Genomic DNA, 57,671 nt, shown 5'->3' on the forward strand with positions numbered 1-57,671 from the left:
TCGTCACAACCGGCGGTACGATCAACATGCAGTCGGCCAATTTCGCAGAACCGGGCTTCCAGCACTGGGGCGTCATCCGCGGTGGGTCACTGAGCCTGCATAACTCCACTATCTGGCCCGTAGGGACTTTGCTGAATGCTGGTGCAGAACCTGCATTCTCTGCACAATCTTCCATCATCGACAGTTCCAACATCGACGCTTATAAAGCCGTCCTGTGGAAAAATAACCTGGGTAACATCTGGGCAGTTTCGGTAGCTGGCGCGATGGACAGGCAAGGCTGGACAGCCTCCGCTTCTGTAAACACCAACAACGCCAGGAATGCGCTTGACAGCAACGCCACAACACGTTGGGATACCCAGGGCAGCCAGGTAAGCGGACAAACCTTCACAGTCGACATGAAAACAGTCAATACCATCAACCGGATCGTACTTGATGCTACCGACAGTCCCTTCGACTCTCCCGCCGGTTACAGCGCTTATATCTCTATCGACGGCGTTAACTGGGGTAGCCCAATCGCTTCAGGCGCCGGCCCTGAAGGAATGACACTCATCACCTTCCCCGAAAAAGTGGGCCGTTACATCCGCATTGTACAGACAGGCTCCAAGGGCAACTACTGGTCCATCCACGAGTTCTATGTATTTGGCCGTGTGAATGTGGCCAGCGTAAGCGTAACACCATCATCAGGCACGCTCAACATTGGTAACACCCAGCAACTAACCGCTGCTATCCTGCCTGCAAAAGCGACCAACCAAGCAAAGACCTGGACATCCTCCAACCCTGCCATCGCAACTGTGGATACCAGTGGTAAAGTAACAGCCATAGCAGCCGGCATCGTTACGATCACTGTCACTACGGTAGACGGCAATAAAACCGCCAGCTGCATTGACACCGTTAAAGCACCCAACAACGCCTATAGTGGTACACCAGCAGCCATTCCCGGCAAGATAGAAGCCGAGAACTTCGACAACGGCGGACAAGCCATCGCTTACTCCGACGCAGACCCGGCAAACAACGGCGGCCTATACAGATCAGAAGGCGTTGACGTGGAAGCCTGCGCTGACGGCGGCTATGACGTAGGTTACATTGCTGCAGGCGAATGGCTGAACTACACAGTGAACATCACCACGCCGGGCACCTACACGCTACAGGCCCGCATTGCCTCGCCTTATGGCAGCAGACGATTACATGTAGAACTGGACGGTGTTAATATCTCAGGCACCATCAACATTCCCAACACGGGCGGCTGGCAAACCTACCAGACACTGGCTGTCACCACACCGGCCCTCACCACCGGCATCAAAACACTGCGCATCATGATGGAAACAGACGGCTTCAATATTGACTACCTTACGCTGACCCGTACCAGTACCACCAGCATTATTGCCACCACTGCCACTACGACTACCGGTACCACCGCCACTACGACTATCGGCACTATAACGAAACCAGCGAACAACACTGCCGACATCGTAGTTTATCCGAACCCAGTAACCGGCAACCAGCTGAACCTCCAACTGGCGAACCACACAGCAGGCAAATACCGCGTTGTGCTGTTCAACTCTCTGCACCAGCCTGTAGTCACTACAACAATCGGTGTTGGCAAAGGAAACAGCACCTATCCGCTGCCACTACAGAACAAGTTGCCCGCCGGTTATTACATACTGGAAGTGATCGATCAGAAAGGCAACAGTGAAGCGAGAAAGATCATTGTTCAGTAAGGCACATCTCTATAGAGAGGCGCCGACCGACATCCCATACTGAAACCGGCGCTACTTTGCGTTTACTATTTCTAGCAAACACCGCCATTGCAAGCGGATCTCATACCCGATTTCAGATGGGATGGCGGTCGACATTACTTTGCGTAAATTAAAAAGGGTTGTATTTTGAATACAACCCTTGCAATATTATTAAACCAGGCACACTCACCTCGCCAGATCCCATACCCGCAAGGCCTCCACCATCACCTTCCCGTTCTTCGCAAACAGCGCACAACCCGTAGCCTTTTCCCCCGGGAAGATCAACGTTGTCAACACCCGCTCCCCGCCATTCACGAACACCTCCACAGACGACTTGTCAAACAACACCTGCAAGCGAATCTTCCCTTCAGCCGGCTTCACGGTCAGCTTATCCATTACCAGTCCTTTCTCATTCGCAATATAAAGCTCATTACGGGCGGTATTATATCCTACAACAGTCTCTACCTTCGCAACAGGATCCTGCCCTAATTTGACCCCAAAATCCTCTCCCGTACCGGGTACGAACGTAACATCTATCCAATTGGCATTTGAATTAAATTGCCCGCCCTTGCTGATCGGCGTTTCCTTACTATCTATCTCAAAGCCCTGTTTCACCAGTTTCTTAGACGCCGGCAACTTGTCCAGCGAGGCATTAAGTACCGCTGCCGGCTGCTGGTACAGCTGCACGCCAGCAGGTGTTGATTTCAGCAACAGGTCCCGTGCAATGGACATCTGCCCACGCCATGGATAGGTCGGTGTCTCGAAAGGCATCAGCCAGCCCAGCATAGTCTGTCTGCCATCCGGCAGGTTGTTGTAAGGGATCGCCGCATAGAAGGTCCTGCCATAATCCACGAACTGCTGATGCTCCGCCGGATTGTCATTTTTGAAAGTCTTCCCGTCAAAATCACCCGTAAAATACTGCATGCCTGTAGCCGCATCGGGATTGCCGGAAGAGATCATGATCAGCCATTTCTTCTTTGCAGGATCCCCATCTACATACAAGGGCGTGAGAGAAGGGCATTCCCAGATCTTACGCGTATCTCCCTGATCACCGAATTCACTCAGCAAGTCCCATTTTTTGAGATCTTTGGAGCCGTAGAACTGTAACCGATGCTCCTGCGGAACCGCTACGGTCATCACCCATTGCTGCTGCTCCTCCATCCAGATCACACTGGGATCACGGAAATCCTTTTTATGAATATCCACTACCGGATTGCCTGCGTAGTTAGTAAAGGTCAGACCACCGTCATTGCTGTACGCCACAAACTGCGATTCTTTCTGTTGTTTTGGCTGATCGGCGGTATAGATAGCTACCAGCGGCGCCTTGTCCTTGCTGCCAAAACCACTCGTATTGTTTTTATCCAGCACGGCGCAACCGGAAAAGATCCAGGTGGTCGTGTCTTTTGTTTCTATCTCCGGGATAGCCACAGGCAAATGTTTCCAGTTCAGCAGATCTTTGCTGGTAGCATGCCCCCAGCTCATATGCCCCCACTTGTTCTCATAAGGATTGTGCTGATAGTAGAGATGGTATACGCCATTGAGATAGATCAGGCCGTTAGGATCGTTCGTCCAGTTCTTCGGCGGCGTGAAATGATATACAGGACGCCACTGCGGGGTAGGAACGTCCTGTTGCTGGGCCAGCAGCGTAAACGGCATCAGGCATATCAGCCATAAAGTAAACAGTTGCTTATTCATAAAATGGACAATGTTTTAATGGGCCAGTACAGATCACCAACCGGTATTTTGTTTATATAATCCTTTGCTATAATTCATCTGGTTTAGAGGCACCGGCAGATATTCATCCCTTCCTTTTTTAAACGCTGCATCTGCCAGATGAGCGCTCCTCGTTTTCTCCACCGCAAAATACGCATTCAGATATTCGGCAGCAATGCCCCAGCGTACCAGGTCAAAAAAACGATACCCTTCCATTGCAAACTCTAAACGGCGCTCCCAGCGTACAGCCTGCCGCGCAAAGTCCTGGCTCCAGGTACAGTTAACACCAGGCTTGTAAACATCTATCTTGTAATTGGATGTAAAAGAGCCGTCCGACTGCTTCAGCAAGCCGGTGCTGTTGCCGGCTCTCGTCCTGATACTGTTGACCAATGCCAGCGCCTCATCCTGCCGTCCCAGTTCTACCAGTGCTTCTGCTTTAAACAACAGTACATCGGCATAACGGATAATATCCCAGTTCTTGGAGCTCGACATAAAAGGAGGTATTTTCTGGAACGCCGCATCATTCGGTAATACCGCCTCCTTCAGGCTCAGGTAGCTGCCATATACATCCGGGGCGCGGGCCCAGGCGCGCTGGTAGATAAACTTGGGATCATACTTGTAAGGATGCCCGGGTATGGCTGCAGTATGGTCCAGCCGCGGATCAAATGTATTGGTCTGAAAATCACTGCCGCCGCTAATGTTCTTATCATTGAAGGTATTGAACATCGGCAATCCCGAAGCATCTGTTTTAAACGCATTGATCAGGTTATAGCTGGGCGAATGAAAACCACAGCAACCATAATCTGTGTTCATCGGATAATCCAGCGCATGTCCATAATCCAACCTGCCTTTAGGTGTGCCATCCTCTCTTGAATACTGGATGGCGAAAACTGATTCCGCGCTATTCTCAGTGGCAGCTCTGAAGTTGTTCGCAAAATCACCGTTCAGCTGATAGCGTCCTGCACCGATCACCTCATCACACAGGGCATTCACCTGCTGTAAAGTAGCGGCATCAACAGCGGTTACCGCATTGCTTTCATCCTGCTTATAGGCCTGGTACAGCAAGGTCTTTGCCAGGTATGCCTTCGCGGCGAATTTATTCACCCTGCCGATCTGCGGCTGTGTGGCCGGCAGATTGTCGGCAGCAAAACGAAAATCGTCTGCTATCTTCGTCCACAACTCATCATTGCCAAGCGCTTTATTTGAAATAGCCGGATAATTTTCCTTCGCTACCGTTTCATCAATATAAGGCATGTATTTGAACAGTATCTTCAGCAGGAAATAATAATGCGCACGGAGAAAACGTACTTCCGCCTGCCTTACTACTTTTTCAGGGAACGCATCTTCGCTGATGGCATTCAGACGCGCCAATGCATCATTTGTACGACCAATGCATACGTACAGGCGGAACCACAGCAGGTCCGTAAGACCATTGTCCACCCTGTTCAGTGCAAAGGTTTCATAAAAATGATATTCACTGATATCGCCCGCACCATCGCCACCCTTGTAGGCATCCCCGCTACGCAGGTTACCATAGGGCCACATACTGGAATAAGGCGCAGTATAATGGTCATTGCCTAATGCAGCATAAGCGGCAGTTACCATCTTATCTACGTTCTCAGGCGTATTCAGATCATCGCCGGATACAACCGCCTGCGGTGTCTGATCCAGGAAATTGCTGCAGCTGGCCAATAAGAGGCTGCAACAGGTGAAGAGATATATAAAACGTTTCATTGTGATCATGTTTAACAGGTACTAGAATGACAGGTTCAGTCCCAGGGTCCCGATAACAGGAATAGGATATGCATTGTTAGGATTCTCCGGATCTGTAGCAGTAAAACTTTTGCTTTTTACGGTGAACAGGTTGCTGCCCTGCACATACACCCTTGCTGTCTGGAACTGGCCATGGAAGAGATGTCTGAAGCTATACCCCAGCTGAATGTTACGCAACTTCAGGTAAGAGCCTGACTCCAGGAAATAGGTAGACGTACGGTTCTCATTGTTACGGTCTACCAGCGTCAGTGCCGGAATAGCTGTATTGGCATGCTGCGGCGTCCATGCATCTAATGTACGCTGCCCCCAGTTTGTCCCTGTCCAGATAGACGCAAAGTCGGTATACGTCTTATAGGTATTGTACACCTGTATGCCCTGTACACCCTGCAGAAAGAAAGACAGGTCGAAGTGTTTATACTCCAGCGCAACATTCAGTCCATATGTAAAATCGGGATCTCCTTTGCCGATATAATCCCTGTCCTTATCATTGATCTCTTTGTCGCCGTTCAGGTCCTTGTAACGGATACGCCCCACGCCCTTTCCGATCTGGCTGGCATGCTCGTCTACTTCCTGCTGCGACCGGAATATGCCATCTGCTACATAGCCAAACGTGGAATTGATCGAACGCCCCAGGATGGTTTTATCCTGACCATTGCCCGGATAAGAGGTCAACACTTCATCGGGCAGGTAAGTGATCCTGTTGCGATAGGTAGCAACGTTGCCCGTCATGGTTAAGGTCAACCCAGGGGCTATGTCGCCGGAATAAGACACAATAGCCTCCAGTCCCTTATTTTCCATAGATGCGCCATTCGCATACCTGGAACCACCTTCACCGATCACTGCCAGGTAAGCAGGATTGATCAGGATATCAGATGTCTTCTTGATAAAGTAATCAACCGACCCGGAAATATGATTGTCCAGCAAACCGAAATCGATCCCCAGGTTGGTTTCTTTGGTGCTCTCCCATTTCAGCGCTGTATTACCCTGCCTGATCAGCGTATAACCTGAAGGTAACTGCCCCGTACCACTGCCATTCAGATCGTAAGCACTGCCACTGTCAAAGTCCCAGGTAGGATCAATGCCATAGATAGCTGAATACAGTGTATAGGTGGCATTGTTCACGATCTCCTGGTTACCGCTTCTTCCCCAGCCTGCGCGCAGTTTCAGATCGGAGATGAACGGCAGGGCCGATTTCACAGCGCCTTCTTCACTGATACGCCATCCCAGCGAGAAGGCAGGGAAAGTACCAAAGCGGTTATCCTTCCCGAAGCGGGAAGATCCATCCCGGCGCAGGGTTACAGATGCCAGGTACTTGTTATCGTACGCATAGTTCACCTTACCGAAATAAGACAACAAAGTATATCCGCTGCCACTACCGCCATTATCCTTTTGCGTAGTGCCTGCATCGAGGTACGCGTAATCTATATTCTCCAATGCATATCCCTGCCTGCTGGCAAAGAAATTCTGCGCCATGTATTTGATCTGTTCTTCGCCCAGCAGAAAATCTACACGGTGTTTCTTCAATGCAACATTGTAAGAAAGTGTATTCTGCCATACCCAGTTGCCATTGTAGTCCTGCGAGGTATTTACCTGGTTCGTCTTATCAGAAAGGAAACCGGAAGTATAGGACTTACGCAGCACCCGCTGGAATGTGCCATTGTAATCAATACCAAAGCTGGACCTGAAATGCAGGCGTGGTATAATTTCCAGGTCAGCATACGCATTACCGAACAGTCTTACGAACTGGCTCTTATTCTGTTTATTATCTTCAATAAGACGCACAGGGTTTTGCCTGTCCGTCATACCCGGAGCAGGGCCACCCCAGCCGCCATTTACAGTATGTACCGGCACCACCGGCTGTTGTACCAGGGCGGCGAAAAGTATATCTGTTGCCGGCACTAATGCATCTTTGATATAAGTGGCAGACAGGTTCTCTCCCATTTTCAATCTGCCTTTAAAGAAGGAATAATCGGTATTAAAACGGGCAGTAAGTTTTTGCTGACGGGTGTCTTTAACGATGCCCTTGTTGTTGTACATGCCAACGGAAAAGAATGAATTACCTTTCTCTCCCCCGTTGGTCAGTGATATATTATAGTTCTGTAAGAGGGATGCCTGTGCTATCTCATCATACCAGTAAGTATCTGCAGGCTTCATCGTCTTTGCTGCATCAATGTATTCGGGCAGTATGATCCTGTTCAGTACCGGATTGTTGTAATCGCCGTTCCAGTCATACTGATAGATCTGGTTATTGTCCGGATCTGAATGATCATTCACAGCCGCCTGCCAGTAAGCCCGGCCACGGCCTTCGGTGTTCAGCGTCTTCAGCTTTGTACTGTAGTATTGCAGAGAGGAGGATGCATCTACATTGATCCGGCTAAAGCCCTTCTTCGCTTTCTTCGTCGTCACAATGATAACACCATTCGCTGCCCTTGAACCATAGATCGTGGCAGAAGAGGCATCTTTCAATACCTGTATCGACTCGATATCGTTCTGGTTCAGTTCCTGTAATCCGCGCTTGGTGGGAATACCATCTATCACATACAACGGATCATTGTTGCCCAGGGTGCCAATTCCCCTGATCCTCACTGTGGCAGCGCTATTGGGTGCACCATCCGTAGTGATCATAACACCCGGTACTCTGCCTTGCAGGGCTTTCAGCGGATTGCCCATTGGAATATCTTTGATCTCGGCAACATTCACAACGGCTACAGCGCCGGTCAGGTCAGCCTTCTTCTGCGTCTGATAACCGGTTACAACTACCTGGTTCAGGTCTGTGGCATTCTCTTCCAGTTCGATTGACAGTACAGCTGTATTCGCAGGCACTTCCTGCGTCATTGGTTTCATGCCCAGGTAGGTGAAGGTGAGCTTCTCGCCGGGAGCCGCATTGATAGAGAAATGGCCGGCATTGTCTGTAATGGCATTTGCCTTGCCTGCCTGTACAGTCACACCGGGAAGAGGCGTCTTGCCCTGGCGACTGGTAACAGTGCCCTGATAGAGCTTTTGCTGCGCTACTGTCAGCATGCTGAACAGCAGCATAGGTAAGAGGTAGAATAACCTTTTCATAAATGGAATTTTAGTTTGGTTGTGGAAATAAAATAGACGATATGTATTATTGTCCCGTGCTGACGTATGCTTTCTTTTTGACGATCATGTCTGTTATTTCCTGCGGATCGTAATCCGGGCAACCGCCCGGTTTCGATGCTACCAATGCCCCGAGTGCATTGGCATAAGCAAGACTGTATGCGGGTGTATACCCGCTGATCTGTGAGGTGAGGAAACCCGCCAGGAAAGCGTCTCCACTGCCGATGGTATCTGCCACTTTCACCGGCTGCCCTTCCTGGTAATAAAACTGCCCCTGTATATAGCCCATACACCCTTTACCGCCCAGGGTAACGATGATGGTTTGAATGTTGAATCTTTCAGACAATAGCTTTATCCGCTCCTCCGATGTTTTAAAATTGCCGTACCAGTCAGCGATCAATTCGAGTTCCCCGATATTCAGCTTCAACAGGTCACAGCTGAACAGCAACCATTCCAGTGTTTCTTTTGTGTAGTAAGGCGCCCGCAGGTTGATGTCCAGTACCTTCCTGGCGGGCGACTGCAAAGCTTTCTCCAGCGTATTGCGGGATACTTCATTTCTCGCCAGCAGGCTGCCATATACGAGGTATTGCAGTTCATCGTTCCGGAACATTGCATCCAACGCTGTATCCCAGCTGATATGGTCCCAGGCCACAGGATATACTATATCATACTGCATATCCAGTTGCTCATCCATACGCGCGTATACCTTACCGGTATCATACCTGTTATCGCGCTGAATAAGATCAGTAGCCAATCCCCGTTGCTGCATGATGTCCAGCAAACGCTGCCCATGCTGATCATTCCCTATTCTCGACACCAGTACCACCTTTTGCGATTGCTTATGCAGATGATAGGCAACATTCAGCGGCGCGCCTCCCGGCAGTTCCTGCTCGGGTAATATATCCCACAGGATCTCTCCCAGGCTTACGATATTGTAGTTTGTCATAGTTGTAATCAAAAGGGTTCAAAAATCATTTAGTGTACCACCATCGTCATTTCAATCTCTTCCAGTGTCCTGCCTTTCGTTTCCGGCATCCAGCGCAATACGAACACCAGCTGCAGTATCATCATCACACAGAAGAAGAGGAAGATATGTCCGCCCCCGATACGACTGGCCAGGTAGGGGAATGTGAATGCAATGACCGCCGCCATGATCCAGTGGGTAAAACTGCCCAGCGTCTGTCCCTTGGCACGTACCTGGTTGGGAAAGATCTCCGAAATGAATACCCAGATCACGGCTCCCTGTGAGAAAGCGAAAAAAGCGATGTATATCAGGAGGTAAGACACCACAGCTATACCGCCGGTATGCATATAAAAAGATACCGCCACCAGTCCCAATGTGGCAATCAGGCCGACCGTACCTATCAGCATCAGCTGGCGCCGGCCTATCCTGTCTATAAAGCGGATAGCGGTGAGGGTGAATATGAAGTTGACAATGCCGATGCCGACGGTGGAAAGCAGTGAAGATCCTGCCCCCAGGCCAGACATTTCGAAAATGCGGGGCGCATAGTAAATGATCGCATTGATGCCGGATACCTGGTTGAACATGGCAAACAATACCGCCAACATCACGGGTGTATTATATTTTGCGGTGAACAGCTTTTCACTTTGTACCTGGCTGGCCTGGACCTGCTGCGATTGCCGGATGGTGTCGATGTCAGCCAGAAATCCGCCGGGATTGATCACCTTCAGGGTGGCGATAGCCGCCTGCTCCCTGAGGCCGTTGATCAGCAGCCAGCGGGGACTTTCAGGCACCCATTTCAGTAGGACCAGGAACAAGGCTGCAGGTACTGCCTGTACTCCCAGCATCAGGCGCCAGGAACTATCACCTCCCATACCGATCAGGTAATTGGACAGGTAGGATATCAGGATTCCCAGTACCACGTTAAACTGGAACAAGGCCACCATTCTTCCCCGGTACTTTGCCGGCGATACCTCGGATATATAAACAGGGGCAGTAACAGAAGATGCCCCTACACCCAGCCCTCCGATAAAACGGCATAACAGGAAAAGATACCAGTTGCCGGCCAGGGCCGTCCCGACGGCGGAGAACAGGTAAATGGCCGCTACCAGCAGTAAGGTGGACCTCCTTCCTAACCTGTCGGAAGGGATGCTGCCCCCCAATGCACCGAATACGGTACCTATTAAAGCAATAGACACGGTCAAACCATGTTGCACTTCCGATAAACCCCAGTATTGCTGAATAGACTGCTCAGCACCGGAAATTACCGCCGTATCGAAACCGAAGAGGAAACCACCCAGGGCTACTACAAAAGCCCAGAAAAACACCGTTTTATTAGTCATAACGCAGAATCGTTTATGACTCAAACCTACTCAATCACCCCTGCCGCTCCTTATGGCTCCGTCTCCATTACTATCAAATTTGTAACTTTTCTAAAAAAACATAACCAACTAATTATCATTCATTTAAATAAATCAACAATAAAGATCAATACCCAATCATTTCATTTTTGTATCATTGTTTTTAGAAATCAGCACATTCCACCGTTTAAAAAACAACCACGTTGTCAGCCAACTTTCCAAAACAGATCTATATTTTTCTGCTCTCCGTCATTTTATGCGGCCTGGGTTGCCGCCGCGAAGCGGAACCGAAATACCGTATCGGGTTCTCCCAGTGTACAGGTAATGACGACTGGCGGAGGAACATGCTCACGGAAATGAAAAGGGAACTGTTCTACCATCCTGAAATGAAATTGCTGTATAAGGACGCCGAAAGCAGCAGTCCCCGGCAGGTGGCACAGATCAGGGAACTGCTGAAAGAAAAGATCGACATCCTGCTGGTATCGCCTAACGAAGCAATGCCCCTGGCGCCTATCATCGCGGAGGTATATGGGAAGGGTATACCGGTGATCATACTTGACCGTAAAGCCGCTACCGACTCTTTTACTGCTTATATCGGAGGAGACAACCGCAATATCGGCAAGCAGGCGGCGGAGTATATTGCCGCCCAACTGAAGGGGAAAGGACGCATCATCGAAGTAACGGGACTACGGGGCTCCTCGCCCACCGTGGAAAGACATGAAGGATTCCGTGCCGCCCTGGCGAAGTATCCCGGCTTAGAACTGACTGCCACCCTGGAAGGCAGCTGGGTAGCCGATAAAACAAAGGAAGCCGCCCAAAGGAACGACGCGGCCATCCGCCAGGCCAATATCATCTTTGCACAGAACGATGTCATGGCCTACGCCATGTATCAATATTGCCGGGATAAAGGCATTTCCAATGTCAGGTTTATCGGGGTTGACGCCTCTCCCTACCCGGATGCAGGTATCGACCTTGTATCGCGCGGCGTGCTGAGCGCCTCTCTCCTGTACCCCAGCGGCGGTAAGGAGGCGATTGCCATGGCGGCCAACATCCTGGCTGGCAGAAAGCCGCCGAGGAATACGCTGCTGCAGACAGTATTGATCGACAGCACCAATGTAAAACTGATGCGCCTGCAGATCGACAAGATACAGGTACAACACCAGGAAATAGAACAGCAACAGGCCCTCCTGCAGGAGCAACGCCGCCTGTACCAGGACCAGCAGCACCTCCTGCGCATTGTAGCCACCTCCCTCTGTATTGCCTTTCTCCTGGGGATCGTCCTGTTCTTCATCCTGCGCACTAACCGGCGGATCAATCATCAGCTGAAACAACAACGGGACGAGATACTCCTGCAACGCGACCAGCTGGTGGAAATGACCAGCAAGGCGGAAAAGGCCACCGAAGCAAAGTTTGCCTTCTTCACCAATCTCTCCCACGAATTCCGTACACCGCTCACCCTCATACAGGCGCCCCTGGAAAACCTGCTGGCAGGCAGACAGCTATCCTCCGTCCAGAAGCAACAGCTGGAGCTCATGCGCAGGAACGTGGTGCGCCTGATGCGGCTGGTGAATCAACTCCTGGAATTCCGCAGAATAGAAAGCGGCAAACTGCAACTGAAAGTTTCGGAGAATGAGCTTCCCGCTTTCGTCACCGAGATCATGGAAGCATTCAAAGGCATTGCCGTCAAGAAACACATAGATTTCCGCCTTGTCAGTCGTCAGCCCGGCATCAAAGCCTGGCTGGACCAGCGCCTCTTCGATCGCGTGCTGTATAACCTGCTGTCTAACGCTTTCAAGTTCACGTCCGACTATGGTAAGGTGCATATATACCTCGAACTGTCGGGCAACAATGAAGAGGCGATACTGCGTATTGAAGACGATGGCGCAGGCATGGACGAGAATACCCTCCTGCACGCTTTTGAGCTATTCTATCAGAGCAGGGAAAGCGAGCATAAAGGCACGGGCATCGGTCTTGCGCTCAGCCGCGAGATCATCCAGCTGCATCATGGCAATATCGTCGTGAAAAGTAAAAAAGGCGCCGGTACGACCTTCACGATCACATTGCCGGCTACCAGCGCACCATTCGCCCCGGAAGAGATCCAGCAGGAAGAAGAACATATCAACGTCATCAATGAATCGCTGCACAACTATGTAGAGGAACTGGAAAATATGGGGCCGGTGACTACTGTACCCGCTACCCGCCGGGACCAGTCCTATTCCCTGCTCATCATAGAAGATCACCCGGACCTGAACAGCTTCCTGGCAGGCTATCTCAGCGAATCTTACGAAGTATTTCACGCCGGCAACGGTGAAGAAGGATTACAGCTGGCCTTCCGTCACGTCCCCGATATTATCATCTGTGATATTATGCTGCCGGGTATAGACGGCATCCAGGTACTGGAAACCATCAAGAAAGATATCAGGACCTCCCATATTCCAGTTATCCTTTTAAGCGCCAATAGCAGCGAAGAACAGCGGATCAGGGGCATGCAGCATAAAGCGGATGCGTATATCAGCAAACCATTCAACATGCAGTATTTAAAAGAAAGTATTGCCAGTACGCTGAGTAACCGCGCATTATTGAAAGATCACTATATCACGGAACCGGAAACGAGGGTGCATGCCGTCCAATCCAATAAACCGGACAGAAAGTTTGTAAATGATTTCACTGCAATAGTAGAAGAAAACCTGGGGAACGATCAGTTCAATGTGGAAGATATCTGTACGCAGCTGTCTATTTCAAAAATGCAGTTATACCGGAAGGTAAAACAGCTGCTGGATTGTAATGTCAATGATTTTATACTGGATGCAAGAGTAAAAAAGGCGAAGTACCTGCTGGTGAATTCTCAGTCTTCCATTGCCGAAATAGCATATACCTGTGGTTTCTCCTCCCCTGCTTATTTCTCTACAGTGTTTAAAGCCAGATGTCAGCAGACGCCAAAAACATTCAGGGAACTGGCGTTTAAGAAACCAGGGGTGTAATGCAGGTAACGCATATTGTTGCTCATTGATAACGGCAACATAACTATTGATTTCTTACATATTCCTCTGCAGTGCTTACATCACGTTCGCAGCAGATGCTGAATACATTGGAAGGAACATACTTTTAAAAAGCGCGGGTTATTCAAACAATCATCGGAAAGATGCCCGTTAACAATTGGAAGTAATAACCGTCCCGGATGATTATCCCCCGGACGGTTATCACAATATCTTACAGCTCCGCAAATACTTTCTCCCTGCTATTTGCCAGCAATGCCAGTACATCTTGTTTCGTACCTGTGAACGGACCGGAAGATTCGATCTTCAGCGTAGCCATTGCTGCGGCAAACTCTCCTGCTTCCTGCAGTGAAGCACCTTTGATACGTTTGTATAAATAACCGGCCATATAGGTATCGCCGCATCCTGTCGCATCTATCACAGCAGTGGGCACATAGGCCGGGATATGATAAAACACGCCGTTCGCATAGATAACAGATCCCATACTTCCCAGCGTGATCACAACTTCTTTAACACCCCAGTCGGCCAGTACCTTTGCGCCTTTACGCACGTCTTTCAGGCCCGTCAGCACTTCCATTTCATGCTCATTTGCCTTCAGCGTATGGATATATTTCAATGCCTCCTGTTTTGCAGGCCAGTCTATTGCATGTACATCGTGGTTCTCCACCTTGCGCAGATACCCCTGTACATCCAGCGCAACCTTTCCACGCTCAGATAATGACTTGATCAATTCAACCGGGATATCGTCGGCCAGCAAGGGGCCTAAGTGGAAGAAACGGGCGTCCGTATGCGATAATGCCTCAATAGAAAAAGGGTCTGCCTTCTGCAATACGCGTTGCGTACGGTGATCCTGGTTTTCAGAATAAATATTCTCGAAATAGACAGTATGCCTGCTCGGTACCACATCCACCTCAATGCCTTTCGCGCGCAATTCTGTAACACTATTCATTTCACTTTCTGCAAGCCCTGTTACCAGTCTATACTTAACATCCATATGACGGATAGCATTGGAAAAGTAGAAAGAAGTGCCTCCCGCCATGTGCACCACAGACTTTGTGGTCACTACTTTATCCAACGTGATATGCCCTACGCAACAAATATCGTACATGTACTTTCTTATGTAATTATTATACCAACTAATATGCTAAATAAGCGTCAAATATAGCTAATAGATACCGATCTGCGGCATTATCGTCGCCGCTGGATTCATTTTAATTGATTTTCATTGATTTACAAGTCAACTCCGGCTACCATTTCCCATAAATTTCACTTCAAAAGGATGTAACCGGGGCCCTCTTAATACTCAATTTATACTCATACACATTGCGGTATAGTAACACGCTGCTGACAGCATATAACAGTAACAGAAAAATAGTGCAGCAACAATAGAATAAAAAACTATATGTCAGTTAATCATACATTATCTGCAATTCAAATATTGCATAAGTATTATTTCAAAAGAGAATGAAAGAGCCTGATGAATTTTCTAAATATTTTTTTTACATTCACTTAACCCTTTTTGTATTCAACCAAACGCACAAAAATCTGTCCGTTTCCAATCTTTTTTTCATCTTTAAAACCGTTCTGTAAGCAGCTTTTAAAAGCCATTCTGTTAAATGTTTTAAAACCGTTCTGTAGACTAAAAACAATCTGTTAATCACTTTAAAAAACATTCTGTTAAGTATTTAAAACCGTTCTGTAAACCAGGAAACACGCTGTTAATTACTTAAAACCACGCTAGCAGGCATTTTAAAACCAGTTCTGTCAACAAAGCATCTATGCTCATTGCTGGAAAAGCCATGCAGTTAAGCATTTTAAACTATTCTATAAACAAAAAAGCACACTGTTACTCACCTAAAAAGCTGGTCCGCCAGGCATTTAGAACTATTCCATCAAACAAAAAAACAAGCCGTTAATTACTCAAAAAAGTTACTCCTTTAAACACTTAGAACTATTCCAAAAACAAAAAACCGCGGTTAATCACTTAAAAAAACTACTCTGTTAATCACTTAAAAAGCGCTCTATGAAAAGAACTCAACTCCTTGCCCTGGCACTTCCCCTTATGATGCTGATGACCATTGCCTCTTGTACTAAAGACGACAAGATCCTCCGTGTCCGCGACAACGTCCTCGACAATAAACATCAGGACAGGGGTTTTATCATCATCGCCAAAGAAGGCGCTAAGCTGGAAGCTATCTCTGAAAGCCTGAGCAAATTACATGTAAGAAACTTCAAACTGAAAACAAGCAACCAGGAATTAGGACTGATCCGTGTACAGACCCCAGATCCCAGCTTCCCTGAAAAAGCACGGCAGGTGGCTGATGTAGAGTCGGTAGTAGTAGATGTTGTAATGAACTGGCGCCTCCCGGGTAAAGTATTCCGTGCCAACAAGATCGGGGCAGCACCTGCTGCCGGCGCTAAAACAGAAGCTGTAGCCAGCAATCCATACAGCTTCCTCCAGTGGGGCCTTAAATCAGTAAAAGCGCCACAGGCCTGGGCCAAAGGCTACAAAGGCAAAGGCGCAAAAGTAGCGGTGCTCGACGGCGGCTTCCTGCTGAACAATCCTGAGATAGCTCCTAACATCATCCTGACCCACAACTTCATTGAAGGGGAAGAGGTACAGTATCATGGCATAGAAGGTTTCAGCCATGGATCGCATGTTGCCGGCACCATCGCAGCTGTGGATGATGCCAATGGCGTGGTAGGCGTTGCACCACAGGTAAAACTGATCCTGGTGAAAGTATTGTCCGACGCCGGTTCCGGTCCTTTCAGCGCTATCATCGATGGTATCTTTTATGCCAGCAATCATGGTGCGGATGTCATTAACATGAGCCTTGGCGGCGAACTGCCACGCAAAACGTATACCGATGATAACGGTACTCCCGATGACCCGTCCGACGACTATGTAGTGGAATATAACAGGGACATAAAAGACCTCATCAAAGCTATTAACAGGGCCACGCTGTATGCTACTTTAAGAGGTACAACCCTCGTTGCTGCAGCCGGTAATGATGCGTATAACTACGACGTGGAAAAGCGATTCATTACCTATCCTGCTGCTGCACTCGGCGTATTGTCCATCGCTTCTAATGGTCCGCTGGGCTGGGGTATTAACCAGGATACCACTTTGTACAGACCATCTATCTTTACGAACTACGGCAAACAGTTCATTTCATATGCTGCACCGGGCGGTAACTGGGATATACCATTGAACACAACGATCGTAAATGTTGGCGGCGTTGTATTCTATGAATATGTATTTGATTTCGTCTTTAATATTGGTTTCTGGGATGAAGCAACGGGTGAATATTCCTATGGCTGGTCTGCCGGTACCAGTATGGCAGCGCCTCATGCCAGCGCAGTCATTGCATTGCTCTATGGCAAATACCCGAACATGAATCCCATACTTGCCGATATTATATTGCGCAGCTCATCGAACGATTATGGCCTGCCGGGTAAAGATGCTTACTTTGGTAACGGGCAGGTAAACGCAGGCAGAGCGGTTAGTTTCTAGTTGCGAAAATAACTACCTGAAGTATCGCTGTCTGAATAATAAACATAAGGTGTATCAAAAGTCTGATACACCTTATGTTTGTACGGATATCTCATAACGACTTATTACTGCTTAAGCCACCATGGACGGACTTATTCATTTTTGATACGTGCTCATTTATCGCATGCCAGATGGAGATTGTCAGATGTGTAATCGGTACTCCTCAATCAGTCAACTTTCAAAGTGTTCCATCGTTTATACTTCAGGCTGTTATACCTGATTGTAACAACCTTGCGGTTTATCTGTGTAATAGTGATGGACACGGAAAACGTATTTTATCTCTTCTTCCCATAATCAAATACCAGCTGGCAGAATATTTTCACACCTGCATCCAGGCGGGAGTCATCAATATAGAAATCTGGCGTGTGATGTGGCGCGGCTTTGGCAGGATCTTTTCCTGCAGGTAATCCGCCGAGGAAAAAGAAGAAAGCAGGCGCCTTATCACCGTAAAAAGAAAAGTCTTCCGCACCAGTTGTCCATTCTGCTTCCTTAACATTATCCCCTCCTATTGCCGCTTCAATTGATGGCAGCATCTGTTTCACGAGGGCAGGATCGTTATAGGTTACTTTTGTTTTGGTATCAATACTTATTTCTGCAGCAGCACCCGAAGCCTCAGCGATCTTCGTAGCCGTCAGCTTCATCTTCTCATGTACCTGTTCCTGCATTTTGCTGTCCAGTGTGCGGATCGTTCCTTCCATTACCAGTTCTTCCGGAATAATATTACTGCGTACACCGCTGTGTATTTTACCGACCGTGATCACCACAGGCGCTTTGGTCAGCTCTGCCTGCCGGCTTACAATGGTTTGAAAGCCCTGTATGATCTGTGCCGCAACAACAACCGGATCAATGCCATTCCAGGGCTGGGAACCATGCGACTGTTTCCCCTTTACCTTTACAACAAACCAGTCGCTGGACGCCATTTCCGCACCTGACTTATACTTCACTGTACCAATAGGCGTCTGTGAATTGATATGCAGTCCGAAGATGGCATCCACCTTCGGATTATCCATCACGCCTTCTTTGATCATCAACGGAGCGCCGCCTTCCTCATCGCCCGGGGCGCCTTCTTCCGCCGGCTGGAAGATGAACTTTACCGTTCCGGGTATATCTTTCTTCATGGATGCAAGCACAGATGCCGTACCCAGTAATATAGCTACATGGGAATCATGACCGCAGGCATGCATAACAGGCACCTGCTGTCCCAGGTATTCTGCACTATCCACTGATTTGAAAGGGAGCTCCACTCTTTCATATACAGGCAATGCGTCCATGTCGGCACGTAATGCGACTACTGGTCCCGGCCTGCCTCCTTTCAGTAAGGCCACAACACCGGTCTTGCCTACGCCGGTATGTACTTCCAGGCCCAAAGCTTTTAAGCGGGCGGCTATATAAGCACCGGTCTTATACTCGCGGTTAGACAGCTCGGGATGCTGATGAAGATACCTTCTCCAGGATATAACAGAATCTTTGATACTGGCTACGTTCTTATCCAGTTCTTTTAGCTGAGCCATCGCCAGCATGGGTACAAATGTCAGGAGTGCAATAAATCCGGATTTCATAGCAATGTCAGATTTTGGTTGTTTGATAGGACAAAATATAAAAAAATTTCCCTATCTCCCACCGTAATCTGCCAATGATCCACCCTGCCCCATATCAGACCAACAGAAAGCGTCAATCAGTTTCCCGGCTGATGGCCGTCATGCCGGGCGCCGGTCCGGCCTGCTAACTTGCACTATCAAATCTGGAATTCACACTATGAAAACACTCATTAAGACTATGACGCTGTTGTTTGTTGCAAATCAATTAACGACAACCACAATCGCACAGGTACAGTATCAGCAGAAGAACGATTTTACGCTTACCATCAACGGTACGTCCACCATGCACGACTGGGAGATGAAGACCTCCAAGATCGCCTGCAACGCTACTTTTACATTCTATGAAGATGGCGAACTGGGAGGACTGACCTTACTCAATTTCACGATGCCGGCAGAAAGCCTGAAGAGTGAACGAACGGGCCTGGACGCAGTTGCCTACAGGGCGCTGAAAACGAAACAGTACCCTACCATTACCTTCAATCTCACATCTGCTGCCGTATCCAAACAAGGTACTGTCATCTCCTGTAAAGGCAACCTGACAGTAGCGGGTGTTACGCAAAGCATTGATATTGTGGGCGCCGCCCAGATCAATGCAGACAGAAGCATCACTATTAAAGGCACAAAGCAGATCGACATGCGGGACTTTGACATTGATCCGCCCACTTTCCTCTTCGGCCAGTTTACAACCGGAGAAAATGTTACCATTACCTTCAACCTCACCTTCAGGCACTAAATGACCACCCTCCCTGTATCCGCCTTAAAAAGACAAAAGGTTATCAGCATCTGGTAAAATACGCACATCCTGGACAAAGCAATTCCGGGATCTTACAGTGCATCACAATTTTATTTAAACAGGTCTATACATGAGGAAATTATTGGTCATTTTCCCGCTGTTATTAGCAGGCATCCTGCCGGGAAAATACGCATCTGCACAGGAAAACGAAGGAGTACATGAAATGTCGAAAGACTACCAGGCTCCAAAAGATCCTTTAGTGATCAGGAAACTCTCCAAATGGCAGGACCAGCGTTTCGGGCTGTTCATGCACTGGGGCACCTATACCCTCTGGGGAGAGGTGGAAAGCTGGAGTATCTGTCCGGTTGACTGGGTAGTAAGGAAAGGCCCCTACAGTGAGGATTACAATACCTACCGAAGTGCTTATGAACATCTGCAGTACGATTTTAACCCTGTAGATTTCAATCCTGAGAAATGGGAGAAAGCAGCCAAGGCGGCAGGTATGCGTTATGTAGTGTTCACCACCAAACACCACGACGGATTTTGCATGTTCGATACAAAGGAAACCGATTATAAGATCACCAGTCCTAACACGCCCTTCTCTAAGAATCCGCGCAGCAATGTGACCAAAGAGATCTTTGACGCCTTCAGGAAGGACAGTTTTATGATCGGCGCCTATTTCTCCAAACCGGACTGGCATAGCCAGTATTTCTGGTGGAAATATTATCCGCCGAAAGACGAACATGTTAACTACGATATCAAGAAGTTCCCCGAGCGCTGGCAGAAATTCAACGACTTCACCTACAACCAGATCCAGGAACTAATGACGGGCTATGGTCCTATCGATATCCTCTGGCTGGATGGCGGTTGGGTAAGACCTGACGGTAAACAGAGCATTGACATGCCGCGCATTGCCAATATGGCCCGCAGCCATCAGCCGGGACTGATCATTGTTGACAGAACCGTTCCAGGTGAATTTGAGAACTACACCACTCCCGAACAGTCCATTCCTGATAAACCATTGCCTTATCCATGGGAGACCTGTATGACAATGGGATATTCCTGGAGCTATAGTCCCCGGGATGAATATAAACCCTCCCGTCAGCTGGTATCATTGCTGGTGAAGATCGTGTCGAGAGGTGGTAACTTCCTGTTAAATATCGGGCCCAGCGATAAAGGCGATTGGGCGCCTGAAGCATACAAACGCCTGGAAGACATGGGCAAATGGATGGACATCAACGGCGAAGGTATCCATGGTTCAAGACCGGTAGCGCCCTATTCCGATAAGAACGTTTACTTCACGCAGTCGAAAGACCAGCATTCCATCTATGCCTATTATCTTTCCGACAGCGATGAGGTGAAACTGCCGGCTGAAGTAAGCTTTGCGGTGCAGGATATCAAAAAGATCAACCGTATTGCTTTGTTAGGTACCAAAGCGAAACTGCAATGGACCTTGAAGGACGGTCAGCTGACCATTAAGGTTCCGAAGAACATACAGGAGAAAAGTGGTTTGAAATATAGTGCAGCGTTTAAGATCAGTGTGTAAATAATAACCATCCTATAATAGAAGGCGTCTCAAACATTTGAGGCGCTTTCTTTTTATCCAGGTACCTGGTGAGGACTGCCAGGCATATTGTCCACACCAACGCCCGTTGAAACTAAACAACCACCGGGCATTGTTAGTCTCCCCTATTGCAATGACGCCAGAGATCAACAAAAAAAATTATTCGTCTTTTTATGTAATATATACTATATTTACTTCTATAACATCTCAATAAGAAGATATCCTTAACCCTTCCTGAATAAAACATCACCCAAATAACAGGTAACATTTCCTCTCTATCTATACTATCCTTTAGTATACCGGATCAGCTGTGGTTGTTACTTCAACTCAAAATCGATTTCCCGTAATCAACACACGTTAAAAAACCGCACAACATGAAAAAGAACCTAATTATTGGTATTTCCCTCATGGCAGCTGTCACCCTCATCTGGCTCGGCGCCTGCAACACAAGTAACAACAACAACAACAAAACCACAGAAAGCGCAGTCGGCGCCGGTCCCTACTCCCGCATCAAACTACCCCAGGATGCTATGGCCAGCTGCACTGTATCGAAGGACTCATTTAATACCTGGTTTCAAAGTGGTAACGCTACTGAAAATGGTGCAGTCACTCCAGCCAACAGCGTCACCTTTCCACACCAGGACAACTGTGATTTCTATCAATGGTCGGAACGTATGTTCCTGTGGATCACGTCTTCTTCCGAGCAGTATGGCGGTTCTGTAATGGCTTCTCCGGTGTTTTTCAACGTAGTAGCCGATTCGGCTGGTGGATTACAAATGGAGAGACACATAGCGGGCATCATTCCTACAGCCAGCAGCAGCCTTGATAAGAACGGGCCTAACAGGTTGCCTGTTTTCAGGGACAAACAAGGCCGTCTGTTTGAAGTGATGTTCCACAAAGCAGGAGAAAAAGTAGTGTTCAAAAACAACGCCGGTAAACTGATAGAACTGGGCAAGGTGGAAAAGGTAGCCAACGCACCAGCACTACTTAAAGACAAAGCCGGCAATAAGATCGAACAGGCGCAGATCGTTACGAAACTGCTCAATCCCGAAAGAGTGCTCCATGCATTTCCTACGTCCACAGGCACCGTTTTCGTCGATATAAACGGTAACGAAGTTGATGCAGAAGTAACACAGGCTACACGCAATGCACTGATCGCTCAAAATAATTCCCTGGTATATTATATCACCATGGTAAATGATATGTATGCCTATTACCTCACTGCCGTTAATGATCCGAAGTTTAAGAACGACAGCATCTCAGGCCTGCAATTCCCGACTACGGCAGCGGAAAGGACCTGTATCGTGAACTACGCAAAGACACATGGCTATCCGGTCCCTACCGATTCAAATGCGCTGACCATGGAACTGAAAACCTCATGGGTAATAGCCGACAGCCTGGCTAATCCGCAGGACTATTTCCTGATGGAGGCTATGATTCCCACATATACCGCTTCCTCTGATACACTCTGGAAACTCTCCGGACAAAAGAAGGCAAAACTGGCCTTAGTAGGTATACATATTGTCGGCAGCGCAGCAGGCCACCCGGAGATGATATGGGCAACATTTGAACATCAGAGCAATACACCAAATGCAGCCTATCAGTATCTTAACACTAAAGGGCAGGTGCAGACCGTTGCGGCAGACAAAGGCCCCTGGCTCTTTAACAGCAATGCAGCCGACACTCCTTATAACGTTAACTACATTAACTTCGACGCAACTACGCAAAACCTGACAGCGGCTGTTCCAAAAATTGGCATAGCGCCCAGCAATACGCAGCGCATGTTCCCATTCGGCGCGGCTATGGACTCCATTCCCAATCAGCAGGATACCAGCGCGTCAGCTTCCAATACCGAAATTATCGCTATCAACAATGCGATCATGGGCCTGATACCAGGTGCTGACATCAGGAAGAATTACGTATTCATCGGCGCTGTATGGACATCCGGTGGTTCAATACCTAACGGAAATGTCTATAATCCTAGAGATTCCATTTCCGGGTTGGCTATTGGCACGAGCCTCTTGGCCAACAGCACCATGGAAACCTATTTCCAGTCCACCAGCCATACCTGCTTTACCTGTCACCATGGCGCCTCATTGGCCCCCGGCGATCTGAGTCATGTCTTCAGCCAGATAAAACCGCTGAATGCCATGCTGAACAAGATTGATAAGGACCAGAAAAAATAAGGCTTTATTCCGCTTTTAGCGCGCTTATTTCCGCGTCTGGGAATGACCCCGGGAAGATGTCATTATATTTGAAAAAAGGGCTGTATCCGGCGGAATACAGCCCTTTTTTATCCGGCACACCTCCACCTGGTATCAGGCATATATACACGAGGTGTTATTTACTCCGGAGCCTGCTTAACGTTCCTTTATCTTTCCCTTAACTTTTTATTACAATATCATTATACAATTTACAGCATCAATAAATTAACTGTTATGCTAAAGAATTGTACTATTGCTTTACTTTTATTAGCCTTCGTTTCCTTCTCCGCTACACGTACTTATGCCCAGGGCAAGATCGCTTACATTAATATGCAGCAGCTGGTGACCAGTATGCCGGAAGCAAAGCGTGCATACGACACGTTGCAGGTATACCAGGATGAACTGTCTAAAGACGGTCAGGCCCTTGTCAATGAGTTCCAGCAAATGGCGACAAAATATCAGGCGGACGAACCGACCCTCAAAGCAGATATAAAGGAGATCAGGCTGAAACAACTCGAAGCAGCTAAAAACAATATCGACGAATACCGGGCACGCATAGAGCAGAAACTGGCTGCGCGCGAACAGGAACTGACGGCCCCTATCCTGGCAAAAGCTAAAAAGGCCGTATCTGACCTGGCGGCGGAAAAAGGTATCGTATGCGTATTGGATAGTTCCAAAGAGATTGTGGTAACTGCCACCTGCGAGGACCTGCTGTCAGCAGCCAAACAGAAGCTGGGTATCAAATAATTTTTGTCTGTGTTAGTTATAAAGAAAGGGCCGCTTCATTTTTGAAGCAGCCCTTCATACTTTAAGGTGTATCAATTTAGAATCCATACCTGATACCGATCTGTATCTGCCATGGATTGCCTGAAGGCACAATTACTCCCGTGTTCACATTGACGTTGTACTTATAGGTGGAAGCAGCCCTGTCAAAGCCACCCAGCGAATAGATATTCTGTTTGCCCAGCGTCTTAACAGCGCCCCATTCCTTATTCAGCATGTTGGCCACGTTAAAGAAATCGCCCGACAGTTCAATAAACTGCGTTTTATAGGTTTTGATCTTCGTACCTATTCTCAGGTCCCAGATGCCATAAAAGCCGTTTACCCCGCCATTCCTTTCTGCAATCTTACCACTGCTCTTCCTGATGTAGTCTTTTACACTCTCCGACGCCGAAGGATTGTCGAGGATAGCCTGGATACCCTTACGGATCTTTTCCGGCACGCTTTGGTCTTTCACATCAAAAACGTAAGCCAGATCGTTGGAGGCTACGAAATCGCCATTCACGTTGCCTCCTACTGCGAGGGAGTAACGCGTGCCACCGATACCGGAATACCGGATCCCTACATTAATACCCCAGAAGCTGGGCAATGTACCGTAGAACACTACTTTATGACGAAACTGGTTGTCGGAATAAGACATGGTACGCAGGTCGCGGGGATCATCTTTCACCATCAGTGACAGGGTGGCCGTGTTGGCTACGTCACCGTTATAAGAGGTATTGTCCTTAGAATCATTCCAGGTATAACTGAAAGATATCTCTCCATCTTTCCAGTAGCGGTAAGTACCGTCTACCACAAAAGCGAACTGGTTCACCTTACCTTCACTGTTCAGTTCCAGTACACGGCCTACACGATTGCTCTTGCGTCCTTTCATCCAGTCTGTTGCACCATTACTCGCTGTGATAGTGCTATCAGGCACATACACACCACGATTCCCTTCATTGGCCAGACGGAAAAAAGGCTGGTCTGCCATATTACGATCAACGTACATATAGTTATGACGGGCCAGGGTAACAAAACCGGTAATGCCCATTTTGAAACGATCTGAGAAGAAATGATTGTAAGAGATGTTTGCCTTATACACTACAGGGATCCGCGCATCTTTTCCATTCATGTTGATGGTACCCTGACGCGGCAGTCCTAATTGATCAAACAGCTCTTTGCCAGGCGCTGAAGCAGGGTTCTTACGGTACTCAACAAAATTTGGCACAGGGACACTGGCCCCCTGCACATCCACGGTGAGCACCTTGGTACCGTCGAACAACATATTGTTGATCATTGCATAGTTATTGATATCGGAACCGAAAATAGCCGCTCCAAAACGCAGGTAATCCTTATGCTGCTCATTGATATCCCAGTTGAACTGCAGGCGTGGCTGCACCTGGAATGTCTTCAGCGAATTGTCAGTACGCAGTCCCAGGTCCTGGTACACCACTTCATTGAAGTTAGGTTTGTTCAGGTAAGTAGTATAATCAGCCCGGATGCCGGCAATCATCTCAAACCCCGGGAACAGTTTCGTTTGCATCTGTGCATACAATGCAGTGCTGATAATATTTTGCTTAACGCTGGGATCTTCTGCCAATGCCACCTCACGTGCATAACGGTAAGGTTTCAGGTTGTTGAAATTGTCCATCCCGGTGAAATAGAACCTTCCGTTCATTTCACTTCCATACAGTGAGTTCATATGACTGTACATGATATCAGCACCAAAAGTATAGTTCGCCTTGTTCGTACTGAAATATACGTTGTCAACCAGCTGCACAACATGGTTATAGAAATGCTCGGGAGAATAACGCTGTCCTCCCAGCTGGATAGCCGTATATACCGTATCTGTACCCACTACAGATTGTACCCGCTCCACGATACCGCGGGGTATATTCTTTTCCGGTAGCTGACTACCCGGCGTACTTTCTTCGAACGTATACAAGTGTTGTACTTTCAGCTCGTTGGTCAGACGCGGGTTCAGCACCGTACGCAGGGTAGCCAGGAGACTGTTGTTAACGGCTTTGGCGTCTGCATATACTTCATACAGGTTGATAGCGGTATTATCGTCCCGTCCAAGCGGAGCGCGGTCATTGATGTAGTTATCGCGCAATGTCAGCAGGCTCTTATCGCTCAGCTGCAGGTCAACACGTGCAAAGACGGCATCAGTACCTCTTTTTTTGTCGAACGATCCGAACTGTGGTGCATTGGCTACGCCATATTTGCCGCGTGCAATTGCCAGGAAATTATCCAGCGTTGTTTTGGTCACGTTGAGGCGCTTCTCATCGGCGGGCGATTGAATATCTGCCAGCTGCAAAGGACGGGCGTCTGCCTGATGATCCCAGGCCACAAAGAAATGCGCCTTATCTTTGATAATAGGCCCTCCCAGGGAGAAGCCATATTGCTTTGTAGAGAAGTCATTCACTCTCTTCGCTCCACGGATATCATAATTGCTTGATAATACATCTCCCCTGTAATACAGGAAGGCACTGCCGGAAAACGTATTGGTACCTGCTTTGGTCACAGTGCTGATAGTACCGCCACCGCTACGCCCAAACGTTACATCGTACTGGTTCGTCACCACTTTAAACTCCCTGATCGCTTCCATAGACAGTGCATAGGGGCCGCCTATACGGGTATTCGTGCCGCTGCTGGAAGTAGGGTTCTTGGCAGAGGTACCATCAATGGTAATATTGGTGGAAGAGCCCAGCTGACCTGCCAGGTTGCTGCCATTGCTCAACGGGGAGAGATCAATCAGTGAAGAGAAATTACGGCCATTCACAGGCAACCGCGCAATATCGCGGGCTGTGACGGTCGTAGCCGCTCCGAAATTCTCTGTTTTGTTCTTGAGCCCACTACCGCTTACAATGATCTCATTCATGCTGACGGTAGATGATCTCATCCGGACACTCACCTTTATGAGGTCGCCCTGATTCAAAGAATAACCTGTAAGTTTCTGTTCGCTATAACCAACAAAGGATACGGTGATGGTGTAAGGACCGCCGAGCGGTAATTCTTTCAGTGAGAATTCACCTTTCGCATTCGTGACCGTTCTGCTGCTAAAGCCGGTGGATTCATTCCTGACAAGGACAGAAGCGCCTGGAATCAGCTGTTTGGTTTCATCAGTGACAACGCCGGCAATGGAAGCCTGGGTTGTCTGAGCGGATAGTTGTGAATGGGCAAAACAACACAACAATAGCAATAGAATGCCAGTACATATAGGTTTCATAAGCGCGAAAATAAAATTGGGCACAAATCAATACAATATGGTTACAGTATGTTAACGTAGAATTCATATTACGCCATCGTCACCGGCGTGTCCATTCCTCATGGATAGGATCTCCTTTTGAGCTTTTACCGCTGTGATCCCATTTGTCACCGCTTACACTGCCTTTAAAACTAAGTGAGGCCCCTACTCTGCTGTTATCCCTGGAAAAGAATTCGATATTCTCTGTATATACACCATTGGTGAAGGTATACGAGCCGCCACCTGTACCAAAGAATTCACCGGTCTTTGTATTCATGGCGATCCACTGGAATTTGGTACCGGTGAGTATCTTGATGGTTTTCCTGTCGCCGGGTTTCATTGCACTCATTGTACCATTCGTTTCCCTGCCGGTTATCTGCCATACACCGCTCATTTCGCTGTTGCCGTTATCAACTCTTGTCCAGGTGGTCTTGTTACCGTTTAAAGCAGTGACAAGCTGATCCCCCTCAAAATCAACAGTCGCCTCCAGTTGCTTCCCCACCTGTGAGGGGTCTGCAGAGTTGAACTCAATAGTAGTTATACCGGTATTGTCGGACGACCCTGACCAGGTGCCCCCTAACGTAGATTTAAAACCAGCGGTATCATACACGGTGATACTAAAATATGCCGGGGTAACCAGCATCAGTGAAGTGGTAGCACCGTTGGTAGATTTCCATGCACCGAGCACTTCTGATTGAGCAGCTACCCGGGAAATGGTTACAATTGTGAATAATAATGTGAAGAAGAGTTTGGTAAGCGTTTTCATAATTGGTGTATTTATAAGTATAAATATACGGCATAAGAAAAGGGGATGTACGCCAGCTTCTTATCAAGCTGTTTTTTCCTCGCGGAGCTGATGCAGGACATGCCGTGTTACTGTCCTGTTCCCGGCCCTTTTCTCTGGTGGTTTCAACAGCTTTTCTGAGCATTGATAGTCCGGTACCTGTTTCTATCATTCGGCTTGTCTGTACAACATTTCACTGGTTTATTCCTGTTACATAACATTTACGGCAATGGGTGATAGCCCCGCAGGCAAGAGGGGCTTTAGGGCAAAGCACCTACTTCCTATTATTTTAATATAAAATCATCTCTTTTTTAGTACTTTAGTCTTTATATTGATCATTTTTATCCCTTACTATGAAGCTTCAGGTGCTAATCCGTTTCCATGCCAGGCGGCTCCTTCGTCTGAGTATGTGGTTATTCTTATATTGCCCTCTATCTGTACACGCCCAGAAAAACGACGATAACATAGAGCTGGCCAACGTAGACGAAACGTATGAATTTCAATACGATACCCGTCAAAAGCAGGTGATCGTCAAACAAACCCTTTACAAGGACTTTATATGCAATGGATTCCGCTCTTCCATTCCCTTCTCTGAAAGTTATAACGGCCAGGAAGAAATTAAGAATGTGACGATCACAGTAGACGGCAAAAAAGCCAGGAATATAGAGCCCTCCTACGATTATCTGAACATAGATGAATACTTCTATTCAGATCTGAAACTATGTCACTTTACCCTACCCTTTATTCGCCAGGGCTCTCATAGTGAAGTGACCATAGAAAAAGAGATCAGGGATCCCCGTTACCTGACCACTGTGTACCTGACCGAAGACTATCCCGAACAGCAGAAGAAGATCACGGTGATTGTTCCCCGCTGGATGGAAATTGAAATTCATACCTTCAATTTCCAGGGGCAACACGTCAGAACCCAAAAAACTTACGATGAGGATAAAGATGCCGATGTGTATACTTATACTGCCGCAAAGCTCCCTGCCATGAAATCGGCGACTATGAGCCCCGGCCCTACCTGGATATATCCGCATATCCTCGTGCGGGCCAAAGCGGCTAATTATAAGGGAGAAAAAACCGTCTATTTCAACACGACGAACGATCTTTACCAATGGTGCCATCAGCTGGCGTCCCAGCTACACCCCGATACCACTGCCCTGGGCGCCAAAGCCCGCGAGATCACTGCCGGCATGACAGATCCTTTTGCCAGGATGAAAGCGATCTTCTACTGGGTAGAAGAGAACATCCGCTACATTGCCTTTGAAGATGGTGTAGCCGGCTTTAAACCCGATGAAGCCCATGAGGTGTTGCGGAAAAAATACGGCGATTGTAAAGGCATGGCCAACCTCACCAAGGAGCTATTGCTACGCTGTGGACTGGATGCACGCCTGTGCTGGATAGGCACCAATCATATCATGTACGATCACAGCATTCCCTCGCTCAATACTGACAACCACATGATCTGTGCGGTGAAGTATAACGACAAATGGTGGTTCCTCGACGCTACAGAGAAGTATATGCAGCCAGGCATCTATGCAGAACGTATAGCTGGTCGCCAGGTAATGATAGAGAACGGAGATAACTTTTTACTGGAAAATGTCCCTGCGGTCACTCCGGATCAGAACACCCGCCTCTTCAAAGAATCCCTGACCATAGACGGCAACAATATGAACGGTAAGATAAAGTATCAGTATAACGGAGAAAGTAAATCAGACCTCCTCTATAACGTTAATCTTACCAAAACGGACCGGGTGCAGACAGCCTTGGAAAACTACATCACCAACAGTAACCGGCACTACAAAATTTCCAACGTCACCACCTCTCCCCTGGACCAGCGGGATGGTAACCTGGAAGTGAATTTCGATCTGCTGTATCAGGATGCCGTGTCCTCGTTCGGCAAAGAAATGTACATTGATATTGATTACAATAAGGAATTCGACAATGCTGTGATCGATACAGTGAAGCGTACTACAGACCTCCGCTTTGGCACGAAATCCAACTATATTACTGAAACAGAGCTGATCATTCCCACGGGTTATAAAATAACTACGCTGCCGGAGGATCTGCATATCACGTCTCCCAATTTCAGTTTCGATATCACTTATAAAGCTACCGGCAACAAGATCAGTTATCGCAAACAACTGAAAATAACTAACACTTACATCGCGAAAGCTAACTTCCGTGAATGGAACAACGCAGTCACTGCACTATCAAAGAAATACCTGGAGCAGATCACCGTTTCTCAACAATAAATACCTATTACCTATGCATAAATATAGATTTGTATTCCTTTCCATCCTCCTGCTGAGTACAGGTTACCAGGCCGGAGCCCAGTCAAAACAGGAAAGAGAATACCAGGAAGAAGCCACCCAGGTGAAACAGGAAATATGGGACGCTAAAAACCCCGCTTTTGCCAGAACGGATATCCCTGAAAAATACGCCAATGAATCGGCTGTTATCATCGCCCTGAACTTCACGTTAGGAGCCGACCATAGCCGCCGTAAGGATCATATCGCCATGACGCTGCATCAGCGCGTCAAGATCCAGGACAAGGCCGCCCTGGAAAACTACTCTGAGTTCAATCTGCAGAAACTGAGAAGCGGCGGATGGCGCAGCGGCTATAAGCTTACCTCCTACATGGGCATCCGCGTCATCAAACCCAACGGCCAGCAACGGGATATTGACATGAACGACGCGGTAAGCGTGAAAGATGAACAGGACGACAAAAAGCAGAAGATCGCTATCTCCGATCTGCAGGTGGGCGACATCATCGACTTCTATGTAAGGATGAATAAGGATGCGAGCAGCTTTTACAGCTCTCCTGATCCGCTGGATTACTCAATAGGCGAGAAATATCCCATGCTGGACTTCTCCCTCAACGTAAATGTTGACAGGAAAATGGGCGTTTCCTGGCGCTACCTGAATGATGATCAGTCAGCGCTGAAACGCAGCCAGGAAGGAGACGACTATGTTTTCTCCATTCACAAAACTGATGTCGCCAAAGTAACAGACGAACGTTGGTTCTACGAGCAAAGGGCTTTACCGACCCTGCGCCTGGCCTACAATGGGTTAAAAAGTAAAGAAGTCACGAACGGTATGGATGAAGAACGCATCCGTCTTTTCCTGACATATGAGATCATCAGCGTAAATGCCTCGTATGCCACTCTCCCGCTTATTCTGAAAGGCTTTCCTGATTTGCTGGATGATTATGCCACAAGGATCGGTGTAAGGAAAAAAGAGATGAGCAAAAGGGCCATCGCCGAGCTGGCTTATTATTATATTCGCTATGCCTCCCTCTACAAAGAAACCGGCATAGGCAGTTCTATAGAAGTAGGACAGCAGAGAAAGAGTTACTTCCCACGCGAACATTACACAGCCAACGTCTTCAGGGCACTGCTGAACCGCTATGACATTCCCACCGAACTGGCGGCAGCCGTACCCCGCCATGTTGGAACCCTGCAGGACGTAGTATCCCTGGATGATCTGGATTATTTCATCATCGCCTATCCTGATGATAAACCGATGTACTGCTTCATGGGTGGTATGCAGAGCTTCCCCGATGAACTGCCTCCCCGCCTGGAAGGTCAACAGGCCTACACTGTAAGTGTAACCGGCAGCTCAAAAGAAAAAAATGCATCGTTCAAAAAGATTACCCTGCCAATAAGCAGCGCAGATCAGAATGCGGAGGAGGAAAAGATCAACGTGAACTTTGCAGCAGACAACCTGCAGCAACTAAAGATAGACCGTATTATCCGCGTCAAAGGACAATACCGCTTCAACTATCTGGATATGCTGCTATATGAGGATATGCTGAATGATGAACGCAACAACCTGCGCGTAACTTCATCGAGAGACGAAGACTTGCTGGCATACGGCCCATACAGGAAAAGATCCGGTGAATTTGATGCCGCCTTCGCGAAAGCGCGGAAAGATATGGACGAAACAGTGAATTCCAATATCACCGGTGAGTATGGAACAAAGCCCACCGCCGTTACCTATTTTAAAGTGGCAGAGCACGGACTGCAGAAACAGAACAAACCGCTGACGATGCACCAATCATTCACTATGGATGGGTTTGTGAAAAAAGCAGGCAATAACTTTATGCTGGATATCGGTAAACTGATCACTGAGCAGATAGCACTCTCGCCTGAAGAGCGCAAACGCACTTATGATATTAACATGGCTTTCCCCCGTACAGTATCATACGACATCATCGTTAATATTCCCCAGGGTTATCAGCTGGAAGGTGCAGAGAACCTGAACAAGTCTGTCAGCAATGATACAGGCTCATTTGAAAGCAGCACAAAAATGGAAGAAGGAAAGCTTATACTGACAATCAGGAAGGTGTACAAGCACCAGCACGAACAAGCCGGCAACTGGGCACAAATGATAGCGTTTATGGATGCCGCATCTGATTTTAATAAACAAAAAGTGCTGTTGAAGAAAATCTAATTTAACCGGGCTGCTGAATAAAAGCAGCCCCTCACCTATATGCTGAACATGAACTATAACACCACCATAAGATATCTTCTTCTGTCCTGCGTTCTTTTTGCTGTATCCTGTTCTGAGCCGGAAAAGCCAGTCACAAAAGAGGAAGCGGCCAAAGTCGCCACTGCGTTGACGCGTGCCATTGCACGACAGGATGCCGACCGCTTCAATAACCTGCTGGATATGGACGCCATTGAAAAAAGGATTCAGGACCAGGCTGGCAGTAAGGTCAGCCGGCAATTGGTGGCACGTGCGATGAAAACCCTGCGGTCTGGCGACTACGGTAAGGAAATTGTAAGGACCGTTGGAACCAAGGGTACCTACGAGCTCGTAAAGCAATACGAGAAAGACAATCGTCAGCACCTGATTTTCCGGCTATATAATGATCAGCTTAACTACCACGACTTCGAGCTTATCAAAAAGAGAGATCAGGTTAAAATAGCAGACATGTTTGTTTACACCACCGGAGAGAATATAAGCACCACATTAGCGGAAACGCTGCGGTTTGCAGATGAACACGAAGAAGTAGCGGACCTGCCTGACAATACGCTCACCAATGTGCAGTTAATGAAAAAACATGTCCATGAGGGTAATTACGAACTTGCCGACAGTATTTTTAAGACGCTGCCTGCAGTGATCAGGGAACAGAAAGTATATAAGATCATATATATCAATATTGCCAGTGAGCTGGGAAATGACAAGTATCTCGCAGCATTGACCAAACTTCAACAGGAGTATCCGAATGCCCCGAATATGTACCTGCTGATGATCGATGCCTATATCCTGAAGAAAGATTATGCCGCCGCGCAAAGATCTGTTAACGGGCTGGACTCTCTTATCAATAAAGATCCTTTCCTTGACTATTACCGTGCATTGATCTGCAAGCAAGGCATGGATAATGTCAATAAGCTGGCTTACCTGGAAAAATTGCACCAAAACCTACCCGGTTTTGATGCAGGTACATTGGAACTTCTCTTTGCATATGTAGAAGATGAGAAATGGGATAAGGCGGTGCCGCTCACGCTACAATACAGGAAAAGCAAAAAAGCCAATACGGAGTTTCTTGAGACATTGTACCTGCTGTATCCCACCTTTAAAAAGAAAGTTGATGCAGCCACGGAGGACCTGCACCAGAAATCTCATTGAAAATCTCAACGGTGAGATAGTTTCAAAGCTCTTGAGAAAAAGAAATTAAGTACTAAAAAGACATCCCATGGTCAGATGCATTGACCATGGGATGTTTTACTTACATAACTTATTTTAAGCCGGATTCCGAAGCGTTAAACAGCCTTTTTATAATGCATACATACCACTCCGTTAGTGAAGGTCTTTGAGCTTAGTAGCGTGAGCGGCGTCGTCTGGGACACATTTTCAAAAAGAGGTATACCCTGGCCCAGCAGCACAGGGTTTACAAAGAGCCAGAATTCATCTACTACATCGTATTGCAGCAATGCGTGTGTGGCCGAAGGGCTGCCAAATATGAGGATCTCCGTACCTTCCTGTTGCTTTATTGCTTTCACGCGGTCTTCTATATCATCACTGATGAAAACAGTATTGGGGTATTGCTCTCCTTCCATGCTCTTCGACAGCACAATTTTTTGTGCCTTATTATACCAGGCGGCATGTTCAATGTCATGCTTACTTGCATTGGGTTGATCGGCAGCTGTAGGCCAGTACCCTTCCATCATTTGCCAGGTAACGCGACCGTATAATGCGGTATCACTGTCCTTGACGCGGTCACCGACATGGTCAAATATCTCCTCATCTACTTTTATCCAATCCATTTCGCCATTAAGACCCGCCACATATCCATCCAAAGAAACATGAAAAAACGAAACAAGTTTACGCATAACGCTCCTGGTTATAAGGTTAATTATAATTATTGACAAGCAAACTTACGTTCCTCATCTGACTTAAACAATGGCCAATCAGGACAATCAGGAGGGCCGTTCCCGTCATACTAAAAATAATCGATCCACTTTTCTCCCTGCAAATGCTAACAAAGGCATCGTTATGCAATAGTACACACCGCATACACTGGGATGGCCTTTCGCCGTGAGGCGCAAGGCCTCACCATAGGCAAATGTACACTACCACGTCAATTTCCATCAGGATCACACGAGCCTACTTCTGCCGTATTTAAATAGACTTCCTACAAAATGAATTTCAACCCATTTTTTTGTAGATTGCCATGGCTTCAGAATTACAGCCAATTTTAGACAATAACACTTTCATCTATGGGACTATTTGACCTTTTCAAAAAACAAGCTGCTCCAAAACAGCGTACAGCCTTAACACATACCCCTTATGGAGACAACGCCACAAACTTAATTTACAACCTGCTTTTTTGTGACGATCTGGAACTGTACAAAACTAATACGGAAGCACCTTATTCTTATCCATTCAACATTTTGTTTTCGGAAGCGAGCACAGTAGAAGATCTACAGAAGATCATAGACGATACAGGCACTGATACAAGGATAAAGATCCTTGCGTATAACAGCCAATATGCCAAAGGTCACCATCCAGGCAACAAGGAACTTCTTGCCGTAATAATTGAAGTAGGATTAGAAGGAGGACTCGATGTGCTAGCCTCTTTTAAGAATGGGACGGCCCGTTATATTAACCAGACAGGAAAAATATTGATCTGGGAAAGTACCACCGACGCAAAAGCTAATGAACTGACAGAAGATCTATTTGCAAAGAGCCTTCAAATCGTGCATCAAATCGGGCCCTGGGATCAACCCAGAAGACCAAATCCAACAAGTGGTAATACAAGAATCACATTTCTTGTCTCGGATGGGCTTTATTTTGGAGAAGGGCCTACGAACGTTTTGTTTAACGACCAATTAGCCAGCCCGGCTTTGACGAGCGCAACACGACTAATGCAATACCTGACGGAGAGATCTTTACAGGCAAATGAGTAAGACATCGTCCCTGGCCTGTTTTAAACATACTAATAAATACATTTGAATTAAAAGCCCGCTACCAGGGCGGGCTTTACTAAATCACAGGCCGTTCAGCATGATAACGGTAAATGATGCCGGCGATAACACGATCCTGAAACTAGCCGGGTCTACGTTCTTCTTAATCTCCGTTTTTATAACCGTATTCTCGTTCGTTGCCGAGTTAACGCCGTACAAACTTTTCCCTGTGTAAGAAATTTGCTTTAAGGTTACCCGCTGCTGGTTTCGTTGTTGATCTTTAACATGCACAATGGCTTCAGCAGCGTGATCAAGATCCCTGTTCACTATTGTAAGTATAATTTGATTGCTGTCAGCAGACCTGCTTGACGCAGCATCGATTGCTCTAATTCCGGGACTTGATTCATGTGTGGTGGTTTGCGTTGGCAGGTTGTATTGTCCTGCATAGTCTCTAAACGCTTTAAGCGGCGCAAATATGGTCTGACGGTAGGAACCAGCGGAATCAGACATGATCGGGGCAAGTACGTTGACAGTCTGGGCCCAGGTGGCCATGCCTATAGAGCGGCTATGACGTTGAAAGAGATTTAAAAATGTGGCCACACCTAAGGCGTGCGACCAATTGTATTGATATTCCAGGTTATAGGCGCCTTTGCCTTTGCCGGAATTAATGTCCCAGATGCCCCACTCATCTACCGCAATTTTTATTGGTCCTGATCTCGCCGGGAATCTGTACCAGCGGCTGAAGTTTTCGACCTTGACCGGTGTTGCCGCCAATAGCGAATCTACCTGGGTAAGTGGTCGTTCAATATGGTCGATCGATTGAATGAGTGAGCTAAAACTCGTATCGGCCGGGATGGAATAAAGATGAATGGATAAATAATCGCATACCGGTCCTAACCTCTCAAGTACTGTACGGCTCCAGTGAAGGTCCTCCGAATTTCCAACCAGGACGAGCTTCAAACTGCTGTCCTGCAGTTTCATCATTTTGACAAATTGCCAGGTGTCTTTAATATACACATCAAGGTCCTGATGCCGTCCCATATCAGGTTCTGCACCTTCCTCATTGCCGATGCCCCAGTATTTTACGTTGAAAGGTTCTTCAAATCCATCTTTCCTTCGCAAATTGGCGTAATAGGTGTCAGTTGTGCCATTGCAATATTCCACCCAGTTAGCGGCTTCCTCGGGTGTACCGGTCGCCATATTGACAACCAAAAAAGGTTCGGCCCCGATTTTACGGCAGTAGGCTATGAATTCCGCTGTACCAAAGTGATTATCCTCCACACCTCCCCAAATAAGATTCTTCCGCTTTTTACGGGATGCTTTCGGGCCAATCCCATCCTGCCAGTGATATATTTTTGTAAAAGTTCCACCGGGATACCGCAATAAAGGCGTGCGCAATTCCTTCACCTTTTCCAGCACATCCATTCTAAAACCATTTGAATCCGATAACTTAGAATGTTCATCATAAATCCCCCCGTTGATAGCCCTTCCTAAATGCTCAATGAATTGACCATATTGAAGCGGACTTATCTCCTGCCCTTTTTGTGTTGCGTCAATGGTTATTTCCGATTTGAAAGGCGTTTGCGAAAATGCGGTAATTGAAAGAAGGAACGCTAAACAAAATAGAACACACTTCATAAAATGAACATTTAAATCAACTAATAGCCAATTGAACAGGACCGCCAATTTACCATTTTCCCGGATCAATTCGAAAACCTTGGAGGAGGCTATGGCCCCCGGTCCAGTGAGGGAACAATACATGGCATGTTCGCCGGGAAATTGAGTGCGCAATAAGGTCAGCTGATCGGCCATCGCCTGCAAAGTGTATTTTTTTTAAACTTTCCTGTAACATTTTGTCCGGCTATGTATCAAAAGGCAAAATCAAACAAATTAACAGTTAAATCTACTGAAAATGAAAAAGTATAAATGGCTCATTATTATCCTATTATTTACCGCATTATGCGCGAATGTATTCGGTCAAACAACAGCTACCATGCCTTTTGAAGTGAAGAAAAGCGGACAGGGCAAACAGGCTATCATCCTTATACCTGGCTTAGGTTGTTCCGGCGAAGTATGGGATCAGACTGTAGCAGCATTTGAAAAAAACTATACCTGCTACACTTTAACCATGGCTGGCTTTGCAGGCGTACAACCTTTGCCCGAGGCAAGTTTCGCCAATTGGGAAACCCAGATCGCCAGGTATATAAGGAACAACAACATTCAAAAACCTATTATAATAGGACACAGTTTGGGAGGCGGTTTAGCTTTGGCAATTGCTGCCGACTACCCTCAGCTTATCGAAAAAATAATTGTAGTGGATGCTCTTCCTTGCCTATCCGCCCTGCAGAATCCTGCATTCAAACCACAAGAAAACAATGATTGCACGCCCATGATCAATCAATTTACCACCATAAACAATGAACAGTTTGAACAAATGCAAAAATCGAATATTGCCGGGCTGGTAGCTGATACATCAGGCCAAAAGAAAGTAGTTAGCTGGACAATGCAATCGGACAGAAAAACATTTGCCGGCCTGTTTTGCGATTTTCTGAACACCGACCTGAGAGAAAAACTCAAATCCATCCAATGTCCCGCACTGATCTTGCTTGAAAGCCCGTTTACCCGTATAAAACCTGCTATTGAAGAACAATATAAGAATTTAAAAGGCGCCCAACTACAATACTCACCCAAAGCTCTTCACTTTATCATGTTCGATGACAAAGAATGGTATCAAGATCAATTAACCGGTTTTATAAAATAAAAAAATGATAAGTAATTCCTTTCCTGCTCCATTGTTCTTATTATTGCGGACAGGCATTACAACAAATAACAGTACCCTCTCATTTCCTTATTTATGGCCCTTACTATAGTCTTTAAAAAACAAGCGCATAAAAAATGACATTTGAAGAAATCTACAAAACATATTGGCAAAAGATCTTTCGATTATGTCTGGGATATGTGAACGATTTCGATTGGGCCAAAGACATTGCGCAGGAAACCTTTATCATTGTCTGGCAACAGCTTCCCAAATTCAGGAACGAATCAGCTATTGGCACATGGATATTCCGGATTGCGACAAACAATTGTTTAAGGCAAATTGAGAAAGACAAACGCACTCCTAAAACGGCATTACCCGATGACCTGAAAGAGGAACAACAAGTCTCTATTGAACCACAGATCCGGTTCCTGTATCAATGTATTGCCGAACTACCCGAAACAGACCGCATCATTATATCATTAGAACTGGAAGATGTTAAACAAGCCGAAATAGCAAGCATTACAGGGCTTTCAGAGGCCAACATCAGGGTAAAGATCCACAGGATCAAAGAAAAATTATCTCAAAAATTTAAAACCCATGTCCATGAGCAATAATATAGATTTCAAGGCTTTGTGGCAACAGCAACCGGTAATCGAACCCGACATGAAGGATTTAATGAACCGCTTGCACCAGTTTAAGCAATCGAATATCAGAAGACTTATAAAGACCAATATTTTATTGATTGCAACAAGTTTGTTTATTGGCTTTATATGGTATTATTATCAGCCGCAGTTCATCACCACCAAAATGGGTATAGTAATAACTGTTTTAGCCATGGTTATTTTCCTGCTCGTTTATAATAGAATGCTTGCATTGTTCAATAAAATCGACAATACAAGCGATAACACTCACTACCTGCAAAACCTGATCCTCATAAAAGGCAAACAACGGTTTTTACAACATACCATGATGAATGTATATTTCATCATGCTTATGGCCGGCATTTCTTTGTATATGTATGAATACACCTCGCGCATGACAATGACGGCCGGAATAATTACCTATGCAGTTACATTGGCCTGGATCCTTTTCAACTGGTTTTACTTAAGACCTAAGGTGGTCAAAAAACAGCAGGCAAAGCTGGACGATCTGATTTCAAAATTTGAAGGTATCAATAAACAAATACTTGATAGCTGAAAATGAAAATCAGATGCCCTGCCAATACGATAATGATTTTATTATTGAGAAAACTTATCATTGGAATTACAAAGCCCTTCAAATCAAACGATCTGAAGGGCTTCTTTTTTTAGTTGAGGCCACCGGGAATTCTAACGAAGTCTGTGAAGCCTTGTTACCTGCCGGTTATTTTTCAATGTTCTTAAACATGATAAATTAGTCCGCTACCCTTATCCAGCGATTTGATACTTACCATATCATCGAAAGACAACTCAAAGTCAAATACATTGAAATTTTCATTTATCCTTTTCAGATTGGCTGATTTGGGAATAACTACGACTTCCCTCTGAATTAACCATCGTAGCACCACCTGGGCAATACTCTTATTATATTTGTCTGAAAGTGCCTTTAGAAGTTCACTATTAAAGAGATTATTTCTACCCTGCGCAAAGGGAGCCCATGACTCCAACTGGACTCCTTGAGATCTCATAGTTTTTTGCATCTCCGTTTTTTGGGAAAACGGATGCGTTTCCACCTGATTAATTGCCGGTATCACGCTATGCTGCTCAAGTAAATGCCCGATCTGATCCGTAGTGAAATTACTTACACCTATAGCCCTTACTTTACCTTCTTTATATAATTCTTCCATTGCCGTCCAGGAAGAATTTATGTCTCCCTGCGGGAGATGGATCAAATACAGATCAATATAGTCAAGACCCAATTTTCCTAGTGATGTCTCAAAGGCCCGCTTTGCATTTTCATACCCGGAATTCGCTGGCAAGAACTTTGTGGTCACAAAGATTTCCTCCCGTTTGACATTACTTTTTTTAATCGCCCTACCCACTGATTCCTCATTATGGTATGCAGCAGCTGTGTCGATCAATCTGTAGCCAACATTCAAAGCGTTTAGCACAGCCTGCTCACACGCTGAACCGTCTCGAAGCAAGTAAGTACCAAAACCAAGCAGTGGCATTTCTATGCCGTTATTTAATGTTATGTCCATCACTTTGTACCTGTCTGTATGCTGTTCCCGCATACTTTTTTAATCACTTGAATTAGGAGGAAGAATTTCATTCCGGTTGCGGCGGTGATAGAAATTAGTCGCCATAGAAGGACGTATCACGGCTATGCCTCACCTACCTGCCTTGCAGGTCTGCCAGGCTTGCGGGATAACGTTCTCCCTGAAGGCGGATGTTCTCCAAAGCCTTATTGATATTGACCAGGTCAGCATTACTTAAAGTGACGTTTGCACTGCCTGTATTTTCTTCCAGGCGAGTCATTTTTGTAGTTCCCGGAATCGGTACAATCCATGGCTTTTTCGCCAGCAGCCATGCCAGTGCAATCTGCGCCGGCGTTGCGTTGTGTTCTGCCGCAATCTTTGTTACCAGGTCAACAATGGCCTCATTGGCTTCGCGGTTTTCTTTGCTGAAACGAGGCAGGACATTTCTCCAATCGGTCTTGTCAAATTCAGTATCCGCATTCATCTTACCCGTTAAAAAACCTTTTCCCAGCGGGCTAAACGGAACGAAGCCAATGCCCAATTCTTCAAGCAATGGAATGATCTCTTTCTCGGGTTCGCGCCAGAACATGGAATACTCACTTTGCAGGGCTGCCAAAGGTTGTACGGCATGCGCCCTGCGTATACTTTGCACGCCCGCTTCACTCATACCGAAGTATTTTACTTTGCCCTCGGCAATCAGATCTTTTACGGTTCCGGCAACGTCTTCAACAGGTACATCCGGGTCTACGCGATGTTGATAAAACAAGTCGATATAATCGGTTTGCAGGTACCGGAGCGAGTTTTCCGCCACCTGCCTGATGCGTTCCGGGCGACTATTCAATCCATCTGTATTCCTGCCGTTCTTAAAGCCAAATTTAGTGGCGATGACTACTTTATCACGTACATTGTGCAATGCTTTTCCTACCAACTGTTCATTGGCACCTTGTCCATATACTTCTGCGGTATCGAAGAAAGTAATGCCCCATTCATACGCCTGCTGAATGATTGCAATAGCATCTTTCTCGTTTGTTGCCGGACCATAACCGTGGCTTAGTCCCATGCAGCCGAAACCAAGTTCGGATACTTCTAATCCTGAGGTTCCTAATTGTCGTGTTTTCATTTTGTATATTTTCTACTACAAAATTGAGGAGGAAGGGTGAGCCGTTTTGTATACAGATTACAGAGTTTCCTACCAATATTACTGATTCGGAGAGCCGGTGTCAAAAAGGATTGCCGGAAACTGTAATTTTGTAGCGATAGACGAATAAGGTATGGAAGAGATCGTAAAAATTGACAGTATCGCGCAATACAATACCATACGGGGCGTGACCACCAAACATCCGCTGGTTACGGTGATTGACCTCTCAAAAGCGCAACCGATGCCTGCCGGGGCATTCAACCTGGGTTTGTATGCGATTGGGTTGAAAGAGCTGAACCATGGCCAATTGCGATATGGAAGAAGGCATTATGACTACCAGGAAGGGAGCCTGATATTCGTAGCGCCCGGGCAGGTGGTAGGTGTGCAAGCCGGCTTTGAACCATTTACCCCGAAGGGCTGGATATTGCTCTTTCATCCCGACCTGATAAACGGCACTCCATTGGGCAAACACATGCAGGAATATTCTTTCTTTTCGTATGATGTGAATGAAGCACTTCACCTCTCGGACAAGGAGAAAAGTATTGTGATTGATTGCTTTTCAAAAATAGAGTATGAACTCGATCAAAATATAGACAAGCACAGTAAAAGACTGATCGCATCCAACATCGAGTTGCTGCTCAATTACTGTATCCGTTTTTACGACCGCCAGTTCATCACGCGCGACAATGCAAACAAAGGAATCCTGGAACGGCTTGAACACTTATTGAAGGACTATTTTTCATCCGACAAACCGCAGCTCGAAGGCTTGCCTTCCGTAGCTTATTGCGCCGAAGCCCTGCATTTATCACCTAATTATTTTGGCGACCTGGTGAAGAAAGAAACCGGCAGATCTGCTCAGGAATACATTCAATCAAAAGTGATAGATGTGGCGAAAGAGAGAGTGTTTGACATGAATAAATCTGTGAGTGAAATTGCTTACGAATTGGGCTTTAAATATCCACAGCATTTCACCCGTTTATTCAAACAAAAAGTAGGCGTCACCCCGAATGATTACCGGATGATGAATTAAATGAACTCGTTTAAAATTACCCTTTTAGTCATTGAATGACTCCCGAAAGGCGAGCGGTGACATACCGGTTTTCGCTTTAAAGATCCTGCTGAAAGATTGCGGGTGTTCAAAGCCTAATTCGTAGGCAATCTCATTTAAGGATAAGTTTGTTGAAGAAATACGTTCTTTCGCAACTGCAATTAATTTCTCCTGGATATGCTGTTGTGTATTACGCCCTGTTGTTGTAGTGAGCAGTGAGCTAAGGTAATTTCGGGAAATATGAAGCCGGTCGGCGACCTGCTGTACGGTAGGGACGCCAGCATACATGAGGCTATCGCCGGAAAATGCTTCTGTAAGAACATCTTCTAATCTTTCAAGAATTTCGTGATTAGCGATCTTACGCGTCAGGAATTGCCGGTGATAGAAGCGGTCGGCATAATTAAGCAAAGCTTCCAACTGGCTAACAATAATATGCTGGCTAAACCTATCCATATTGCCCTGATACTCCTGTTGAATATTCTGTAGGATACCCACAATGATGCCCTCTTCTTTGTCAGACAAAAACAAGGCTTCATTGACGGAATAGTCAAAGAACTCGTATTTTTTAATGCCCTTTGCCAAAGGTGTGTTCCAAAGAAAGTCGGGGTGGATCAGGAGCATCCACCCTCTGACTTCATTGCCGGCATCAGTTTCATCCTGCTTCATGCCAAACACCTGGCCAGGTGACATAAAATATAGAATGCCCTCGTCAAAATCATACCGCCGTTGCCCATATCTCAGATTAAGATTGAAATTTCGTTTGAGGGAAATGCAATAAAAATCAAATATCATTGAACCGGCCACTTCCAAAAACTCCTCATTGACAGCACTCAACTGCAGAACGCTGATCGATGGATGCATTGGCGGCGGAAATTTCCTGAGTCGATGCAGCTCACTGATAGAATGAATATGAAAAGGCGATGTATTTTTCATAAGGTAAAACTACGAAATTTAGTGTCCCTGCAGGTTACCCAGCACCTTAGCCATGTTGCTTTGCACCCAATGCTCCACATATCTCCCGTTCTGAAGCCGGATGATCTCTATTGCTTCAATACTCATTTGATTACCGGTGGCAGGGAGGCCAAACAAATTGCCACTATGAATGCCAGAGATGACTTTATGCGTTACAACTAAGTCATTCTCTGCAATCTGCCTTAAAACAGTCACTTTAATATCGGACAATCCGGTATGGAGCGCATTCAAAAAATGATGAAAGCTATCTTTCCCATTTGGCAGCCCCTGCGGGGTGGCATGATTAATCACCTCGTCAGATACCAGATCGTCCAATGCGATTGTGTCATTTTGTTCTATACAGGCTTTGTCGAAATGAAGGATAATGGCCTTGTTCTTTTCCAGATCTGAAGTATACATGATAGTAAATTTTGACTGCAAATTTCCCGTACAACGTGAAAATGGAATTAACCAGATGTAAGGAATCTATAGCTATATGTATGATAATCTCCAGAGGTTGCGCGCAACGGGAAGATTGGTTATGGACGCGATTATTGGCAGATCTATTCATCGCAATTTCAAAAGAGGCCTGTCCCTCCAATCACATGCCTCGCTGTGCAGGCTATCATATACTTGTCAATTCCTTGATTTTTTGCCATCAGAGTAAGTTTGCAGCCCAGGGAAACTTTCCAGGCATCGCAATGTGGTGATAAGGTGCCTTTACATGAACTGTTCGCAAAACCAATACAACAAAATTTCAAAGCGCAAAATGATAATCAATTGAAATTCTTTTAATAATATTCTATCTTTCTCTCTATAGAAGATTTCAAGCTGCCATCCACATTGTAAGTTGTTCTCTTTATCCAGTTATTATTTTTATCATAAACATATTCATGCCGGTAAGAGTCTTTTTTATTTAATTCACCGGAAATTTTGCATATACATTCGGTTCCATTGCCATTGGCGTCATAGGCATTAGTACATTCATAGATCCTATAATTACTGGTGGAACGATATTGAATGATTTGCTGGTTTTTGTTGTATATATGTAGCGTCTTGTCTTCAAATGATCCATGATGGTAACTTGTTGCTTCTACCGTATCGCCACTGTATTTCCATTCGGTTTTCCGGGTACATATTTTTTCGTTGTCGTAATAAGTCTCCATCGAAGTGGGCCGGCCTTTCGAATCGTATGTATACTTATAAGCGTCTGAGCCCGAGCCCAAACCGCGCGAAGTATAACTACCGCTTGCGTCATATGTTCTTTCATCTTTATATTTTACTCCTCCGAAACGGTCATAATTAATAAATTCAATCATCCTGCCCTCTTCATCAAATGCATAGGTGCATTTATAAGCCAGGCTGTTATCTTCATCATAAGCGGTAAGATGGGTATAGTTGCCTGCCTTATCGTACTCGTATACAATCCTTCTTTGAAATTCTTCATTTAGCAGAAAAGTAGTTTGCTCTTCCAAATTTCCATCTTTTCTAAACTTAAAATATTCCTTTGTAACAAAGTTGCTCAATGCACTATCGGGAATATACTGTTTGTAATTGAACTCAATAATGGATTTTACCCTGCCTTTTACATTATAGGTCTTCCAGTTCATTTGATATTCTTTATTTGGCTTAACAGGGCCCGAATTGCACCGGGCTAACGAAGTACATAAAAAAAGAATAGCAATTAAAATGTTGCGCATAGGTATGATTTAAGGGCTTTGAAAGCGCTAAAATATAAGATTTATGTCTAAAGTGAAAAAGTTTGCCCATACCCGTTTGTCCCTCTATGGACAGTTCACCATTGATCAGTAACATTTATCTGCACTATGTGCTGGATGAATGGTCCTTCAGACAAATACAGCCACTACTGAAGGCGATAGCTTTCTTATCCGTTTTGCTGATGATTTTCTGTAAGTGTTTACTAACAAGGAAGAGGCATTGGGGGTTATGCAAGCGTTGCCTTTACCAGACACTAATAATACATCATACTTAAATCCTGGTAAAAAGAAAACATCATGAGTCAGCACCTTGATCTGTTTCAACAATGGTCAAAAAGACCAGTTGTACAATATAAGAAAACGGCTGCCGGTAAGTTTTGCGTTGTGTAAACCCGCGTATCTTCCAAAGAATAATATGCAACCAACTTGAGCCTGGATACATAGAAACGAGCCATTGAGGAGTTTGCAGCCCGTAACGAATTGCTATTATGGGTTACTTGGCGGAACTATGAAAGCGCCAGCACCGATGGTCGAAAGGAGTTTCAGCGAATGCCAGAGGTCATTAAAAAGAACAAGGAGAAAGTAACCCATATTCTGGTGTATTTGCTCGGTAGGTTTAGTCCGACCAGCGATAGTACTATGCGGCTGTCTAAAGAACTCCGGGAGAAATATGGCGTTACCATCATTGCGGTTACGCAGCCCATTGATACTAGCAATCCGGCGGGTGTTCAATATGAACTATGCCTTTGACCGGCATCATGAAGCTGATCCCCAATCCCACGCCTGAAGCGTATTTCAGAAAGTCATAAAAATAAACAAGGCAGCATTTCTGCTGCCTTGTCCAGTTTCGTCGGGACGACTAGATTCGAACTAGCGACCCCTTGCACCCCATGCAAGTGCGCTACCGGGCTGCGCTACGTCCCGAACCGGTACCACCGCTTTTTCAACGGCGGGATGCAAATGTAACAATAAATTTCATTTTTTAAAATTTTAAAGCACTTATTTTCCGGATCCCTCCGATCAGATTAGCTGAGGCTTATATAATTGACTGTCAGACTGCTACAAGGCGCATTAAATTACAAAGTACATCCGAAGAACAGCAACCACCCTTTTATCGACAAAAGTGCTTCATTAGTTTCACCTGGTCGGATGTCACCCGTGTCTGATCATAGGCCAGATACAGGGTATTCTCAGTTTTCTCCATACCAGCCCAGATTATTTTCAGATCATCGTCCACCATATAGTCTGTCGCTATTGTCAAAGCAGTACAATGCTTAAGCGATTTTAAGATAATATTCATGTCGGGAATTACGCAGTATGGTGTAATGACCGGGCGCTTGTAGAAGTTCTTTTGCCAGAACCTGCGTACGATAGCGAGGTCTGTCGTGTATGCTATCCATGGTTGAGATAACAGCCATGTCTCAGCATTTTCCCATTCCTGTTTGCTGACATAAATATCAAATGCTGTCGTGTCAATGGTCTTATTGCCTGCTATGACAAAAGTCTCCTGTCGCACAGGTTCGAAAGCAAGGCCCTTGAAATCGCTCATTTTAGTTGCCACTACAAAGTCCAGGCTGCCCCTCTGTAACTTGCTGAGTAACTCTTTAGTGCGTCCAAAAGACAAAATAAGGTGAGCATCAATAGTGGTGATCTTTTCAGCTAATACGGACTGGAAATACTCCTGTACACATCCCAGCCGGATGACAGGCAATTGCTTTTTCAGGCAGGCAGCATTGAAACTCGCTTCCACTTTCTCCAGTTTCTCCAGCGGCCCCACTACCTGTGTATAAAACAATTTACCGTAATCGGTAGGCACCAGTTTCGGCTTCCGTTCAAACAATGGCTTTCCAACATTCGCTTCCAGGGAAGACAGGTGCTGGCTCACATTGGGCTGTGATATAAACAAAGCCTTTGCAGCCGCTGTCAGCGATCCTGTTTCATAAACGGCCTTAAATGTTCTATACCATTCTAAGTTCACCATGGCATAAAGCTATAAATATTTTTATAACCACCAATAAATCACATTATTTTATTTATAAATGCACAGTACAGAAATTTGCATTAAAACGATAATAAAATGGAGATTTTACCACAGGTACAGGAGGCTTTGGCCTATATAAAGTCAGTCAGCGTTACTGAGATACAGGACAAGTTACAGGCTGCAAGAATATCCTATGAAAAGTTGGCCCCTCTTGCCGGAGAACCGGAAGCAGTATTTGCAGTGGAGGACAAAACCATCGAATTCCCCGACCGGAACATTAATATCAGGATTTACAGACCGAACGGTGAAAAAGGTTTACCGGCAGTGGTCTTCTTTCATGGCGGCGGCTTCTTCAAAGGAAGCCTTGAGTCGCACGACAGGCCTCTACGGCAGCTTGCCAATTTATCGGGTGTAGTCATTATTTCAGTCGACTACCGGCTTGCTCCGGAATATCAATTCCCTCACGGCGTGAATGACTGTATCGATGCTACTGAATGGATCATCAGTCACGCGGAAGAACTGGGTATAGATGGTCTGTCTGTTGCAGTAGCCGGAGACAGCGCCGGTGGTACCTTAGCCACTGCTGTGGCGGGAAAAGTGAAAAACATCTTATGCCAGGTGCTTATATACCCTGCCACTGATTCCTCCCTTGCTACCAGCTCATGGTCAACATTTGCAGAGGGCCCTATACTGACCTTAAAGAGTGCTGTTGAGTTCTGGAATTATTATACAGAAGATAAAATACAGGCGGCACCGATATTCAACGATGACCTTTCCGGGATGCCCGATACACTCATCATAATAGGAGAATATGACCCTTTGCTCGATGAAGTCACGCAATATGCACAAAAGCTTCGCCAGGCATATGTGGAGGTAACTGAAAGGCTTTATCCCAAAATGCTGCATGGCTTCTTCCAGATGGGTGGTGTTATAGATGAGGGAAGAGAGGCTATTGAAACGGTGGCGAGATATATCAGGTATAAATTGGCACCTTAACTATTCAGTACGGTTGGTAAAATTTGTTTAGACCTTACCGCATTCCCGTAAGGCCTAAACAAACAAAAAGGAGATCAATTTCCTGATCTCCTTTTCTCATACTATCAAAAAATATCTCCTAATTTAATATCCCGTTCATCTCCGTCAAAATAATCGGCTTTCCATCAGTCACTACAATAGTGTGCTCATGCTGCGCCATATATCCGCCTTTATTACCTACCATTGTCCATCCGTCATTTGTCTCTGTTGCATAGGTTGAAGTGGTGGAAATAAATGTCTCAATAGCCACAACAGAATTCTTTCTGAATCGCCTTGTGTCGAATCGATTTTTGTAATTCAGCAATTCGCCTGGCTCCTCGTGTAAACCTCTTCCGATACCATGTCCGCCCAGGTTCTTAATTACTTTAAAGCCTCTCTTCTTAGCTTCTGTTTCCATCAGGTATCCGATATCAGCTATCTTCACTCCTCCCCTGATATTGTTGAGGGCCTTTTGCAATATTTCTTTGGATGCGTCCACCAGTTTTTGATGCTGATGAATATCATTTCCCAGCACAAATGATCCGCCGTTATCAGCCCAAAAGCCGTCTAATTCAGCCGAAACGTCAATATTGATCAGATCACCTTCCTTTAAAATTCTCCTTTCAGAAGGAATACCATGACAAAATTCGTTGTCAACGCTGATACAGGTATATCCGGGAAATCCGTATGTTAAAAAAGGTGCTGACTTTGCTCCCATATCGGACAATATCTTAGCGCCGTATTCATCCAGTTCTTTTGTACTCATACCGGGTTGAGCATAGGTCCGCATGGCTTTCAAGGTAGCTGCAACGGCTTCACTCGCTTTTTGCATCCCCAGCAGTTCAGATTCTTTTGTTATCGACATATATTGTTTTCTATTTTATTGCTACTAATATTTAAAGTCTATTATCGGCGTGCATTTATGCCTGTTGTACTTTCGCGCCATCCTCCAATCTGCATAAACGAAGGTCGAATTGATATGGGCCGGCACTTCTAGCTCTAATGATAAGTTGAATTTCCCTTTCCTTTCTCATTCATACAATATTGTGCATACCGGACAATTGTAATGCTATCAACAAATTTAAATCTTTCGCACAAATATTGTTCTGAAAATAAATAAACGGCAGTTTATTGAGTAATTCGAAGAAGAACACCGGCTGTTCGCACACGATAAAATATTGGAAGTATGAAATAAGTTTACTTACTTTGTATTACAAAGCACTTCTTATGGTGACAAATACAGTAAAATTCAGAAGGGAAATAAAGGCCTGGCTCATCTTTTTTATCGTTGCCCTGCTGCTGAGTGGCATCACCGCCTTCCCTGTAGAAACCGAGCTGCAATGGGTCTGTTCCTGGTGGCCGGAACAATATTCTGCCTTCTATAAATGGCTGTTTACCTGTTACCAGGCAATAAAGAACACTAACGAACAATATCCTTTCCTTGCCTATGGATACGATTGGCTGGCATTTGCTCACATTGTAATTGCTATCGCATTCATCGGCCCTCTCAGGGATCCGGTAAAAAATATCTGGATCATCGAATTCGGATGCATAGCCTGTGTTGCAATTATACCGTTGGCCTTTATAGCAGGGCAGATCAGGCAGATCCCCATTCACTGGCGACTGATCGATTGTTCATTCGGAATTATAGGAATAGTTCCGCTCTTAATATGCCATAGAAAGATAAAACAATTGGAAAAGGCAATCGCTTATAAAGTATTGTGATGAAGACATTTGTGGAAGACACATCAATTGTGAGGAAAATATGGGGTACGACAGATATTACACTTTTCATATTTGCCGGCGCCAGCGCAGAATTTGCATTGAACAAAGAGGTGGATTGGCTGTACTTCACAGGCAAATTGCCCGGCGATCCTATCGGACGTTTGTTTTCTACAGTCAAATACGCCCAGTACATTCTTTTTAAAGCCGAAAAAGAGGCCATTGCTTCGATTGAAAAGATAAACGTCATACACCAGCATATTGAAACAGCACGTGGCAGTAAAATAAGTAACGAAGGTTACCAGGACGTATTATACATGCTGATCTATTATTCTATCACCGCTTTTGAACTGTTGCAAAGAACATTAACCAATGAGGAGAAAGATGACATTGTGAACGCCTTCTCCAGGATCGGTCATTATATGCATATCCATGATATTCCTGCTGATTACAGGGAATGGAAAAAAACATACGAACACCAGCTGACCTGCAGCCTCCGGAACAGCGATTTTACCAAAGATCTCTTTCAGCAATATAAAAAACACTTAGGCACCTTCCGCTATTTCCTGCTGCTCGATATTCAAAGAATGTTGGTATCCAGACAAGTAAACGATCTGCTCAGGCTGGGACGACCACGAATTGTCCAGTTGATGATCCCGTTTTATCGGATGATCCGGAAATGTCAATGGCATAAACAGCTTATACTCATGATGGTGCCGTCTCAATTCAAAGCGCAGGTGAAGGCAATGGACCAGAATAATACGCCCGGACTACCAGGTATTACAACAGTTTAGCTTATAGTTTAATTTGCTAATACACAATCATGTGAACACATTTTTCTCTTTTTGCGTAGTCATACAGGTATATACCAATTGCGCCTGATTTCCCCTTACATGATGGCAGGAACTTCGATTGAGATTCGATTGAAACGGCTTTGAGAAGGCTTTATCTTACGTTCATCTTCCGTTCAAGACGTAAGATGAACGTAAGATAAAGCCTTCTCAAAGCCTATTGTCAGGTCCTGAAATAGGTTTACACCTTAAAAAGTGTAAAACATGCAAAATTCAAACAATCAGAACAAAGGTGGACGCAAGGGACGCCTGGGACCACAGTTCCAATATGAGCAGTCGTTCATGAACAAAGTCGTAGCCGATTACATGGCCGGAGACCAAAGCATGAGCCAGGTCGCAGCTCGTTATAAGATCACTAAACCACAAATAGCTTATTGGTACTCTCTTTTTTCTTCCGAACTTAGGCAAACGACTTTGGAAAAACCCATAATATCTACGGCCATGACAGAACAGGAAAAAAAGGAGTTTGATGCTTTAAGAAAGCAAAATGAAGAACTCCGTAAAAAGCTGGAACATGCCAATTTAAAGGCATTTGCTTTTCAGACAATGATCGAAGTTGCTGAAGAACAATTTAATATTGAGATCCAAAAAAAGCCTGGTACCAAGCCGTCTGCAGAGTAAAAGAACATTATCCGGACAAGGATTTGGGTAATGTTTGCGGACTGTTTGGTAAAAGCAGACAAGCTTTTTATAAGCGGAAAAACAGCGATCATCAATTTGGCCTGGAAATGGCCATCGTTCTTGACAAAGCGGAGCAAATCAGAGCTTCACAAAAGCGACTGGGCGCCAGAAAACTTCATAGAATGCTTTCACAAACTCTTCAACATCATAAAATTAAATTAGGCAGGGATCGATTTTTCAATCTGTTGGCTGAAAATGGAATGCTTGTCCGTAAAAGAAAACGTAAGAAAATACGGACTACCGATTCTAATCATCCCTTCAAAAAATATCCTAATCTGATTAAAGAGCTGAAGCTTAGTCAGGCTAACCAGGTGTGGGTTAGTGATATTACTTACCTTCCTTTGGTAGGCTCCCGGTTCTGTTATTTGAGCCTGATAACTGATGCTTATTCAAGAAAAATCGTCGGTTATTGCTTACATCCATCACTGGAGGCCGAAGGGCCTATTGAGGCCTTAAAAATGGCTTTATCGGATATAAAGAATCCCATCAAATATAGCCTGATTCACCACTCTGACAGAGGGTCACAATATTGTAGTAAAAACTACATAGAATTACTTAATGATAGTCACGTCGGCATTAGTATGGCCGAGAAGGGCAACCCGTATGAAAATGCCATTGCTGAGCGAGTAAATGGAATATTAAAGTTAGAATTTGGCCTGGACCGGTTATTTAAAAACTATGAAGCCGCGGCTGCTATAGTAGCAGAGACTATCCGCATCTACAATGAACAAAGGCCTCATACAAGCTGCGACTATCTGACTCCGAATCAGGCACATACAAAACAAGGGGAATTAGTAAGGAGATGGCGAACCAAGAAAAAAGATGGTCCAAAATCAGGATTAACAGCAGATACTGTCAACCTGATCCAGGACTAAAATCTAAAGAAAACAACCTTTTTAGGATTATCTTTTAATATTGTAAAATTCAAACGGATTATCTCACCAAAAGTGTAAACCTATACCAGGATAAGACATATTGTAACGAATCTCAATCGAATAAGACGTAAAGCATCTTAGCTTCCCGGCCAACATCCCATGCCCAACCCGGAGCTACTTAGCGTTTATAACAAGCCAATGCTCATCGCGCCAAAACGGTGGCAAAACTTCCTGTACGCACAGAAAAACGACGAATCAGGCTTTGGATTCGGTAGAGGTATAGTCGAGGTAGCCTCATCTTCCCTTAATCTTCCGTTGCGGAACGGAAGATTAAGGGAAGATGAGGCTACCTCGACTATACCTCCACTATACCTCAAAGGAAATATTCGTCAACGAACACACTAAAATGCGTATTTCCCGTATATGTTTTTCTTCCTTTTCGTCTTAACTTTGTTATGTGATCAGAAAAATATGGCCGGTAAACACTTACATGCTTATTGCTGTCTGATCGCCGTATTTTAAGAAAAATCCGCGTTATCAACGCGTCAAAATAAATGTGTATTTCGTTACTGAGACAGGCGCGATAGCCCCTGTGTTACTGAGCGGAATCACTGAGGATATTTGTTTAGGGCAGGTGTTTTTATTCGCTACATCCGATAAGGTTGATCCTGGATGCCTATAGATGTTCATTCATCCCTGAAATTCTCAACCACAAAAAGGTCTAATTCCGGATACCTGGCTGCTGCCCTCTCAATAAGGACTTTGACATCATTCCAGTCAAGACCACCCAGGCCAGCACCTATTTTGGGCAATGCAATCTTATCCACTTTAAGTGTTGCGGCAATAGATACCATCTTTTCAATAGCTTCTCCAACAGCCTCTAAATTGGCTCTTGTTGTCCAACTGACCTGTGTTCCCAGATTGAAAACATATCCTTCACCGTAACAATACTCAAAAACACTACCGAGGGTGAATTTACCAGACTTACAAAGCGCCTTGTACTCATTATACATTTTAGGGAATCTCGCTTTGAATTCAACCGCAATACCTTTTCCCATCGCTCCGGCACAGTTACATCCATGCGCATAATTCACAACTCCATTGATCTTAAATATGTTACCAAATTCAATATATCTAACCATTTGCATTTTTTTTGAGCGGCCAAAGATAACATAATCCATAGATTGCATTTAATTGTCCCTACGCAATCGTTATCGGCAACGATTGCGTAAAAAAATTCGCAACCACCTGATCAACCTGTCAATTTATTGCTGAAATTCAACTTACCCCCTCATTACTATCTTTCAATAATTTAAAACCCACATTATGAAAAACAACTCCCTCATGATCTTGCTTTGCCTGGCTATTGCCAGCTGTCAGAAAAACAATTCAGTATCTCCCGACATTGCCGATGAAAAACGCTCTTTATCGACCGGTGTCACAGCAGCCGCCAGCAGTGTAACAGTAAATACAGAATCTGCGCTGAAAGCAGCTATCAGTGCTGCAAAGCCAGGCGACATTATCACTATCAGCGGAACGATTAAACTTACGAGTACCCTACAGTTGCTTAACAGCGGTACCTCCAGTGCCAAGATCAATTTCACCGGTGGTGTATTAGACTGTTCGGGTATCTCTTCCGGCTGGGGCGTAAAATGTAACGGAAGCTATTGGAACATTACTAACATGACCATTAAGAATGCACCGGATTGCGGTCTCGTATTCCAGTATGGCGGTTACAACTATGTATATAATGTGACCACTTCCGGCAATCATGATTCCGGTTTGCAGATCTATAACCAGTCGCACCACAATAACATCAGTTATTGCAACTCCAATGACAACTATGACACGCAGAATGGCGGTGAAAATGCAGACGGCTTTGCCTGTAAATTGTCGGCCGGAGCAGGTAACCGCTTCGACCACTGTACGGCCAACCACAATTCGGACGACGGTTGGGACCTGTATGGGCAACCTTCTACAGTGACCATCACCAATTGCACTGCCACGAACAACGGGTATGGCGGCAACGGAGATGGTAATGGCTTTAAGCTTGGCAGTTCGGGGCAGAACATACCACATACTGTTACAGGCTGCACATCCAGCTATAATAAGGCTTCAGGTTATGATGGGAACGGGAACACCGGTCACATTACCACTACCGGCAGCTCAGGTACCGGCAATGGGAAAGCGCTGTTTTACAGGATATATTAAAGATTGATATGGGGCGGTCAATTTCCGTCCTGACTTCCCGGAGAATAGCTTTTTAGCTGCTAATCCATCTTGAGCAGTGATAACGCCCATGATAATCGATTTGCATCCGGTTAAGGTAGACATAACAAAAGGCCATTATTGTTCTAATGACCTTTTGTTATATCAGTTAAAATATAAGCTTAAAGAAAGTTTTCGGAAAGCATCCTTATTTAGCACTTCCCTGATAAGTAAATTTCTGTCCGCCAAGGGCAGCCTCAAGCATTAAACCGCCTTTCTCCTGTGTAAAGACGAGTACACCATCACGGTACTTAACATTGGCAGCAGCACCCTCTTTGGCAGCGATCGCTGAGGCCTGTCCTGAAAATTCGAGCTTGTTGTCTTTAAAGTGATCCAGTGCGGCCTTGTCTTCAAAGAAGATCACTTCTCTATACGCCTGTCCACCAAACTGGAAACCTGCAGTGACCTGTACCATTTTTGCCAGGCCAATGAATTTTCCTTTTTCATAAACGGCTCCCCTGCCGGCAGCTCCACCAACACCTGCAGCACCTTTACCTACATTGGGGAAAATGACATATCCGTAACTATGGTCAAAAAGAGCATCCATTAGTTTGTCTGTCTGAACAAAGGCAGCTTTCGCCTTTCTGCTGTCATCAATAATCCTTTGTTTTTCCTGCCCTCTAACCATCAACGGAAGTAATGAGCCTGCTAGCAAAATAACGGCAAGGCCAATCAGATACTTTTTCATGGCAATAACTTTTGGTTAGAAAATTATAACCGGGCACGGCAAATCATTTCATGTGACTAACCAGGCACGGTCTGTCCTCATAATGCAAGTAATATGCCATCGCCAACAATAACCACAACGACGATATCTTCAGGTAGAAAGTTTATTTAATATTAGCAGATGTTTAGCACCAGCTGTGTCTCAAAAACACTTATATTCGTTACGATAATTTTATAACCCAGACACAAAAAGAACCATTATCTATGAGAAAGTTGTTCCCTGTTGCATTAATGCTATGCGCTATCTTTTCTTTATCCAGTTTTGCACCTGTACGTTCTGACGCTCCTGCGATCGAAAAGACTGCACGCAGGTATTCTTTTCCGATCTCCGGTACTACCGATGGTACACCCGGAGCCGGCCAGCCTGCCGGTACCATTGCCTACGAAATAAATGGCAGTGGAACTATCCCGTCTTCCATCACCTTCAGAACCTTGTCCGGTACTTCATTGGGAACTTATCCTTTTAGCCTGAGCTCTCCCGGAAACTACCTGGCTGGCGGCATGAAAACACAAACGTCGATTACAGCGGTGTATTTTCACATCAGCAACGCATGCGGCACCGGATATTGCGTAGAGTTCATTGGCGGAATTTGATAGCTAAGTAACGCTTAACGTCGTACAATTCTTTCAATATGGCAAAGAGAGCCTGTATCAAAATTGAAGATACAGGCTCTTTTTATTCGGGTACCTGATTAAGGCGGATGTCGTTCTGCTTTCCGCTTCCACCCGGATTACAAATACAATAACATAAGCACCCGCGTTAGCCCCGTCTGAGCAATATCAGTTATTGAAATCCTCAGAATCAGTCTTTGTCCTGCTCTTCATCACCTTTTTCAAATCGTATCTGTTCTAGGTTTGCATCATCAAGAAACCAAATCACAATTATGAAAAAGGTACTTTTATTCAACATCTTATGCTGCCTCAGTTTATTAGGCTTTGCTCAACAGAAAGGAGAATGGCGTGCACGCCTGAGAGCTACCGCTGTAGTTCCTGATGCCAGTGCTACGATCAGCACTATAGGCGGAAGCGTTGATATCTCTAATACAGTGATCCCCGAGCTGGACTTCACCTATTTCCTTTTTAACCGCGTATCTGCTAATCTCATACTGGGAACGACCAGGCATAAAGTAACGGCTAAGGGCACTGCTCTTGGTGATGTGGACCTAGGAAAAGTATGGCTGCTGCCTCCTACCCTGACCTTTCTCTATCACCAGCCTGTAGGCAAAGGAATATTGCCGTATGCCGGTGCAGGCGTCAACTACACGATATTCTACGGTGCGAAAGAAGGCCCTGCCATTGCAGATATCTCTTACAAAAATAAATTCGGCTTTGCCACCCAGCTGGGGGTTGATATAGATATCAGCAAAAAATGGTTTATTAACGTAGATGCAAAGAAGATCTGGCTGAAAACAGAAAACACTGTCACCACAGTTCCAGAAGTAGCCGGAGGCGCAACCGTATATGCAGATACGAAGATCAATCCCTGGCTATTCAGTGTAGGTGCGGGATTTAAGTTTTGATAAAGGAGATACCAGGACAGGAGTTTTCCTGTAACATTTCAAACATGATGGCATATAAAGCGAGGCAATATCATCGTATGATACTGCCTCGTTTCATTCAGATACTTATAAAGTTTGCCAATATCGAAGCGCCCCTAAGGTGCTTATTTTGCTTTTCGGGTCCTCCTCTCTTCTAGAGACACACATATGCAGAAACTTATTGCTGCACTTCTGCTACCAATTTCAAGTTTCGTAGACTATACAATAATATCTTATACACATCAGCCTTATCATACTTCCCATTATTGTTGCTATCAAAATGCCCCGTAATTAGGATATTTCCTGTTTTATTATTGATCACCCAATCACGCGCAAAAAAATTATCATCGGTCAACTGTACAACATCCTTCCCATCCGGAGAAACTACAAGAATCTGAGTGGGATCGTCCCAGTCAATATGCTTGTTGTTATCAAGATTTACGGTTTTCGCCGTTACGAGCACCTTGTTAATCTGTAAACTATCTATTTTGATCTGCTCAACGTGATGCAGACTTGCGTCTTTAGGAAAATCAACCCGTTTCATCTGACCATTTTCGGTATTAACGAACAGGAGATACTGACTCTTAACTGCAAGCATTTTTCCCCAGTTTTCAACTTTTGACACCACGTATTCAGTCCCTTTAAGTTCCATCAGTCTGCCCGAATAAAGGTAATTATATTTATCCTGTCCATAGGCAGAAACTGTTAGTATTGAGAGAAATAGGATAACAATATGTTTCAT

At 45.6% G+C, this 57,671-nt stretch carries 45 protein-coding genes and 1 tRNA gene (1 of these 46 only partly in view); 24 read left to right on the forward strand and 22 right to left on the reverse strand.

Annotated elements, in window-relative coordinates; translation table 11 throughout:
- On the forward strand, positions 1–1,718 hold the 3' portion of the coding sequence (locus MYF79_RS21830; protein ID WP_247809960.1) for a carbohydrate-binding protein. The gene continues 2,395 nt to the left of window position 1, outside the view; the window shows 1,718 of its 4,113 coding nt (coding positions 2,396–4,113); the start codon falls outside the window, past its left edge; its stop codon occupies positions 1,716–1,718.
- 204 nt (positions 1,719–1,922) lie between these two features.
- On the opposite strand, the gene MYF79_RS21835 is transcribed toward MYF79_RS21830, so the two are convergent.
- Genes MYF79_RS21835 through MYF79_RS21855 form a run of 5 tightly spaced genes read right to left on the reverse strand, consistent with a single transcriptional unit; the run spans position 1,923 to position 10,607 of the window.
- On the reverse strand, positions 1,923–3,431 hold the full coding sequence (locus tag MYF79_RS21835; RefSeq protein ID WP_247809961.1) for a glycoside hydrolase family 32 protein: 1,509 nt from the start codon (positions 3,429–3,431) through the stop codon (positions 1,923–1,925).
- A gap of 33 nt (positions 3,432–3,464) precedes the next feature.
- The gene (locus MYF79_RS21840) at positions 3,465–5,183 is read right to left on the reverse strand and encodes a RagB/SusD family nutrient uptake outer membrane protein (RefSeq protein WP_247809962.1); all 1,719 of its coding nucleotides are present in this window, start codon (positions 5,181–5,183) and stop codon (positions 3,465–3,467) included.
- Between the two features lie 21 nt (positions 5,184–5,204).
- Positions 5,205–8,285, reverse strand: a complete 3,081-nt coding sequence (locus MYF79_RS21845; protein WP_247809963.1) for a SusC/RagA family TonB-linked outer membrane protein — start codon at positions 8,283–8,285, stop codon at positions 5,205–5,207.
- Between the two features lie 46 nt (positions 8,286–8,331).
- Positions 8,332–9,249: a carbohydrate kinase family protein gene (locus MYF79_RS21850; protein ID WP_247809964.1), complete on the reverse strand. Its 918-nt coding sequence runs from the start codon at positions 9,247–9,249 to the stop codon at positions 8,332–8,334.
- Between the two features lie 29 nt (positions 9,250–9,278).
- Positions 9,279–10,607, reverse strand: coding sequence for a sugar porter family MFS transporter (locus MYF79_RS21855; protein ID WP_247809965.1), 1,329 nt, complete (start codon positions 10,605–10,607; stop codon positions 9,279–9,281).
- Positions 10,608–10,828: 221 nt separating this feature from the next.
- On the opposite strand from MYF79_RS21855, the gene MYF79_RS21860 reads away from it, so the two are divergent.
- Positions 10,829–13,606 (forward strand): substrate-binding domain-containing protein, encoded by a 2,778-nt coding sequence (locus MYF79_RS21860; RefSeq protein WP_247809966.1) that lies wholly within the window; start codon positions 10,829–10,831, stop codon positions 13,604–13,606.
- Positions 13,607–13,835: 229 nt separating this feature from the next.
- On the opposite strand, the gene MYF79_RS21865 is transcribed toward MYF79_RS21860, so the two are convergent.
- The gene (locus MYF79_RS21865) at positions 13,836–14,729 is read right to left on the reverse strand and encodes a PfkB family carbohydrate kinase (protein ID WP_247809967.1); all 894 of its coding nucleotides are present in this window, start codon (positions 14,727–14,729) and stop codon (positions 13,836–13,838) included.
- A gap of 915 nt (positions 14,730–15,644) precedes the next feature.
- On the opposite strand from MYF79_RS21865, the gene MYF79_RS21870 reads away from it, so the two are divergent.
- Complete coding sequence (locus tag MYF79_RS21870) at positions 15,645–17,135, forward strand: S8 family peptidase (protein ID WP_247809968.1); 1,491 nt, start codon at positions 15,645–15,647, stop codon at positions 17,133–17,135.
- A gap of 314 nt (positions 17,136–17,449) precedes the next feature.
- Here MYF79_RS21870 and MYF79_RS21875 read toward each other — a convergent pair whose 3' ends face one another.
- Positions 17,450–18,733: an amidohydrolase gene (locus MYF79_RS21875; protein ID WP_247809969.1), complete on the reverse strand. Its 1,284-nt coding sequence runs from the start codon at positions 18,731–18,733 to the stop codon at positions 17,450–17,452.
- A gap of 196 nt (positions 18,734–18,929) precedes the next feature.
- Between MYF79_RS21875 and MYF79_RS21880 the strand changes: the two genes are divergently transcribed.
- The 4 genes from MYF79_RS21880 to MYF79_RS21895 all read left to right on the forward strand — a co-directional run bounded on the left by MYF79_RS21880 (position 18,930) and on the right by MYF79_RS21895 (position 24,020).
- Positions 18,930–19,505, forward strand: a complete 576-nt coding sequence (locus tag MYF79_RS21880) for a YceI family protein (protein ID WP_247809970.1) — start codon at positions 18,930–18,932, stop codon at positions 19,503–19,505.
- A gap of 130 nt (positions 19,506–19,635) precedes the next feature.
- Positions 19,636–21,051, forward strand: coding sequence for an alpha-L-fucosidase (locus MYF79_RS21885; protein ID WP_247809971.1), 1,416 nt, complete (start codon positions 19,636–19,638; stop codon positions 21,049–21,051).
- A 392-nt stretch (positions 21,052–21,443) separates the two neighbouring features.
- Positions 21,444–23,255: a hypothetical protein gene (locus tag MYF79_RS21890; protein ID WP_247809972.1), complete on the forward strand. Its 1,812-nt coding sequence runs from the start codon at positions 21,444–21,446 to the stop codon at positions 23,253–23,255.
- 252 nt (positions 23,256–23,507) lie between these two features.
- A complete protein-coding gene (locus MYF79_RS21895) occupies positions 23,508–24,020 on the forward strand; it encodes an OmpH family outer membrane protein (RefSeq protein WP_247809973.1) in 513 nt (170 codons plus the stop codon).
- A gap of 76 nt (positions 24,021–24,096) precedes the next feature.
- Here the strand turns inward: MYF79_RS21895 and MYF79_RS21900 are convergent, their stop codons facing one another.
- Complete coding sequence (locus tag MYF79_RS21900; protein ID WP_247809974.1) at positions 24,097–27,264, reverse strand: TonB-dependent receptor; 3,168 nt, start codon at positions 27,262–27,264, stop codon at positions 24,097–24,099.
- 79 nt (positions 27,265–27,343) lie between these two features.
- The gene (locus MYF79_RS21905; protein WP_247809975.1) at positions 27,344–28,048 is read right to left on the reverse strand and encodes a DUF4488 domain-containing protein; all 705 of its coding nucleotides are present in this window, start codon (positions 28,046–28,048) and stop codon (positions 27,344–27,346) included.
- 371 nt (positions 28,049–28,419) lie between these two features.
- On the opposite strand from MYF79_RS21905, the gene MYF79_RS21910 reads away from it, so the two are divergent.
- The 3 genes from MYF79_RS21910 to MYF79_RS21920 are packed head-to-tail and all read left to right on the forward strand — an operon-like array spanning position 28,420 to position 33,706.
- On the forward strand, positions 28,420–30,324 hold the full coding sequence (locus MYF79_RS21910) for a transglutaminase domain-containing protein (RefSeq protein WP_247809976.1): 1,905 nt from the start codon (positions 28,420–28,422) through the stop codon (positions 30,322–30,324).
- 13 nt (positions 30,325–30,337) lie between these two features.
- Positions 30,338–32,524, forward strand: a complete 2,187-nt coding sequence (locus tag MYF79_RS21915) for a DUF3857 domain-containing protein (protein WP_247809977.1) — start codon at positions 30,338–30,340, stop codon at positions 32,522–32,524.
- A gap of 48 nt (positions 32,525–32,572) precedes the next feature.
- A complete protein-coding gene (locus MYF79_RS21920; RefSeq protein ID WP_247809978.1) occupies positions 32,573–33,706 on the forward strand; it encodes a tetratricopeptide repeat protein in 1,134 nt (377 codons plus the stop codon).
- Between the two features lie 134 nt (positions 33,707–33,840).
- On the opposite strand, the gene MYF79_RS21925 is transcribed toward MYF79_RS21920, so the two are convergent.
- On the reverse strand, positions 33,841–34,410 hold the full coding sequence (locus MYF79_RS21925) for a dihydrofolate reductase family protein (RefSeq protein WP_247809979.1): 570 nt from the start codon (positions 34,408–34,410) through the stop codon (positions 33,841–33,843).
- 387 nt (positions 34,411–34,797) lie between these two features.
- Between MYF79_RS21925 and MYF79_RS21930 the strand changes: the two genes are divergently transcribed.
- The gene (locus MYF79_RS21930; protein ID WP_247809980.1) at positions 34,798–35,487 is read left to right on the forward strand and encodes a hypothetical protein; all 690 of its coding nucleotides are present in this window, start codon (positions 34,798–34,800) and stop codon (positions 35,485–35,487) included.
- Positions 35,488–35,568: 81 nt separating this feature from the next.
- On the opposite strand, the gene MYF79_RS21935 is transcribed toward MYF79_RS21930, so the two are convergent.
- Positions 35,569–37,296, reverse strand: a complete 1,728-nt coding sequence (locus MYF79_RS21935; protein WP_247809981.1) for an alpha-L-arabinofuranosidase C-terminal domain-containing protein — start codon at positions 37,294–37,296, stop codon at positions 35,569–35,571.
- Positions 37,297–37,396: 100 nt separating this feature from the next.
- Here MYF79_RS21935 and MYF79_RS21940 point away from each other — a divergent pair, with 100 nt between their 5' ends.
- The 3 genes from MYF79_RS21940 (at position 37,397) to MYF79_RS21950 (ending at position 39,439) form a co-directional block, all read left to right on the forward strand.
- On the forward strand, positions 37,397–38,245 hold the full coding sequence (locus MYF79_RS21940) for an alpha/beta fold hydrolase (RefSeq protein WP_247809982.1): 849 nt from the start codon (positions 37,397–37,399) through the stop codon (positions 38,243–38,245).
- Positions 38,246–38,379: 134 nt separating this feature from the next.
- Positions 38,380–38,856 carry an RNA polymerase sigma factor gene (locus MYF79_RS21945; protein ID WP_247809983.1) on the forward strand — a complete coding sequence of 159 codons (477 nt, stop codon included), beginning with the start codon at positions 38,380–38,382 and terminating at the stop codon, positions 38,854–38,856.
- The gene (locus MYF79_RS21950) at positions 38,846–39,439 is read left to right on the forward strand and encodes a hypothetical protein (RefSeq protein ID WP_247809984.1); all 594 of its coding nucleotides are present in this window, start codon (positions 38,846–38,848) and stop codon (positions 39,437–39,439) included. Before MYF79_RS21945 ends, MYF79_RS21950 begins: the two co-directional genes overlap by 11 nt.
- 181 nt (positions 39,440–39,620) lie before the next feature.
- Here MYF79_RS21950 and MYF79_RS21955 read toward each other — a convergent pair whose 3' ends face one another.
- Positions 39,621–40,454, reverse strand: coding sequence for an aldo/keto reductase (locus tag MYF79_RS21955; RefSeq protein WP_247809985.1), 834 nt, complete (start codon positions 40,452–40,454; stop codon positions 39,621–39,623).
- Positions 40,455–40,554: 100 nt separating this feature from the next.
- Positions 40,555–41,538 carry an aldo/keto reductase gene (locus MYF79_RS21960; RefSeq protein ID WP_247809986.1) on the reverse strand — a complete coding sequence of 328 codons (984 nt, stop codon included), beginning with the start codon at positions 41,536–41,538 and terminating at the stop codon, positions 40,555–40,557.
- 151 nt (positions 41,539–41,689) lie between these two features.
- On the opposite strand from MYF79_RS21960, the gene MYF79_RS21965 reads away from it, so the two are divergent.
- Positions 41,690–42,586 carry a helix-turn-helix domain-containing protein gene (locus tag MYF79_RS21965; protein WP_247809987.1) on the forward strand — a complete coding sequence of 299 codons (897 nt, stop codon included), beginning with the start codon at positions 41,690–41,692 and terminating at the stop codon, positions 42,584–42,586.
- 24 nt (positions 42,587–42,610) lie between these two features.
- Here MYF79_RS21965 and MYF79_RS21970 read toward each other — a convergent pair whose 3' ends face one another.
- The 3 genes from MYF79_RS21970 to MYF79_RS21980 form a co-directional block, all read right to left on the reverse strand.
- Positions 42,611–43,537, reverse strand: coding sequence for a helix-turn-helix domain-containing protein (locus MYF79_RS21970; RefSeq protein WP_247809988.1), 927 nt, complete (start codon positions 43,535–43,537; stop codon positions 42,611–42,613).
- 18 nt (positions 43,538–43,555) lie between these two features.
- Positions 43,556–43,975, reverse strand: a complete 420-nt coding sequence (locus tag MYF79_RS21975) for an ester cyclase (RefSeq protein ID WP_247809989.1) — start codon at positions 43,973–43,975, stop codon at positions 43,556–43,558.
- A 371-nt stretch (positions 43,976–44,346) separates the two neighbouring features.
- On the reverse strand, positions 44,347–45,165 hold the full coding sequence (locus MYF79_RS21980) for a hypothetical protein (protein ID WP_247809990.1): 819 nt from the start codon (positions 45,163–45,165) through the stop codon (positions 44,347–44,349).
- 588 nt (positions 45,166–45,753) lie between these two features.
- On the opposite strand from MYF79_RS21980, the gene MYF79_RS32525 reads away from it, so the two are divergent.
- Positions 45,754–46,023, forward strand: coding sequence for a recombinase family protein (locus tag MYF79_RS32525; RefSeq protein ID WP_410688327.1), 270 nt, complete (start codon positions 45,754–45,756; stop codon positions 46,021–46,023).
- A 100-nt stretch (positions 46,024–46,123) separates the two neighbouring features.
- On the opposite strand, the gene MYF79_RS21985 is transcribed toward MYF79_RS32525, so the two are convergent.
- Positions 46,124–46,197, reverse strand: a tRNA-Pro gene (locus tag MYF79_RS21985).
- 187 nt (positions 46,198–46,384) lie between these two features.
- A complete protein-coding gene (locus MYF79_RS21990) occupies positions 46,385–47,254 on the reverse strand; it encodes a LysR family transcriptional regulator (protein ID WP_247809991.1) in 870 nt (289 codons plus the stop codon).
- A 96-nt stretch (positions 47,255–47,350) separates the two neighbouring features.
- Here MYF79_RS21990 and MYF79_RS21995 point away from each other — a divergent pair, with 96 nt between their 5' ends.
- Complete coding sequence (locus tag MYF79_RS21995; RefSeq protein ID WP_247809992.1) at positions 47,351–48,250, forward strand: alpha/beta hydrolase; 900 nt, start codon at positions 47,351–47,353, stop codon at positions 48,248–48,250.
- 118 nt (positions 48,251–48,368) lie between these two features.
- Here the strand turns inward: MYF79_RS21995 and map are convergent, their stop codons facing one another.
- Complete coding sequence (map, locus tag MYF79_RS22000; protein WP_247809993.1) at positions 48,369–49,133, reverse strand: type I methionyl aminopeptidase; 765 nt, start codon at positions 49,131–49,133, stop codon at positions 48,369–48,371.
- Positions 49,134–49,495: 362 nt separating this feature from the next.
- On the opposite strand from map, the gene MYF79_RS22005 reads away from it, so the two are divergent.
- The 4 genes from MYF79_RS22005 to MYF79_RS22020 all read left to right on the forward strand — a co-directional run bounded on the left by MYF79_RS22005 (position 49,496) and on the right by MYF79_RS22020 (position 52,397).
- Positions 49,496–49,993, forward strand: coding sequence for a hypothetical protein (locus tag MYF79_RS22005; protein ID WP_247809994.1), 498 nt, complete (start codon positions 49,496–49,498; stop codon positions 49,991–49,993).
- The gene (locus MYF79_RS22010; RefSeq protein ID WP_247809995.1) at positions 49,993–50,784 is read left to right on the forward strand and encodes an oxygenase MpaB family protein; all 792 of its coding nucleotides are present in this window, start codon (positions 49,993–49,995) and stop codon (positions 50,782–50,784) included. The genes MYF79_RS22005 and MYF79_RS22010 overlap by 1 nt, the downstream gene beginning before the upstream one ends.
- Positions 50,785–51,045: 261 nt before the next feature.
- A complete protein-coding gene (locus tag MYF79_RS22015) occupies positions 51,046–51,462 on the forward strand; it encodes a hypothetical protein (protein WP_247809347.1) in 417 nt (138 codons plus the stop codon).
- A 23-nt stretch (positions 51,463–51,485) separates the two neighbouring features.
- Complete coding sequence (locus MYF79_RS22020; protein WP_247809346.1) at positions 51,486–52,397, forward strand: IS3 family transposase; 912 nt, start codon at positions 51,486–51,488, stop codon at positions 52,395–52,397.
- 686 nt (positions 52,398–53,083) lie between these two features.
- Here the strand turns inward: MYF79_RS22020 and MYF79_RS22025 are convergent.
- Complete coding sequence (locus MYF79_RS22025) at positions 53,084–53,578, reverse strand: macro domain-containing protein (protein WP_247809996.1); 495 nt, start codon at positions 53,576–53,578, stop codon at positions 53,084–53,086.
- 145 nt (positions 53,579–53,723) lie between these two features.
- Between MYF79_RS22025 and MYF79_RS22030 the strand changes: the two genes are divergently transcribed.
- Positions 53,724–54,608 carry a right-handed parallel beta-helix repeat-containing protein gene (locus MYF79_RS22030; RefSeq protein ID WP_247809997.1) on the forward strand — a complete coding sequence of 295 codons (885 nt, stop codon included), beginning with the start codon at positions 53,724–53,726 and terminating at the stop codon, positions 54,606–54,608.
- A 205-nt stretch (positions 54,609–54,813) separates the two neighbouring features.
- Here MYF79_RS22030 and MYF79_RS22035 read toward each other — a convergent pair whose 3' ends face one another.
- Positions 54,814–55,353: a YSC84-related protein gene (locus MYF79_RS22035; RefSeq protein WP_199655329.1), complete on the reverse strand. Its 540-nt coding sequence runs from the start codon at positions 55,351–55,353 to the stop codon at positions 54,814–54,816.
- A gap of 242 nt (positions 55,354–55,595) precedes the next feature.
- On the opposite strand from MYF79_RS22035, the gene MYF79_RS22040 reads away from it, so the two are divergent.
- Complete coding sequence (locus MYF79_RS22040; RefSeq protein ID WP_247809998.1) at positions 55,596–55,985, forward strand: hypothetical protein; 390 nt, start codon at positions 55,596–55,598, stop codon at positions 55,983–55,985.
- 290 nt (positions 55,986–56,275) lie between these two features.
- Positions 56,276–56,911, forward strand: coding sequence for an OmpW/AlkL family protein (locus MYF79_RS22045; protein ID WP_199655331.1), 636 nt, complete (start codon positions 56,276–56,278; stop codon positions 56,909–56,911).
- Positions 56,912–57,107: 196 nt separating this feature from the next.
- On the opposite strand, the gene MYF79_RS22050 is transcribed toward MYF79_RS22045, so the two are convergent.
- Positions 57,108–57,671, reverse strand: a complete 564-nt coding sequence (locus tag MYF79_RS22050) for a hypothetical protein (RefSeq protein ID WP_247809999.1) — start codon at positions 57,669–57,671, stop codon at positions 57,108–57,110.

The organism is Chitinophaga filiformis (assembly GCF_023100805.1).
In the GTDB taxonomy this organism is placed as follows: domain Bacteria; phylum Bacteroidota; class Bacteroidia; order Chitinophagales; family Chitinophagaceae; genus Chitinophaga; species Chitinophaga filiformis_B.

Bases quoted from the DNA above. Each gene is read 5' to 3' on its own strand.
- MYF79_RS21970 (WP_247809988.1), bottom strand. From the start codon at position 43,537: ATGAAAAATACATCGCCTTTTCATATTCATTCTATCAGTGAGCTGCAT.
- MYF79_RS22030 (WP_247809997.1), top strand. From the start codon at position 53,724: ATGAAAAACAACTCCCTCATGATCTTGCTTTGCCTGGCTATTGCCAGC.
- MYF79_RS21940 (WP_247809982.1), top strand. From the start codon at position 37,397: ATGAAAAAGTATAAATGGCTCATTATTATCCTATTATTTACCGCATTA.
- MYF79_RS21910 (WP_247809976.1), top strand. From the start codon at position 28,420: ATGAAGCTTCAGGTGCTAATCCGTTTCCATGCCAGGCGGCTCCTTCGT.
- MYF79_RS21980 (WP_247809990.1), bottom strand. From the start codon at position 45,165: ATGAACTGGAAGACCTATAATGTAAAAGGCAGGGTAAAATCCATTATT.
- MYF79_RS21975 (WP_247809989.1), bottom strand. From the start codon at position 43,975: ATGTATACTTCAGATCTGGAAAAGAACAAGGCCATTATCCTTCATTTC.
- MYF79_RS21900 (WP_247809974.1), bottom strand. From the start codon at position 27,264: ATGAAACCTATATGTACTGGCATTCTATTGCTATTGTTGTGTTGTTTT.
- MYF79_RS21890 (WP_247809972.1), top strand. From the start codon at position 21,444: ATGAAAAAGAACCTAATTATTGGTATTTCCCTCATGGCAGCTGTCACC.
- MYF79_RS21915 (WP_247809977.1), top strand. From the start codon at position 30,338: ATGCATAAATATAGATTTGTATTCCTTTCCATCCTCCTGCTGAGTACA.
- MYF79_RS21870 (WP_247809968.1), top strand. From the start codon at position 15,645: ATGAAAAGAACTCAACTCCTTGCCCTGGCACTTCCCCTTATGATGCTG.
- MYF79_RS21835 (WP_247809961.1), bottom strand. From the start codon at position 3,431: ATGAATAAGCAACTGTTTACTTTATGGCTGATATGCCTGATGCCGTTT.
- MYF79_RS21965 (WP_247809987.1), top strand. From the start codon at position 41,690: ATGGAAGAGATCGTAAAAATTGACAGTATCGCGCAATACAATACCATA.
- MYF79_RS22010 (WP_247809995.1), top strand. From the start codon at position 49,993: ATGAAGACATTTGTGGAAGACACATCAATTGTGAGGAAAATATGGGGT.
- MYF79_RS21990 (WP_247809991.1), bottom strand. From the start codon at position 47,254: ATGGTGAACTTAGAATGGTATAGAACATTTAAGGCCGTTTATGAAACA.
- MYF79_RS21905 (WP_247809975.1), bottom strand. From the start codon at position 28,048: ATGAAAACGCTTACCAAACTCTTCTTCACATTATTATTCACAATTGTA.
- MYF79_RS22035 (WP_199655329.1), bottom strand. From the start codon at position 55,353: ATGAAAAAGTATCTGATTGGCCTTGCCGTTATTTTGCTAGCAGGCTCA.
- MYF79_RS21945 (WP_247809983.1), top strand. From the start codon at position 38,380: ATGACATTTGAAGAAATCTACAAAACATATTGGCAAAAGATCTTTCGA.
- MYF79_RS22015 (WP_247809347.1), top strand. From the start codon at position 51,046: ATGCAAAATTCAAACAATCAGAACAAAGGTGGACGCAAGGGACGCCTG.
- MYF79_RS21885 (WP_247809971.1), top strand. From the start codon at position 19,636: ATGAGGAAATTATTGGTCATTTTCCCGCTGTTATTAGCAGGCATCCTG.
- MYF79_RS21895 (WP_247809973.1), top strand. From the start codon at position 23,508: ATGCTAAAGAATTGTACTATTGCTTTACTTTTATTAGCCTTCGTTTCC.
- MYF79_RS21880 (WP_247809970.1), top strand. From the start codon at position 18,930: ATGAAAACACTCATTAAGACTATGACGCTGTTGTTTGTTGCAAATCAA.
- MYF79_RS21875 (WP_247809969.1), bottom strand. From the start codon at position 18,733: ATGAAATCCGGATTTATTGCACTCCTGACATTTGTACCCATGCTGGCG.
- MYF79_RS21930 (WP_247809980.1), top strand. From the start codon at position 34,798: ATGGGACTATTTGACCTTTTCAAAAAACAAGCTGCTCCAAAACAGCGT.
- map (WP_247809993.1), bottom strand. From the start codon at position 49,133: ATGTCGATAACAAAAGAATCTGAACTGCTGGGGATGCAAAAAGCGAGT.
- MYF79_RS22050 (WP_247809999.1), bottom strand. From the start codon at position 57,671: ATGAAACATATTGTTATCCTATTTCTCTCAATACTAACAGTTTCTGCC.
- MYF79_RS21935 (WP_247809981.1), bottom strand. From the start codon at position 37,296: ATGGCCGATCAGCTGACCTTATTGCGCACTCAATTTCCCGGCGAACAT.
- MYF79_RS21925 (WP_247809979.1), bottom strand. From the start codon at position 34,410: ATGCGTAAACTTGTTTCGTTTTTTCATGTTTCTTTGGATGGATATGTG.
- MYF79_RS21960 (WP_247809986.1), bottom strand. From the start codon at position 41,538: ATGAAAACACGACAATTAGGAACCTCAGGATTAGAAGTATCCGAACTT.
- MYF79_RS21955 (WP_247809985.1), bottom strand. From the start codon at position 40,454: ATGCGGGAACAGCATACAGACAGGTACAAAGTGATGGACATAACATTA.
- MYF79_RS21855 (WP_247809965.1), bottom strand. From the start codon at position 10,607: ATGACTAATAAAACGGTGTTTTTCTGGGCTTTTGTAGTAGCCCTGGGT.
- MYF79_RS21840 (WP_247809962.1), bottom strand. From the start codon at position 5,183: ATGAAACGTTTTATATATCTCTTCACCTGTTGCAGCCTCTTATTGGCC.
- MYF79_RS21920 (WP_247809978.1), top strand. From the start codon at position 32,573: ATGAACTATAACACCACCATAAGATATCTTCTTCTGTCCTGCGTTCTT.
- MYF79_RS21995 (WP_247809992.1), top strand. From the start codon at position 47,351: ATGGAGATTTTACCACAGGTACAGGAGGCTTTGGCCTATATAAAGTCA.
- MYF79_RS21850 (WP_247809964.1), bottom strand. From the start codon at position 9,249: ATGACAAACTACAATATCGTAAGCCTGGGAGAGATCCTGTGGGATATA.
- MYF79_RS22045 (WP_199655331.1), top strand. From the start codon at position 56,276: ATGAAAAAGGTACTTTTATTCAACATCTTATGCTGCCTCAGTTTATTA.
- MYF79_RS22040 (WP_247809998.1), top strand. From the start codon at position 55,596: ATGAGAAAGTTGTTCCCTGTTGCATTAATGCTATGCGCTATCTTTTCT.
- MYF79_RS21950 (WP_247809984.1), top strand. From the start codon at position 38,846: ATGAGCAATAATATAGATTTCAAGGCTTTGTGGCAACAGCAACCGGTA.
- MYF79_RS22025 (WP_247809996.1), bottom strand. From the start codon at position 53,578: ATGGATTATGTTATCTTTGGCCGCTCAAAAAAAATGCAAATGGTTAGA.
- MYF79_RS21845 (WP_247809963.1), bottom strand. From the start codon at position 8,285: ATGAAAAGGTTATTCTACCTCTTACCTATGCTGCTGTTCAGCATGCTG.
- MYF79_RS21865 (WP_247809967.1), bottom strand. From the start codon at position 14,729: ATGTACGATATTTGTTGCGTAGGGCATATCACGTTGGATAAAGTAGTG.
- MYF79_RS22005 (WP_247809994.1), top strand. From the start codon at position 49,496: ATGGTGACAAATACAGTAAAATTCAGAAGGGAAATAAAGGCCTGGCTC.